At 70.8% G+C, this 55,663-nt stretch carries 53 protein-coding genes, 4 pseudogenes and 1 riboswitch (2 of these 58 running past the window's edge); of the genes and pseudogenes, 23 read left to right on the forward strand and 34 right to left on the reverse strand.

Going from position 1 to position 55,663, the window contains the following annotated elements; translation table 11 throughout:
* The 6 genes from mraY to rsmH all read right to left on the reverse strand — a co-directional run.
* Window positions 1-511: the beginning of a phospho-N-acetylmuramoyl-pentapeptide-transferase gene (mraY, locus tag QQY66_RS12365; protein ID WP_301987282.1), read on the reverse strand. The gene continues 560 nt to the left of window position 1, outside the view; 511 of the gene's 1,071 nt are visible here — the first part of the coding sequence; the start codon lies at window positions 509-511; its stop codon lies beyond the left edge, outside the window.
* Entirely contained in the window at window positions 511-1,917 is a 1,407-nt protein-coding gene (gene murF, locus QQY66_RS12370) for a UDP-N-acetylmuramoyl-tripeptide--D-alanyl-D-alanine ligase (RefSeq protein ID WP_301979229.1), read from the reverse strand. Before murF ends, mraY begins: the two co-directional genes overlap by 1 nt.
* A 28-nt stretch (window positions 1,918-1,945) precedes the next feature.
* Entirely contained in the window at window positions 1,946-3,469 is a 1,524-nt protein-coding gene (locus QQY66_RS12375) for a UDP-N-acetylmuramoyl-L-alanyl-D-glutamate--2,6-diaminopimelate ligase (RefSeq protein WP_301979231.1), read from the reverse strand.
* A 169-nt stretch (window positions 3,470-3,638) separates the two neighbouring features.
* A complete protein-coding gene (locus QQY66_RS12380; RefSeq protein WP_301979233.1) occupies window positions 3,639-5,612 on the reverse strand; it encodes a penicillin-binding protein 2 in 1,974 nt (657 codons plus the stop codon).
* Window positions 5,609-6,160 (reverse strand): septum formation initiator family protein, encoded by a 552-nt coding sequence (locus QQY66_RS12385; protein WP_301979235.1) that lies wholly within the window; start codon window positions 6,158-6,160, stop codon window positions 5,609-5,611. The genes QQY66_RS12380 and QQY66_RS12385 overlap by 4 nt, the downstream gene beginning before the upstream one ends.
* Window positions 6,161-6,244: 84 nt before the next feature.
* On the reverse strand, window positions 6,245-7,201 hold the full coding sequence (rsmH, locus tag QQY66_RS12390; RefSeq protein ID WP_301979237.1) for a 16S rRNA (cytosine(1402)-N(4))-methyltransferase RsmH: 957 nt from the start codon (window positions 7,199-7,201) through the stop codon (window positions 6,245-6,247).
* Window positions 7,202-7,647: 446 nt separating this feature from the next.
* Here rsmH and QQY66_RS12395 point away from each other — a divergent pair, with 446 nt between their 5' ends.
* The 4 genes from QQY66_RS12395 to QQY66_RS12410 all read left to right on the forward strand — a co-directional run bounded on the left by QQY66_RS12395 (window position 7,648) and on the right by QQY66_RS12410 (window position 13,231).
* The gene (locus QQY66_RS12395) at window positions 7,648-8,193 is read left to right on the forward strand and encodes a carbonic anhydrase (RefSeq protein WP_301979239.1); all 546 of its coding nucleotides are present in this window, start codon (window positions 7,648-7,650) and stop codon (window positions 8,191-8,193) included.
* Between the two features lie 258 nt (window positions 8,194-8,451).
* Window positions 8,452-9,489 carry a MoxR family ATPase gene (locus QQY66_RS12400; protein WP_301979241.1) on the forward strand — a complete coding sequence of 346 codons (1,038 nt, stop codon included), beginning with the start codon at window positions 8,452-8,454 and terminating at the stop codon, window positions 9,487-9,489.
* Window positions 9,489-10,853: a DUF58 domain-containing protein gene (locus tag QQY66_RS12405; RefSeq protein WP_301979243.1), complete on the forward strand. Its 1,365-nt coding sequence runs from the start codon at window positions 9,489-9,491 to the stop codon at window positions 10,851-10,853. Before QQY66_RS12400 ends, QQY66_RS12405 begins: the two co-directional genes overlap by 1 nt.
* Window positions 10,850-13,231 carry a DUF3488 and transglutaminase-like domain-containing protein gene (locus QQY66_RS12410; protein WP_301979244.1) on the forward strand — a complete coding sequence of 794 codons (2,382 nt, stop codon included), beginning with the start codon at window positions 10,850-10,852 and terminating at the stop codon, window positions 13,229-13,231. Before QQY66_RS12405 ends, QQY66_RS12410 begins: the two co-directional genes overlap by 4 nt.
* A gap of 190 nt (window positions 13,232-13,421) precedes the next feature.
* Here QQY66_RS12410 and QQY66_RS12415 read toward each other — a convergent pair whose 3' ends face one another.
* From QQY66_RS12415 to QQY66_RS12425, 3 genes are all read right to left on the reverse strand, one after another.
* Window positions 13,422-13,820, reverse strand: a complete 399-nt coding sequence (locus tag QQY66_RS12415; RefSeq protein ID WP_301979245.1) for a DUF3040 domain-containing protein — start codon at window positions 13,818-13,820, stop codon at window positions 13,422-13,424.
* Between the two features lie 277 nt (window positions 13,821-14,097).
* Entirely contained in the window at window positions 14,098-14,922 is an 825-nt protein-coding gene (locus tag QQY66_RS12420) for a methyltransferase (RefSeq protein WP_301979246.1), read from the reverse strand.
* Between the two features lie 298 nt (window positions 14,923-15,220).
* Window positions 15,221-15,790: an SAV_6107 family HEPN domain-containing protein gene (locus tag QQY66_RS12425; protein WP_301979248.1), complete on the reverse strand. Its 570-nt coding sequence runs from the start codon at window positions 15,788-15,790 to the stop codon at window positions 15,221-15,223.
* Between the two features lie 167 nt (window positions 15,791-15,957).
* Between QQY66_RS12425 and QQY66_RS12430 the strand changes: the two genes are divergently transcribed.
* The 4 genes from QQY66_RS12430 to QQY66_RS12445 all read left to right on the forward strand — a co-directional run bounded on the left by QQY66_RS12430 (window position 15,958) and on the right by QQY66_RS12445 (window position 21,452).
* Window positions 15,958-16,683, forward strand: coding sequence for an ATP-binding cassette domain-containing protein (locus QQY66_RS12430; RefSeq protein ID WP_301979250.1), 726 nt, complete (start codon window positions 15,958-15,960; stop codon window positions 16,681-16,683).
* Complete coding sequence (locus QQY66_RS12435; RefSeq protein ID WP_301979252.1) at window positions 16,655-18,739, forward strand: YhgE/Pip domain-containing protein; 2,085 nt, start codon at window positions 16,655-16,657, stop codon at window positions 18,737-18,739. Before QQY66_RS12430 ends, QQY66_RS12435 begins: the two co-directional genes overlap by 29 nt.
* 59 nt (window positions 18,740-18,798) lie before the next feature.
* The gene (locus QQY66_RS12440; protein ID WP_301979254.1) at window positions 18,799-19,428 is read left to right on the forward strand and encodes a TetR/AcrR family transcriptional regulator; all 630 of its coding nucleotides are present in this window, start codon (window positions 18,799-18,801) and stop codon (window positions 19,426-19,428) included.
* A 512-nt stretch (window positions 19,429-19,940) separates the two neighbouring features.
* Complete coding sequence (locus tag QQY66_RS12445; protein ID WP_301979257.1) at window positions 19,941-21,452, forward strand: NAD(P)/FAD-dependent oxidoreductase; 1,512 nt, start codon at window positions 19,941-19,943, stop codon at window positions 21,450-21,452.
* Window positions 21,453-21,484: 32 nt separating this feature from the next.
* Here QQY66_RS12445 and QQY66_RS12450 read toward each other — a convergent pair whose 3' ends face one another.
* From QQY66_RS12450 to thiE, 3 genes are all read right to left on the reverse strand, one after another.
* On the reverse strand, window positions 21,485-22,468 hold the full coding sequence (locus tag QQY66_RS12450) for a hypothetical protein (protein WP_301979258.1): 984 nt from the start codon (window positions 22,466-22,468) through the stop codon (window positions 21,485-21,487).
* 56 nt (window positions 22,469-22,524) lie between these two features.
* A complete protein-coding gene (metF, locus tag QQY66_RS12455; RefSeq protein ID WP_301979259.1) occupies window positions 22,525-23,448 on the reverse strand; it encodes a methylenetetrahydrofolate reductase [NAD(P)H] in 924 nt (307 codons plus the stop codon).
* A gap of 104 nt (window positions 23,449-23,552) precedes the next feature.
* Window positions 23,553-24,209 carry a thiamine phosphate synthase gene (gene thiE, locus QQY66_RS12460; RefSeq protein ID WP_301979260.1) on the reverse strand — a complete coding sequence of 219 codons (657 nt, stop codon included), beginning with the start codon at window positions 24,207-24,209 and terminating at the stop codon, window positions 23,553-23,555.
* Here thiE and QQY66_RS12465 point away from each other — a divergent pair.
* The gene (locus QQY66_RS12465; protein WP_301979262.1) at window positions 24,208-24,429 is read left to right on the forward strand and encodes a hypothetical protein; all 222 of its coding nucleotides are present in this window, start codon (window positions 24,208-24,210) and stop codon (window positions 24,427-24,429) included. The two genes, thiE and QQY66_RS12465, sit on opposite strands and share 2 nt — an antisense overlap.
* On the opposite strand, the gene QQY66_RS12470 is transcribed toward QQY66_RS12465, so the two are convergent.
* From QQY66_RS12470 to QQY66_RS12480, 3 genes are all read right to left on the reverse strand, one after another.
* Window positions 24,430-24,801 (reverse strand): Rv2175c family DNA-binding protein, encoded by a 372-nt coding sequence (locus tag QQY66_RS12470; protein ID WP_058925820.1) that lies wholly within the window; start codon window positions 24,799-24,801, stop codon window positions 24,430-24,432.
* Between the two features lie 103 nt (window positions 24,802-24,904).
* Entirely contained in the window at window positions 24,905-26,134 is a 1,230-nt protein-coding gene (locus QQY66_RS12475) for an NAD(P)/FAD-dependent oxidoreductase (protein ID WP_301979265.1), read from the reverse strand.
* 44 nt (window positions 26,135-26,178) lie between these two features.
* Entirely contained in the window at window positions 26,179-26,538 is a 360-nt protein-coding gene (locus tag QQY66_RS12480) for a hypothetical protein (RefSeq protein ID WP_301979266.1), read from the reverse strand.
* A 51-nt stretch (window positions 26,539-26,589) separates the two neighbouring features.
* A riboswitch (TPP riboswitch) is annotated at window positions 26,590-26,701 on the forward strand.
* Here QQY66_RS12480 and thiO point away from each other — a divergent pair.
* From thiO to QQY66_RS12505, 5 genes are all read left to right on the forward strand, one after another.
* A complete protein-coding gene (gene thiO / locus QQY66_RS12485; protein ID WP_301979268.1) occupies window positions 26,699-27,892 on the forward strand; it encodes a glycine oxidase ThiO in 1,194 nt (397 codons plus the stop codon). Its footprint overlaps the riboswitch before it by 3 nt.
* Entirely contained in the window at window positions 27,889-28,089 is a 201-nt protein-coding gene (gene thiS, locus QQY66_RS12490) for a sulfur carrier protein ThiS (RefSeq protein WP_301979270.1), read from the forward strand. The genes thiO and thiS overlap by 4 nt, the downstream gene beginning before the upstream one ends.
* Before the next feature lie 2 nt (window positions 28,090-28,091).
* Entirely contained in the window at window positions 28,092-28,886 is a 795-nt protein-coding gene (locus QQY66_RS12495; RefSeq protein ID WP_301979272.1) for a thiazole synthase, read from the forward strand.
* Window positions 28,887-28,984: 98 nt separating this feature from the next.
* Window positions 28,985-30,892 (forward strand): Stk1 family PASTA domain-containing Ser/Thr kinase, encoded by a 1,908-nt coding sequence (pknB, locus tag QQY66_RS12500; protein ID WP_301979273.1) that lies wholly within the window; start codon window positions 28,985-28,987, stop codon window positions 30,890-30,892.
* 17 nt (window positions 30,893-30,909) lie between these two features.
* Complete coding sequence (locus tag QQY66_RS12505) at window positions 30,910-31,779, forward strand: deoxyribonuclease IV (protein ID WP_301979275.1); 870 nt, start codon at window positions 30,910-30,912, stop codon at window positions 31,777-31,779.
* Window positions 31,780-31,791: 12 nt separating this feature from the next.
* Here the strand turns inward: QQY66_RS12505 and QQY66_RS12510 are convergent, their stop codons facing one another.
* Window positions 31,792-32,067, reverse strand: a complete 276-nt coding sequence (locus QQY66_RS12510) for a hypothetical protein (protein ID WP_301979277.1) — start codon at window positions 32,065-32,067, stop codon at window positions 31,792-31,794.
* 54 nt (window positions 32,068-32,121) lie between these two features.
* Window positions 32,122-32,754: a sulfite oxidase-like oxidoreductase gene (locus QQY66_RS12515; protein WP_301979278.1), complete on the reverse strand. Its 633-nt coding sequence runs from the start codon at window positions 32,752-32,754 to the stop codon at window positions 32,122-32,124.
* Window positions 32,755-32,928: 174 nt separating this feature from the next.
* Here QQY66_RS12515 and bfr point away from each other — a divergent pair, with 174 nt between their 5' ends.
* Window positions 32,929-33,405, forward strand: coding sequence for a bacterioferritin (bfr, locus tag QQY66_RS12520; RefSeq protein ID WP_301979280.1), 477 nt, complete (start codon window positions 32,929-32,931; stop codon window positions 33,403-33,405).
* 20 nt (window positions 33,406-33,425) lie between these two features.
* Here bfr and QQY66_RS12525 read toward each other — a convergent pair whose 3' ends face one another.
* Together QQY66_RS12525 and QQY66_RS12530 are read right to left on the reverse strand one after the other, a co-directional pair.
* Window positions 33,426-33,668, reverse strand: coding sequence for a bacterioferritin-associated ferredoxin (locus QQY66_RS12525; RefSeq protein ID WP_301979281.1), 243 nt, complete (start codon window positions 33,666-33,668; stop codon window positions 33,426-33,428).
* A 150-nt stretch (window positions 33,669-33,818) separates the two neighbouring features.
* Window positions 33,819-35,171 (reverse strand): class II 3-deoxy-7-phosphoheptulonate synthase, encoded by a 1,353-nt coding sequence (locus tag QQY66_RS12530; protein ID WP_301979283.1) that lies wholly within the window; start codon window positions 35,169-35,171, stop codon window positions 33,819-33,821.
* A 93-nt stretch (window positions 35,172-35,264) separates the two neighbouring features.
* On the opposite strand from QQY66_RS12530, the gene QQY66_RS50355 reads away from it, so the two are divergent.
* Complete coding sequence (locus QQY66_RS50355) at window positions 35,265-35,321, forward strand: trp operon leader peptide (RefSeq protein ID WP_362948465.1); 57 nt, start codon at window positions 35,265-35,267, stop codon at window positions 35,319-35,321.
* Window positions 35,322-35,420: 99 nt separating this feature from the next.
* Window positions 35,421-37,304: an anthranilate synthase family protein gene (locus QQY66_RS12535; protein WP_301979285.1), complete on the forward strand. Its 1,884-nt coding sequence runs from the start codon at window positions 35,421-35,423 to the stop codon at window positions 37,302-37,304.
* On the opposite strand, the pseudogene QQY66_RS50360 reads toward QQY66_RS12535, so the two are convergent.
* The 5 genes and pseudogenes from QQY66_RS50360 to QQY66_RS12555 all read right to left on the reverse strand — a co-directional run.
* A pseudogene (locus QQY66_RS50360) lies at window positions 37,256-37,410 on the reverse strand (2-hydroxyacid dehydrogenase); the annotation flags it as partial. The gene QQY66_RS12535 and the pseudogene QQY66_RS50360 overlap by 49 nt on opposite strands.
* An 81-nt stretch (window positions 37,411-37,491) precedes the next feature.
* A complete protein-coding gene (locus QQY66_RS12540; protein ID WP_301979286.1) occupies window positions 37,492-38,520 on the reverse strand; it encodes a 6-phosphofructokinase in 1,029 nt (342 codons plus the stop codon).
* A 108-nt stretch (window positions 38,521-38,628) separates the two neighbouring features.
* Window positions 38,629-39,309 (reverse strand): response regulator transcription factor, encoded by a 681-nt coding sequence (locus QQY66_RS12545; RefSeq protein ID WP_301979288.1) that lies wholly within the window; start codon window positions 39,307-39,309, stop codon window positions 38,629-38,631.
* The gene (locus QQY66_RS12550; RefSeq protein ID WP_301979290.1) at window positions 39,306-40,514 is read right to left on the reverse strand and encodes a MacS family sensor histidine kinase; all 1,209 of its coding nucleotides are present in this window, start codon (window positions 40,512-40,514) and stop codon (window positions 39,306-39,308) included. The genes QQY66_RS12545 and QQY66_RS12550 overlap by 4 nt, the downstream gene beginning before the upstream one ends.
* Before the next feature lie 102 nt (window positions 40,515-40,616).
* On the reverse strand, window positions 40,617-41,372 hold the full coding sequence (locus QQY66_RS12555; RefSeq protein WP_301979291.1) for a 1-acyl-sn-glycerol-3-phosphate acyltransferase: 756 nt from the start codon (window positions 41,370-41,372) through the stop codon (window positions 40,617-40,619).
* Between the two features lie 157 nt (window positions 41,373-41,529).
* Between QQY66_RS12555 and QQY66_RS12560 the strand changes: the two genes are divergently transcribed.
* Both QQY66_RS12560 and QQY66_RS12565 read left to right on the forward strand, forming a co-directional pair.
* Window positions 41,530-42,309, forward strand: a complete 780-nt coding sequence (locus QQY66_RS12560) for a carboxylesterase (protein ID WP_301979292.1) — start codon at window positions 41,530-41,532, stop codon at window positions 42,307-42,309.
* A complete protein-coding gene (locus QQY66_RS12565) occupies window positions 42,302-42,913 on the forward strand; it encodes a hypothetical protein (RefSeq protein ID WP_301979293.1) in 612 nt (203 codons plus the stop codon). The genes QQY66_RS12560 and QQY66_RS12565 overlap by 8 nt, the downstream gene beginning before the upstream one ends.
* A 15-nt stretch (window positions 42,914-42,928) precedes the next feature.
* Here the strand turns inward: QQY66_RS12565 and QQY66_RS12570 are convergent, their stop codons facing one another.
* The 6 genes from QQY66_RS12570 to QQY66_RS12595 all read right to left on the reverse strand — a co-directional run bounded on the left by QQY66_RS12570 (window position 42,929) and on the right by QQY66_RS12595 (window position 48,173).
* Window positions 42,929-43,675 carry an endonuclease/exonuclease/phosphatase family protein gene (locus QQY66_RS12570; protein WP_301979294.1) on the reverse strand — a complete coding sequence of 249 codons (747 nt, stop codon included), beginning with the start codon at window positions 43,673-43,675 and terminating at the stop codon, window positions 42,929-42,931.
* 138 nt (window positions 43,676-43,813) lie between these two features.
* Entirely contained in the window at window positions 43,814-44,767 is a 954-nt protein-coding gene (locus tag QQY66_RS12575) for an ROK family glucokinase (RefSeq protein WP_301979295.1), read from the reverse strand.
* Between the two features lie 55 nt (window positions 44,768-44,822).
* The gene (locus QQY66_RS12580; RefSeq protein WP_301979299.1) at window positions 44,823-45,356 is read right to left on the reverse strand and encodes a DUF5304 domain-containing protein; all 534 of its coding nucleotides are present in this window, start codon (window positions 45,354-45,356) and stop codon (window positions 44,823-44,825) included.
* 59 nt (window positions 45,357-45,415) lie between these two features.
* Window positions 45,416-46,594, reverse strand: coding sequence for an ArsA family ATPase (locus QQY66_RS12585; protein WP_301979301.1), 1,179 nt, complete (start codon window positions 46,592-46,594; stop codon window positions 45,416-45,418).
* Between the two features lie 205 nt (window positions 46,595-46,799).
* The gene (locus tag QQY66_RS12590; RefSeq protein WP_301979303.1) at window positions 46,800-47,246 is read right to left on the reverse strand and encodes an SRPBCC family protein; all 447 of its coding nucleotides are present in this window, start codon (window positions 47,244-47,246) and stop codon (window positions 46,800-46,802) included.
* Window positions 47,247-47,375: 129 nt separating this feature from the next.
* The gene (locus QQY66_RS12595; RefSeq protein WP_301979305.1) at window positions 47,376-48,173 is read right to left on the reverse strand and encodes a metallophosphoesterase; all 798 of its coding nucleotides are present in this window, start codon (window positions 48,171-48,173) and stop codon (window positions 47,376-47,378) included.
* Between the two features lie 288 nt (window positions 48,174-48,461).
* Between QQY66_RS12595 and QQY66_RS12600 the strand changes: the two genes are divergently transcribed.
* Window positions 48,462-50,258 (forward strand): long-chain fatty acid--CoA ligase, encoded by a 1,797-nt coding sequence (locus QQY66_RS12600; protein ID WP_301979307.1) that lies wholly within the window; start codon window positions 48,462-48,464, stop codon window positions 50,256-50,258.
* Between the two features lie 16 nt (window positions 50,259-50,274).
* Here the strand turns inward: QQY66_RS12600 and QQY66_RS12605 are convergent, their stop codons facing one another.
* A complete protein-coding gene (locus QQY66_RS12605) occupies window positions 50,275-51,855 on the reverse strand; it encodes a GMC oxidoreductase (protein ID WP_301979309.1) in 1,581 nt (526 codons plus the stop codon).
* Window positions 51,856-52,025: 170 nt separating this feature from the next.
* A complete protein-coding gene (locus QQY66_RS12610; protein ID WP_301979311.1) occupies window positions 52,026-53,168 on the reverse strand; it encodes a glycosyltransferase family 4 protein in 1,143 nt (380 codons plus the stop codon).
* Window positions 53,169-53,281: 113 nt separating this feature from the next.
* On the opposite strand from QQY66_RS12610, the gene QQY66_RS12615 reads away from it, so the two are divergent.
* Window positions 53,282-54,517 carry a glycosyltransferase 87 family protein gene (locus QQY66_RS12615; protein ID WP_301979313.1) on the forward strand — a complete coding sequence of 412 codons (1,236 nt, stop codon included), beginning with the start codon at window positions 53,282-53,284 and terminating at the stop codon, window positions 54,515-54,517.
* Window positions 54,518-54,544: 27 nt separating this feature from the next.
* On the opposite strand, the pseudogene QQY66_RS12620 reads toward QQY66_RS12615, so the two are convergent.
* Together QQY66_RS12620 and QQY66_RS12625 are read right to left on the reverse strand one after the other, a co-directional pair.
* Window positions 54,545-54,646: pseudogene (locus QQY66_RS12620) on the reverse strand (RNA polymerase subunit sigma-24); the annotation flags it as partial.
* Window positions 54,647-54,774: 128 nt separating this feature from the next.
* Window positions 54,775-55,095, reverse strand: a pseudogene (locus QQY66_RS12625) (sigma factor); the annotation flags it as partial.
* 35 nt (window positions 55,096-55,130) lie between these two features.
* Here QQY66_RS12625 and QQY66_RS12630 point away from each other — a divergent pair.
* Window positions 55,131-55,427, forward strand: a pseudogene (locus tag QQY66_RS12630) (carboxymuconolactone decarboxylase family protein); the annotation flags it as partial.
* A 43-nt stretch (window positions 55,428-55,470) separates the two neighbouring features.
* Window positions 55,471-55,663 carry the start of an ABC transporter substrate-binding protein gene (locus tag QQY66_RS12635; protein WP_301979314.1) on the forward strand. It continues 899 nt past the right edge of the window, so 193 of the gene's 1,092 nt are visible here — the first part of the coding sequence; its start codon is at window positions 55,471-55,473; its stop codon lies beyond the right edge, outside the window.

Consider the following 55,663-nt stretch of genomic DNA (forward strand, 5'->3'; position numbering starts at 1 on the left):
CGAGGATCATGAACAGCGCCCAGACGACGAACAGCACCGGGCCGATCGTCCAGCCGAAGTCGGTGATGAACGACAGCTTCGTGGACGCCGGGGCGTTGCCGCGGGCATCCTCGAACTGCAGCGCAAGCACCGCGAAGGAGATGCCGCCGAGCAACTGGCCGGCCATCTTCGCCTTGGCCCGCAGACCCAGCGAGCGCCGCTTGACGATCTTGATGTAGTCGTCGAGGAAGCCGACCAGACCCATGCCGACCATCAGGCCGAGGACGAGCACGCCCGAGTAGGTCACCGAGTAGCCGGTGATCAGCTTGGACAGGAAGTAGGCGGCCACCGTCGCGAAGATGAAGGCGATACCGCCCATCGTCGGCGTACCGCGCTTGCTGGCGTGCTCACGCGGGCCGTCGTCCCGGATGTACTGGCCGTAACCCTTGCGAGCGAGCAGCTTGATCAGCAACGGGGTGCCGACCAGGGTCAGAAAGAGGCCAATGACTCCTGAGAACAGGATCTGCTTCATCATCGGGCGGCAACCTCACCCTCGGCACCGGTCCCGACGAGCGCCTGCGCCACGCTCTCGAGCCCGACCGACCGGGACGCCTTCACGAGTACGACGTCTCCCGGGCGCAATTCGCTGCGCAACAGGTCGACCGCCGCCTGTGCGTCGGACACGTGCACCGACTCCTCACCCCACGAACCCTCGTTATATGCGCCCAGTTGCAGCCAGGACGCTTCCCTGCCCCCGACCGCGACGAGCTTGCTGACGTTGAGCCGGACGGCGAGCCGTCCGACCGCGTCGTGCTCGGCGAGAGCCTCGTCCCCGAGCTCGGCCATCTTGCCGAGCACCGCCCAGGTCCGCCGCCCCTTGCCCATGGCCGCGAGCGCGCGCAGGGCGGCTCGCATGGACTCGGGGTTCGCGTTGTAGGCGTCGTTGACGACCGTCACGCCGTCCGGGCGCTCGGTGACCTCCATCCGCCAGCGGGAGAGGGAGCCCGCCTCGGAGAGCGCGGTGGCGATCTCTTCCGCGGACATGCCCAGCTCATGGGCGACGGCGGCCGCGGCGAGCGCGTTCGACACGTGGTGCTCACCGTACAGGCGCATGGTCACGTCGCTTGCACCGGAGGGTGTGTGAAGGGTGAAAGCAGGCTGTCCACTGTCCGTGAGCCGCACGTTCTCGGCGCGTACGTCCGCTTCGCCGGACTCTCCGAAAAGGATCACCTTCGCCTTCGTACGGGATGCCATGGCCCGTACGAGGGGATCGTCGGCGTTGAGGATCGCCGCGCCGTCTTCCGGAAGGGCCTCTACGAGTTCGCCCTTGGCCTGCGCGATCTGCTCCCGGCCGCCGAACTCGCCGATGTGGGCGGTGCCGACGTTCAGGACGAGGCCGACCTTCGGGGGCGTCAGATCCGTGAGGTAGCGGATGTGGCCGAGGCCGCGGGCGCCCATCTCCAGGACGAGGAACTTCGTCTCCTCGGTGGCGCTCAGCGCGGTCAGCGGCAGTCCGATCTCGTTGTTGAACGAGCCGGGTGTCCACACGGTCGGCGCCTTGCGCTGCAGCACCTGGGCGATGAGGTCCTTGGTGCTGGTCTTGCCGGCCGAGCCGGTGAGCGCCACGAGGGTCGTGCCGAGCCGTCGTACGACATGACGCGCGAGCGCGCCGAGGGCCGTCTGGACGTCCTCGACCACGATGGTGGGGGCACCCACGGGGCGGGACGCCAGGACGGCGGCCGCTCCCGCTGCGACGACCTGGGCCGCGAAGTCGTGGCCGTCCACGCGCTCGCCGACGAAGGCGACGAAGAGGCTGCCGGGGCCCGCCTCACGGGAGTCCCGGACGACCGGTCCCGTGACCTGGACGGACGGATCCGGTATGTCGTGCGTCTGCCCGCCGACGACTGCTGCGATCTCGGCGAGAGAGAGGGCGATCACAAGTTCATCCCCTGGGTCTTCTGGATTCTCATCCCTGGGTTTTCCGGATTGCTTCGCGAAGCACCTGGCGGTCGTCGAAGGGGCGGACCACCCCGGCGATGTCCTGGCCCTGCTCATGGCCCTTGCCCGCGACCAGCACGGTGTCCCCGGGCTGCGCGCGGGCGGCGGCGGCGGCGATCGCGGCGGCCCGGTCCTCGAAGACCTGGACCTCGCCCCGCTCGTGTGCTGGAACGGACGCCGCGCCCTGAAGCATGGCGGCGAGGATCGCGAGGGGGTCCTCGGAGCGGGGGTTGTCGGAGGTCAGTACGGCGGTGTCGGCGAGCCGCGCGGCGGCGGCTCCCATCGGCTCGCGCTTGGTCGTGTCGCGGTCGCCGCCGCAGCCGAGCACGACGTGCAGCTTGCCCTCGGTGACCTTGCGCAGGGCCCGGAGCACCGATTCGACGGCGTCGGTCTTGTGTGCGTAGTCCACGACCGCGAGATACGGCTGACCGGCGTCCACCCGCTCAAGCCGGCCTGGCACGCCCGGCACGGCGGCGATGCCGTCGGCGGCGGTCTGCGGGTCGAGGCCCGCGGTGGCCAGGGCGACGATCGCGGCGAGGGTGTTGGCCACATTGAAGGGGCCCGCCAGCGGGGACTTGGCGACGATCCGCTCGCCCTTGGGGCCGATGGCGGTGAACGCCGAGTCCATGGGCCCCACCTGGACGTCCTCCGCGCGCCAGTCGGCGTCGGGATGGCCCTCGGCGGAGAAGGTGACGACCGGGACGGCGGACTCCTTGGCGAGCCTGCGGCCGTACTCGTCGTCGAGGTTGACCACGCCGAGTCTGCTGCGTTTCGGCGTGAAGAGCTGTGCCTTGGCCCGGAAGTAGTCCTCCATGTCGGAGTGGAACTCCATGTGTTCCGGGCTGAGGTTGGTGAAGACGGCGATGTCGAAGACGCAGCCGTCGACGCGGCCGAGGACCAGCGCGTGGCTGGAGACCTCCATGGCGACCGCCTCGACGCCGCGTTCGCGCATGACGGCGAACAGGGCCTGGAGGTCGGTGGCTTCGGGGGTGGTGCGCTCGGACTTGATGCGCTCCTCGCCGATGCGCATCTCGACCGTGCCGATGAGCCCCGTGGACCTGACCGTCTTCAGGCCGCCCTCCACGAGGTAGGCCGTCGTGGTCTTGCCCGAGGTGCCGGTGATGCCGATCTGGAGCAGGTCCCGGCCGGGGTGGCCGTAGATCGTGGCCGCCAGCTCGCCCATCCGTCCGCGCGGGTCGTCGACGACCAGGACCGGGAGCCCGGTGGCCGCGGCGCGTTCGGCGCCGGTCGGGTCGGTCAGCACGGCGACCGCGCCGAGGCCGGCGGCCTGAGTGACGAAGTCGGCGCCGTGCAGGCGGGCGCCCGGGAGGGCGGCGTACAGGTCGCCGGGGCGGACGGCGCGCGAGTCATGGGTGATGCCCGTGACCTCGGCGGCGACTTCCGGCTGCGCGGCACCACCCAGCTGATCGGCGAGTTCCGCGAGGGGTGTGGCGGAGACCTGAACCGGCCTGGGCGGCCCCGGATATGTCACGGGTGCGCCCTTCTGAGTGGTTTGGGACTGATCAGCGTGTGGCACGGCGGTGAGCGTACCCGGCGCACCCGCTTCGGGGCGAAGTGAGGGCGCGGCTGCGCCCTGGTTCCCGGAATCGGGAGTGATCGTTGTCACGAGGGGGTTCCTGGTGGCTCGGTGCTGATCAGGGTCAGTATTCGACCGGCAGATTGGCGGGCTTGGCCCCGGTCGGCGGGACCTGGAGGGTCTTCAGCGCGAACTCCATGACCTTCTTGTAGACGGGTCCGCAGATCTGGCCGCCGAAGTAGCTGCCCGCGGTGGCGTTCTGGATGGCGCAGTAGACGGTGATACGGGGCTTGTCGGCCGGCGCGAATCCGGCGAACGACGAGGTGTAGCCGTGGTACTTGCCGGTGGCCGGATCCACGCGGTTGGCGGTGCCCGTCTTGCCCGCGACGCGGTAGCCGGGAATCCGCGCCTTGGTGCCGGTGCCGTCCCGGTCGTCCACGACGGACTCCAGCATCTGGGCGAGCGTCTTGGCCGTCTTCTCGCTGACGACTCTGGTCTTCTCGGGCTTCGCGGCGGGAGTGAAGCGGCCGTCGGCGCCGGTGGTGCCGCGGACGAGCGAGGGTTCTACGCGTACCCCGCCGTTGGCGATCGTCGAGTAGACGGATGCGGCCTGCATCGCGTTGAGGGACACGCCCTGGCCGAAAGGAATCGTGTACTGCTGCGAGGTCGACCACTGGCCGGGCGGCGCGAGGATGCCCTTGGTCTCGCCGGGGATGCCGAGCCCGCTGTAGCTGCCGAGGCCGAACTTGCGCAGATAGGAGTAGAGGATCTGGTTGGACTCGGCCTGGGTCTTGCCGAGCTGGCCGGTCGCCAGGATGGTGCCGATGTTGCTGGACTTGGCGAGCACGCCGTTCAGCGTCAGGTACCAGGTCTCGTGGTCGATGTCGTCCTTGAACAGCCGGTCGCCGCGGTGCAGCCGGTTGGGCACGATGACATGCGTCAGCGGGGTCGCGACGTTCTCTTCGAGGACGGCGGCCATCGACATGACCTTGGCGGTGGAGCCGGGCTCGTACGCGTCCTCCAGGGCCCAGTTGTGCAGGGACTCCGCGTCGGCCTGGGAGAGGTCGTTGGGGTCGAAGCCGGGCGAGTTGGCCATGGCCAGGATCTCGCCGGTCTTGGTGTCCTGCACTATCACGTAGCCGCGGTCCGCCTCGGATTCCCGCACCTGCTCGGTGATCGCGTTCTGTGCGGCCCACTGGATGTCGCGGTCGATGGTCAGCTCGACGTCGCTGCCGGGCACGGCGGGCGTCTCGGTCGATGCCACCGTGGGCACCTGGCGGCCACCGGACTGGGCGTAGCGGATCTTGCCGTCCTTGCCGGCCAGCGCGGAGTTCAGCTGCCGCTCGACACCGCCGCCCCCCTTGCCGTCGGCGTTGACCCAGCCCAGTATCCCGGCGGCCAGCTCACTGTTCGGGTAGACCCTCTTGCTGGTGGGTTCCGCGAGGACGCCCGCGAGGACGTTGACCGTGCTCTTGTCGGACTCGGCCTTGGTGGCCAGCGTGCTCTTCAGGTCCTTGATCTGCTGCCAGACCTGCGGTGTCTGCCGCCGCGCCAGCAGGGCGTAGCGGAGCTCCTTGTTCTCCGGCCTGAGCTTCTTGACCAGGCCGTCCTGGTCCACGCCGAGGATCGGCGCGAGGAGAGCGGCGGCCTGCTCGGGCCCGTCGTCGATCTTCAGCTGCTCACGGCTGAACAGCGTGGGGTCGGCCGTGATGTCGTACGCGTCCTCGCTGGTCGCGAGCGCGACGCCGTTGCGGTCGGTGATCTCGCCGCGTTCGGCGGCCAGGGTGCGGCCGACGTACCGGTTCTGCCCGGCCTTGGCGGCCAGGGTGTCGGCGTCCACGGCCTGGACCTGGAGCAGTCGTACGACGAACGCGATCAGTACGAGGGTCAGCGCGAGGCTGACCATGCGCAGCCGGGGGCGGGGGCTGCCCAGCCGGATGACGCCGGGACGGTTGGAGCGGGCGGCGGCCGGGTTCGGGCGGCGGGCCGGGCGGGCGCCGGGGCCCGGGCGCCGCTGGCCGCTGCTGCGGGGGCGGTCGGGCCGGGCCGGGCCGGGCACGCGGCGGCGCGGCGGTTCCCTGTCGGACACTTCCGTCACCTGCCGAGGGTCGGGGTCGGGGTGGGGGCCGGTGCTGCGGGCGCGGCGGGCGTCGGGAGCGCCGCGGCGTCCAGGGGCGTGGGTGTGGGCGTCGGGATCGTGGCCGGGCCTGCCGCCGGGTCGGCCGGCAGTGCCTCGGGGGCGAGGACGAGGGGGGCGAACGCGTCGCTCTCCATGCCCTCGGCGGGTGAGGGGACGCCCTTCACGGTGCCGTCGGGGTCGAGGAAGGCGGGGTCGCCGCCGGGGATCATGCCCAGCTCGCGGGCGCGGCGCTGGAGGGCGTCGGGGGCCGAATAGGCGTCGATGTCCCGCTGCAGGGCCTGTTCCTCGTCGGTGAGGCTCTGGGTCTCCTTCTGCAGGTCGTCGAGTCTGAACGCCCCTTCGCTGAGCGCCGAGTTCAGCACCAGGAGTCCGATGAGGCCGCCGCCGAGGAGGAGGACCACCAGGAGGACGAAGGGGGTACGGGCGGCCTGGTTGCGGCCACCGGCTCCTGGGATGAGGCGTGCGAGACGGGCCGCACGCCCCCTCAGTTGGGGTTTCCTACTCACTCGCCCTCCCCTGAGTCCGGTTCCCCAACCGACTCACCCACCTGCGAGTCCGGTTTCCCAACCCACTCATGCCCCTCACGCCCCTCACTCCACGTCCTCCCTGACGCGCTCGGCTCCGCGCAGTCGCGCCGGTGCCGCTCGCCGGTTCTCGGCGACCTCGTCCTCGGTGGGAAGTTCGGCACCGCGGGTGAGCAGCTTGAGCCGCGGCTGGTAGCGCTCGGGGACGACCGGCAGGCCGGGGGGCGCGGTGGTGGCGGCGCCGGCCGCGAACACCTGCTTGACCAGCCGGTCCTCCAGCGAGTGGTACGACAGCACGGCGATCCGTCCGCCCACGTCGAGCGCCTTCACGGCGGCCGGGATCGCCCGCTCCAGGACGGAGAGTTCCCCGTTGACCTCGATACGCAGGGCCTGGAAGGTGCGCTTGGCCGGGTTGCCGCCGGTGCGCTTGGCGGCCTGCGGCAGCGCGTCCCGGATCAGCTCCACGAGCCGGGCGCTGTTGCTGAACGGCTCCTTCTCGCGCTCCCGCACGACCGCGGAGACGATCCGCTTGGCCTGCTTCTCCTCGCCGTACAACCGCAGGATCCGGACGAGTTCGCCCGCCGGGTAGGTATTGAGGACCTCGGCGGCGCTGATGCCGGTCGTCTGGTCCATGCGCATGTCCAGCGGCGCGTCCTGGGCGTAGGCGAAACCGCGGCCGGCCTCGTCGAGCTGCATGGAGGAGACGCCGAGGTCGAAGAGAACGCCCTGCACGCGCGCGATGCCGAGCCGCTCCAGTACGTCCGGCAGCTCGTCGTATACGGCGTGCACCAGGGTGGCCCGCTCGCCGAAGGGGGCGAGCCGCTCGCCGGACAGGCGCAGGGCCTCCTTGTCCCGGTCGAGGGCGACGAGCCGTGCCTCGGGGAACTGCCTGAGCAGGGCTTCGCTGTGGCCGCCGAGGCCGAGCGTGCAGTCGACGACCACCGCTCCGGGGGCCTGGAGGGCGGGGGCCAACAGGTCCAGGCACCGCTGGAGCATCACCGGGACGTGTCGACTCTGGCTCAAGGGGCCCTCTCAGATCCGGCGGGCCCGTACGCACCGCCGGGTCCCCGCCCGCTCGAGAAGGGGAAGGCCTGCCGGCGCCGGAAGCGTCAGCCGACCGGGAGCGGGAGGAGGCCGAGCCGTACGTACGCGCCGCGCACGCGGGGAGATCTCCGGAAAATCACCGGGGTCTCCGGGGGGAATGCAGTCCAGCAGGGAGAGTCTCGCCTCCCGCTTCGCGTCACTTTAGTCCACGCTGTCTCGCGGTCAATCAACCGGCCTGCGCGTCGCGGCACGGGGCGCGAAGGAAGCGGCCGGGCGCGGAAAACCACTCGTCCGGGCGCTCCCCGATCACGCTTGTGGGTTACCTCACAACAAGGTTCATTGAGGTTCTTTGTCCTCTCTCACAGCGGGCCCAGAACGGACGTGACCAGTACCGTCAAACGGATGTGACCAGTACCGTCATGGGTATGACGACTTCCGCATCAGTTCCCGCTGGCCCCGAAGGCGCCATATCGGGTGGCACCGTCACCGATCGTCTCGTAGAGGCCAACGCGCGGTACGCCGCCGCATTCACCGACCCGGGTATGGACGCCCGTCCCGTTCTGCAAGTCGCCGTGGTGGCCTGTATGGACGCCCGCCTCGACCTGCACGCCGCCCTCGGCCTGGACCTGGGCGACTGCCACACCATCCGCAACGCGGGCGGCGTGGTCACCGACGACGTGATCCGCTCCCTGACCATCAGCCAGCGCGCGCTCGGCACGCGCAGCGTCGTCCTCATCCACCACACCGGCTGTGGCCTGGAGACCCTCACCGAGGAGTTCCGGCACGACCTGGAGATGGAGGTCGGCCAGCGGCCCGCCTGGGCGGTGGAGGCCTTTCGGGACGTCGACCAGGACGTACGGCAGTCGATGCAGCGGGTGCGCACCTCGCCGTTCCTGTTGCACACCGACGACATCCGGGGCTTCGTATTCGACGTGAAGACGGGCCGGCTGCGCGAGATCGACCCCGCGTAACCGGCCGCGGGGCCCGCGTAACCCGCCGCCGAAGCTGTCGTTTCGCTGTTGATTTCTGGTTCTGGGGTGCCCAAAGGGCCATAACACCGGCAAATCGCGGCCAGTTGTCCACGGGCGAGTGACACGAATCGGTAACGGCAGCAAGAATGCGGGTGTGACGTCACGCGGAACTATTCACGTGTGGTGTCCGTGTTCCAGGGGTGGGCCGGTCCGCAGCACAGAGCGACGGCCCGGACAGAACGGGCCGAGGAGGGCCGGGTGACGACCTATGACGATCGAGCGAGCCTCACTGATCTGACCGCCACTGTGGAGCGTGTCCGCAGTTCGGTGGAAGGAGTGATCGAGGGCAAGCCCGAGGTCGTACGGCTTTCGCTGACCGTACTGCTCGCCGAGGGGCATCTTCTGATCGAAGACGTTCCAGGTGTGGGCAAGACAATGCTGGCCAAGGCGTTGGCGCGGTCCATCGACTGTTCGGTGCGGCGTATCCAGTTCACGCCCGACCTGCTGCCCTCGGACATCACAGGTGTGTCCATCTGGGACCAGCAGCGCCGTGACTTCGAGTTCAAGCCCGGCGCGATCTTCGCGCAGATCGTGATCGGCGACGAGATCAACCGCGCCTCGCCGAAGACGCAGTCCGCGCTGCTGGAGTCCATGGAGGAGCGCCAGGTCACCATCGACGGGCAGACCTATGAGCTGCCGAGCCCCTTCATGGTGGTGGCCACGCAGAACCCGGTCGAGATGGAGGGCACCTACCCGCTGCCGGAGGCCCAGCGCGACCGCTTCATGGCCCGTGTCTCCATCGGCTACCCGAGCGCGGACGCCGAGCTGCAGATGCTGGACGTGCACGGCGGGGTCAACCCCCTGGACGACCTCCAGCCGGTGGCCCATGCGCACGAGATCGTGAAACTGGTCGAGGCCGTGCGCGAGGTGCACGTCGCCGAAGCGGTCCGGCGGTACGCCGTCGAGCTGGTCGCCGCCACGCGCAGCCACCCCGACCTCAGACTCGGCGCCTCCCCGCGCGCGACGCTGCACCTGCTGCGCGCGGCGAAGGCGTCGGCCGCCCTCAGCGGCCGGGAGTACGCGCTGCCGGACGACATCCAGGCCCTCGCCGTGGCCGTCCTGGCCCACCGGCTGCTGCCCACCGCCCAGGCCCAGCTGAACCGCCGTACGGCGGAGCAGGTCGTGCAGGAGATCCTGCAGCGCACCCCGGTTCCCGCGGCGCCCCAGCAGCAGCCCGGCCTCGGCCTGGCCCACGGCGCGACGGCGTACGGCCAACAGCCGCCGCGGAGGCTGTGATGACCACCGGTGGCACTCCGCACGCGACGGAGGACGACCGGGGCGAGAAGGGCGGTGTGCGCACGGCGCTGGCGGGGCTGACCACGCGGGGACGCTCCTTCCTGGCCGCCGGAGTGGCGGCGGCGATCTGCGCATACGTCCTCGGGCAGAGCGATCTGCTGCGGGTCGGCCTGCTGCTGGCCGCGCTGCCCCTGGTCTGCGCGACCGTGCTCTACCGCACCCGCTACCGGGTCGCCGGCAGCCGCCGCCTCTCCCCCGCGCGCGTGCCCGCTGGCAGCGAGGCCCGGGTCCATCTGCGGATGGACAACGTCTCGCGGCTGCCCACGGGCCTGCTGATGCTCCAGGACCGGGTGCCGTACGTCCTCGGCCCGCGCCCCCGCTTCGTCCTGGACCGGGTGGAGGCGGGCGGCCGGCGCGAGGTGTCCTACCGCATCCGCTCTGACCTGCGTGGCCGCTACCCGCTCGGGCCCCTGCAACTGCGCCTGACCGATCCGTTCGGCATGTGCGAACTGACCCGGTCCTTCTCGACGTACGACACCCTGACCGTCATCCCGCGCGTGGAACCGCTGCCGCCGGTGCGGCTCACCGGCGAGGCGAAGGGGTACGGCGACGGGCGGCAGCGCTCGCTGGCGCTGGCCGGCGAGGACGACGTGATCCCGCGCGGGTATCGCTACGGCGACGATCTGCGCAGGGTGCACTGGCGCCTGACCGCGCGCTATGGCGAGTTGATGGTGCGCCGCGAGGAGCAGCCGCAGCGCTCCCGGTGCACGGTGCTGCTCGACACCCGGGGCCTCGCCTATCAGGGCGCGGGCCCCGACTCGGCCTTCGAGTGGGCGGTGTCCGGTGCCGCGTCCGTGCTGGTGCACATGCTCGAACGGGGCTTCTCGGTGCGGCTGTTGACGGACACCGGCACCTCGGTACCCGGCGAGGGCGCCGAGGGGTTCGCGGGCGCGAGCCAGGAGTCGGCGGACGCGGCCGGACTGATGATGGACACCCTCGCGGTGGTCGACCACTCCGACGGCGCGGGCCTGTCGCGCGCGTACGACGTGCTGCGCGGCGGCAACGAAGGGCTGCTGGTGGCCTTCCTCGGCGATCTCGACGAGGAGCATGCCGCGGTGGCCGCGAAGATGCGCCAGCGCAGCGGAGGTGCGGTCGCCTTCCTGCTGGACAGTGACACATGGGTGCGGGAACCGACCGATGTCCCCGGGCCGTTGGACGGTAGCGAGGAGCGGCTGCGGATGCTGCGTGAGGCCGGCTGGACGGCCGTGAGCGTGCCGCGGGGCGCTTCGCTGAACGAGCTGTGGCGTCGGGCGGACCGCGAGCGCACCGGTTTGGCCGCGGCCGGCGGGGAGGGGCGGTCATGAGCGGACGGGCACGACTGGCGCTGTGCGCCTGGGCGGCCACGCTGATGTCGGCGTGCGCCCTGCTCCCGCTGGTCGACCCGGCGACCTGGCTGCTGCAGGCGGCCTTCCTGCTGGCGATCCAGACGGGCGTGGGCGCGGCGACCCGGCGGGTACCACTGGCCCGGCCGCTGACCGTGGCCGTGCAGGTGCTCGTCACGCTGATGCTGCTGACCCTCGCCTTCGTCCGTGAGCAGGCCCTCGTCGGCCTGATCCCCGGGCCGGACGCCTTCCAGCAGTTCGGCGTGCTGCTCCAGCAGGGTGCGGACGACATCAACCGCTACTCGATCCCGGCACCGCTGAACCCCGGCATCCGGCTGATGCTGGTCGGCGGTGTCCTGATCATCGGGCTGGCGGTGGACGTCCTCGCGGTGACGTTCCGCGCCGCGGCCCCGGCGGGACTGCCGCTGCTCGCGCTGTACTCGGTCGCGGCGGGGCTGTCCGACGGCGCCGACTGGCTGTGGTTCGTGGTCGCCGCCGCGGGCTACCTGACGCTGCTCCTCGCCGAGGGACGTGACCGGCTCTCGCAGTGGGGCCGGGTCTTCGGCGGGGCCCCGCGCACCCCTGGGGTGGAGTCCGGGGGCGCGGTGGCGCCGGTCCGCACCGGCAGACGTATCGGCGTGGTCGCGCTCGGCCTCGCCCTGGTGGTTCCGTTGGCCCTGCCCGCGATGAACGGCGGCCTGCTGGACGGCGCCGGGACGGGCGTCGGCTCCGGCAACGGAGGCGGCGGCACGATCTCCGCGGTCAACCCGCTGGTCTCCCTGCGCGACAGTCTGAACGTGGACGAGGACCGCCAGGTCCTGTCCCTGCGTACCGTCCCGGAAGACGCCTCGGACCTGTATCTGCGGATCGTGTCCCTGGACGACTTCGACGGCACGACGTGGAAGCCGTCCCGGCGCAACATCGGCGCCGTGCCCGACGAGTTCCCGACACCGATCGGCCTCGGGGCCGACGTCCGGCGCTCGGTGGTCCAGACCCGCATCACCGCGGCCGACTGGTACGCCCAGGACTGGCTGCCGATGCCGTACCCGCCGAGCGGCGTCGACATCGAGGGCAGCTGGCGGTACGAACCCGTGGGCATGACCCTGGTCGGCGACCACGGCCAGAACACCCGCGGCCAGACGTACGAGGTGACGAGCCTCGACGTACAGCCGACGGCGGACCAGCTGGCCTCGGCCCCGGAGCCACCGCCGACCCTGAGGCGCGAGTACACCCAGCTGCCCGAGTCGCTGCCGGCGGTGGTGTCCGAGACCGCCCGCGAGGTCACCGAGGGCTCGGAGAACCACTACCAGCAAGCGGTCAAGCTGCAGGAGTACTTCTCGCTGACCGGCGGCTTCCAGTACGACACCCAGGTCCAGGTCGGCAGCGGCTCCGCGGCGATCGCCCGCTTCCTCAAGGACAAGCAGGGCTTCTGCGTCCACTTCTCCTTCGCGATGGCGGCGATGGCTCGCACCCTGGGCATACCCGCCCGGGTGGCGGTGGGCTTCGCGCCCGGTTCACAGCAGGCGGACGGTTCGGTGTCGGTGTCTTTGAGGGACGCGCACGCCTGGCCCGAGCTGTACTTCGAGGGCGTGGGCTGGACCCGCTTCGAGCCGACGCCCACGCGGGGTACGACACCGGAGTACACGCAGCCGGACACCCCCGGCAGCACGCTTCCGGACGTGACGCAGCCGACCCAGTCCGCGAGCGCCGCGCCGTCCGCGTCGCCGTCGGCGAGCGAGTCCTGCACGCCGGAGCAGAAGAAGCTGGAGGCCTGCCCGAGCGAGTCCCAGGCGGCCGCACTGACCAGTGGCGACGACGGCCCGAGATGGTACGTCGTCCTGGCCTGGATCCTCGGCGGACTCGCGGCGGTGGCGATCCCGCTGGCGCCGATGCTGTGGCGGCTGCGCATCCGGGCCGTACGGCTGGGGGCGCACGGCCGCAGCGAGGCCGGCACGGCGCTGCACACCCTGTCGGTCTGGCAGGAACTGACGGACACCGCCTGGGACTTCGGCATCGCGCCGGAGGAGTCGCAGACTCCGCGCAAGGCGGCGGCCCGTATCGTCCGGCTCGGTCAGCTCGATCCGACAGCCGCTGCCTCGGTGCACCGGGTGGCGGACGCGGTGGAGCAGGTGCTCTACGCCCCGCACCCGCGCCCGACGGCGGGCCTCGCGGACGATGTCCGCCGGGTGATCGGCACCCTGCGGAGCACTGTCGACCGCGGCACCAAGCTGCGCGCGCTGTTCGTTCCGCGGTCGGCCGTACGGGTGGTGTGGGCGGCGTCGGCCTGGTGGTCCGGCCTCACGGCACGCGCGGCGGCCGCACGACCGACCCTGCGCAAGCCGTCGGGGCAGCAGAGCTGAGAGCAGGGCCGCGCTTGGTCGCGGAACCTGGCTGAATCCACTCCCTCGGGCCCCGCCCTCCGAAGCCTCAGCGCCTCGGAAGGCGGGGCCCGCCGCGTCCCGGACCGCGGCCGGAGGGCATGCGTGAGGGGGTGACCACCCGATGGTGGTCACCCCCTCACGCCATGCTCAAATGAGTCCGGGCGTGGAGCTAGTGGCCGCCGCCCTGTTCATCCCGGCGGCGCTGCCAACGCTGTTCGATACGGTCCATCATGGAGCGCCGCTGCCGTCCCTGACGGCCCGCGGGCTGGGCACCCGCGGCGGGCTGCTCGCCCGGCTTGGGAGCCTTGCGCCAGCCGGTCACGGCGAGTACCGCACAGCCCAGCATGACGAGAAAGCCCACCACGCTGAGCCAGACCTGCTTGGCGACCATTCCCGCCATGAGGAGCGCGATACCTACGAGGAAGCCCGCGACCGCCTGGTAGACCCGTCGCCGGGTGTACGTGCGCAGCCCGCTTCCCTCAAGCGCTGTCGCGAACTTCGGATCTTCGGCGTACAGCGCTCGCTCCATCTGCTCGAGCATTCGCTGCTCGTGCTCCGAGAGCGGCACGGAGTCCTCCTCATCGTGCAGTCGCCGGGGCGACCCGGGGGGTCCCTTCAGGATAGGCAGGGAATCGCCCCCGTGAAACCCGCCCCTCTACGCCAATTGGCCAACCGGAATCCGCCATGGACGTCCCGGCCCACTGAGGCTTCCATTCCCCAGCAGCCGACCCGTCATGCCGGGCGGTCTCCCTCGATCATACGGCGCAGAGCGCCCGATCGGGGGGCCTGTGGCGTACTCCATGTGCAGCCAAGTCCCTGATCAGCGCCTCACCACGGGAGATGACTCAGGCCTCGAGCGCACCCCGGGTCTCACCGAGCACATGAAGCTGCGTGGCCACGGAGTGGAACGCCGCGAGCTCGGCGGCGGCGGCCTCCAGCCTGAGCAGCGCGTCCAGGGCACCGGGCTCGGTGTCCACGAGCGCGCCGGGGACGAGGTCGGCGAAGACGCGTACGCCGTGCACGGCGCCCACGCTCAGGCCCGCGGCCTCGACCAGATCGGTGAGCTGGTGTGCGGTGAAGCGACGCGGCATGGGGTCGCCGGCGCCCCAGCGGCCGTCGGGGTCGTCGAGGGCCTGCTGGGCTTCCTTGAAGTGCCCGGCGAGCGCCCGCGCGAGCACGGCGCCGCCGAGGCCGGCGGCGAGCAGGCTCAGTACACCGTCGGGGCGCAGGGCGGCCACGGCGTTGCGGACGCCCTCGGCCGGGTCGTCCACGTACTCCAGGACTCCGTGGCACAGCACGACGTCGTAGCCGCCTCGCCCGACCACGTCGAAGAGGCCGTGGACGTCGCCCTGCACGCCCTGCACACGGTCGGCGACACCGGCCTCGGCGGCGCGGCGCTCCAAGGCGAACAGGGCGTTCGGGCTGGGGTCGACGACGGTGACACGGTGGCCGAGGCGGGCCACGGGCACCGCGAAGTTGCCGCTGCCGCCGCCGGTGTCGAGGACGTCCAGCACCTGACGGCCCGTGGCCTTCACCCGGCGGTCGAGGGCGTCCTGGAGGACCTCCCAGACCACGGCGGTACGGAGCGAGCCACGGGGGCGAGTGGGGTCGGAGCGCAGCGGCGTCGATTCGGGGCGGTGGGAGACGGGCGGGCGCATCGGGTCCGACACGGCAGTTGACTCCTCGGCGCGGCACCGCCTCTCGCGGCGGAGCGAACGGGCTGCCTCCCCGGCCCCGGCAACGGGAGAAGGAAGGCGTCAGGCGCCCTCCACCCTATTGCCTCCGGCACCGCACCTGGTCACTGCGGTGCACGGCATTGCGTCGCGCTGAGCGCCCGGCTCCGGGCTCCGGGCTCCGGGCTCCGGGCTCCGGGCTCCGGGGCACGCCATGCCGTTACGCGCCCGTTCTGTGGCGTGCCCGGGCAGAGAATCCCGCTCTGCTCTGCCCCGCCCGGACAGGAACCCCCTGTCAGCCCGCGTCCGGCATCTCCCGTGGCTCGGCCCGTACTTCCTCCTCCGACTGGTCTCCGTCCTGGCGTGGCTGTGGGAGGACCGGCTGGAGGACCAGCATCCGCTCGACCAGGCGGAGGAACATCGCCACGTCGCGTATCAGGTCGTCGGCGTCGCGGCGGGTGGCCGCGCCCTGGATGCCGGCCTCGGCCCGGGCACGGCGCCGGGCCCCGGAGGCGAACAGGGCGCTCCATTCGGTGAGCTCTGGCGCGATTTCGGGGAGCACTTCCCATGCGCTCCTGATGCGGGCCCGGCGTCGCGAAGTGGGTTCCGGGCGCCCGCGGGCGGCGAGCACGGCGGCGGCGGTGCGCAGAGCCGCGAGGTGCGCCGTCGCATAGCGCTCGTTCGGCGTTTCCAGAACGGCGGCCTCGTCCAGTCCGGCACGGGCCTGGGCGAGCAGGTCGAGGGCGGCGGGCGGGGCCGTGGCCCGGCGCAGTACCGGGTGCACGTCGCTCGCCGGGCCGGTCAGTGAGGGGGCAGGGCCGGTGGCGCGGCGCCGGCGGGCGGCTGCTGCGTGATAGCTGGCCATGACGAACCTCCTGTCGTCTGTGGTCGGCACGCTATGAGGTGCCGTATGTGCCCATCGTGAGGTATGGCACTGACAATCCGTTCTGACCTGGGCTTTTGCTTCGATCGACAGTTCGGGTTAACTTTTGCACTGACCAGTCAGTTCAAATTACCGAAGTTGGGGGAGCCATGGGCGGACTCGCCGTCATGGCCCGGGACTTCGGCCTCGAGGGACCCCGCGGCTGGGCTTTCCGCGGGGTCTCCTTCGAGGCGGAGCCCGGCTCGCTCGTCGCGGTCGAGGGGCCGTCCGGGTCGGGGCGCACCTGCCTGCTGCTCGCACTCACCGGGCGGATGAAGGCCACGGAAGGGGTGGCCGGCGTCGGTGAGTTCGGGCTGCCGAAGCGGATGGCGGCGGTACGACGGGTCAGCGCGCTGGCGCACGTCGCCGGTGTCACCGACCTCGACCCGGCCCTGACCGTCGGGGAGCACTTGCGCGAACGGGCGCTGCTGCAGCGCCGGTTCGGCGACTCGCTGCATGCTCTGGTGCGGCCTCGCGGGGAGCGGGTGACCGAGGCCAGGCTGCGGATCGACGCCGCTCTGGCCGCCGTAGGACTGGACCGGGAGGCGCTGCCCAAGGGTTCCCGGACGGCCGTACGCGATCTGGAGCGTCTGGAGGCGCTACGGCTGTCCCTGGCCCTGGCCCTCATCGGGCACCCGCAGCTGCTCGGCGTCGATGACGTCGACCTCAAGCTGTCGGACGCCGAGCGGGAGGAAGTCTGGGGGCTGCTGCGGTCCCTCGCCGCGGCGGGGACGACGGTGGTGGCGGTGTGCAGTCAGGCCCCGGAAGACGTGCTCATGGTGACCACACGCGAGGAGGGGAAAGCCGATGCGCTCGCCGCGACTGGCCGCGCTTGAACTGCGGCGGTTCGGCAGGGGGAAGCTGCCGCGCGCCGCGCTGGCCGCGCTCCTGCTGCTGCCGCTGCTGTACGGCGCGCTGTACCTGTGGTCGTTCTGGGATCCGTACGGCCGTCTGGACCGGATCCCGGTGGCGCTCGTGAACGACGACAAGGGGGCGACGGCCGACGGCAAGAAGCTCACCGCGGGCGAGGACATCACGGAGGGGCTGCGCGACAGCAAGGTCTTCGACTGGCGCGAGGTGAGTGCCGCCGAGGCCCGGGCGGGGGTCGAGGACGGCACGTACTACCTGTCGTTGACCATGCCCACCGACTTCAGTAGGCGTATCGCCTCCAGTGCGGGCACGTCGCCCGAGACGGGCGCGCTTCAAGTGCGGACGAACGACGCGAACAACTACATCGTCGGGCAGATCTCGCGGACGGTGTTCGGCGAGGTGCGCCAGGCCGCGTCCACGAAGGCGTCGCGGTCCTTCCTCGACAAGATCTTCATCTCGTTCTCCGACATCCACGGGCAGACGGTCGAGGCAGCGAACGGGGCCGACAGGCTCAAGGGCGGCATCGGCAAGGCGGAGAAGGGCTCAAAGGATCTCGCGGCGGGTCTGAAGGACGCCGAGGACGGCAGCGGCAAGCTGTCCAAGGGCCTCACGAAGCTCAACAAGGGCGCGGGCGACCTGGAGGACGGCTCGGAGCAGGTCGCGGCGGGCACGCGGACACTCGCCGACAAGGTCAACGGCGTCGACGACAAGATCGGGCCCTTCCTGAAGGGCAACGAGAAGACCATCGGTGACACCGCCCGGTTGGTCGCCGACTCGTCCGGCGCGATCCGCAATCACCTCGGCGCCCTGGTGAAGGCCGCGCCGGTCGCCTCCAAGGGCGCCCACGCGGCCACCGAGACGCTGGACGACATCTACAAGAGGCGCTGCGAGGACGCCGTGCTGGCCGACGGCGCCTGCGCCGACCTGAAGAAGGCCGAGCAGGCCGCGACCGACGTGGCGAAGATCGCCGACGACCTCAACACGCTGATCGCCGACCAGGACGGCGACCTGAAGAAGCTCGACAAGAACCTCGCCACGCTCCAGAAGCAGGCCCAGGCACTCGCCGACCGCGCACCGCACCTCTCCGAGGACCTCGACGACGCCGTCACCAAGATCAACGACCTCAACAAGGGGGCCGCCAAGGTCGCCGCAGGTGCCAAGAAGCTGCACTCGGGGCTGGGCACCGCCAAGACCGGCGCGACCGACCTGGACGAAGGTGTCGGGGAGCTGAGGACCGGCGCGGAAGATCTCAGCGGCGGCATGTACAAGCTCGTCGACGGCTCGGGGAAGCTCGCGGGCGGGCTGCACGACGGCGCCGAGCAGATCCCCGACTACGACGCGCAGGACCGCGACCGGCGCACCCAGGTTATGGCGGACCCGGTCCGGCTCGTCTCCGAGGACCTGCACAAGGCGCCCAACTACGGCACCGGTTTCGCCCCGTACTTCATCCCGCTGTCCCTGTGGGTGGGCGCGATGGTGGCCTACATGCTGATCACGCCGATGAACCGGCGTGCGCTCGCCGCCGGTGCCTCGGCCTGGCGGATCGCGCTGGCCGGCTGGCTGCCGGTGGTGGCGATCGGGGTGCTCCAGACCGTCGCCCTGGTCGCGGTGCTGCACTGGGCGATCGGCCTGGAGATGGCGCGGGCGGCCGGGACGGTGGGCTTCCTGTTCCTCGTGACGGCCTGCTTCGCGGCGATCGTGCAGTGGCTGAACGCCCGCTTCGGAGCGGCGGGCCGGATTCTCGTCCTCGCGTTCCTGATGCTCCAGCTGACGTCCGCGGGCGGCACCTACCCGGTGCAGACCAGTCCGGGCTTCTTCAGCGCGATCCACCCGTTCCTGCCGATGAGTTACGTCGTCGAGGCCCTCAGGAGGCTCATCACGGGCGGCGGCCTGGAACCGGTGTGGCACGCGTGCGTGGTGCTCACCGCCTTCACCGCGGGCGCCCTCGCCCTGACCGCCCTCTCGGCCCGCCGCCGCCAGGTGTGGACACTGGACCGGCTGCACCCGGAGCTGACCCTGTGAGCCCCGCGGTGACGCCTCCGGTGACTCCTCGGGGGACGGCTCCTGTGAGAATCGGGGCCATGGAACGCAGCAGCGCCACGTCGGGCGGCAGTACGCGCCGCGAGGCCACCCGGCAGAAGCTCTACGAGGCAGCCGTCACGCTCATCGCCGAGCAGGGCTTCTCCGCCACCACCGTGGACGAGATCGCCGAACGCGCCGGCGTCGCGAAGGGCACGGTCTACTACAACTTCGCCAGCAAGTCGGTCCTCTTCGAGGAGTTGCTGCGGCACGGCGTGGGGCTCCTCACCGCCTCCCTCCGGGAGGCGGCCGACAGCACGGCGCGGGAGGGCGGCAGCAGGGTCGACGCCCTGGACGCGATGATCCGGGCGGGGCTCGTCTTCATCGACCGCTATCCGGCGTTCACCCAGCTGTATGTGGCCGAGCTGTGGCGCACCAACCGGTCCTGGCAGTCCACCCTGATGGTGGTACGGCAGCAGGCCGTGGCCGTCGTCGAGGACGTGCTGCGTGCGGGCATCGAAGGCGGCGAGTTCAGCGACGAGATCGACATCCCGCTGACCGCGTCCGCGCTGGTCGGCATGGTGCTGGTGGCCGCGCTGGACTGGCAGGCCTTCCAGCCGGAACGGTCACTGGACGATGTGCACGCGGCGCTCTCGCGGCTGCTCCAGGGGCGCGTGAGCGGCAGGAAGTAGACCGCCGGCGGAAGGCGGTAGGGCGGTAGTCGCGATCAGGCGGTAGGCGCAATGGAAAGCGCCGGTCCGATATGGCCGCGTCCCCCGCGGGCCACCATCGAACCGGCGCTTCCTCGTGCTCCCCCGTTGTCCCCCGTGTCCCCCGTTGGACCCCGTTTCGGTCGTTCCCCCGGGTCCCCCGTCTCGCTCCCGCCGACCGCGGCCGGCGGAAGGAGCGGATCGTGGGCCCGCTCCGTTCCGGCGCCCCGTGTCGCCGGTGCCGGAGCCGCGCCCCTTTCCGTGCCTCCACTCTCTCGTTCTCGCAGGTTGGGCCCCATCCGCGCGCGTACTCATCTCACTCACTAGGTACATGTACTCAGTCCTGCGCACGCGTGCCCAGGACGCCGTGCCACCGCCTGGTCACGATCACCTCCGTGTCCGTACTCCCTCCGGCCGGGGGCCGCTGGTGCCCGGGCCGAGGCGACCGGCCTCCCGCGACCGCATTGTCAGTGGCGGCCGATAAAGTCCCTGGCATGGCACGAATTGCGGTGATCGGCGCCGGGATGGGCGCGCTGGCGGCTGCCGCCCGGCTGGCCGTCACGGGCCACCGGGTGGCGGTGTACGAGCGTACGGAGACGTACGGCGGTGCGGTGCGCCGCCTCGAGCGCGACGGGTTCGCCTTCGACACCGGCCCCGGGACGCTGCCGCTGCCCGCTGTCTACCGCGATCTGTTCCTCAAGACCGGCAAGGAGCCGCTGGAGGCGTGCGTCGAGCTGACCCAGGTCGACCCGTCGGCGCGGCACGTCTTCGCGGACGGCACCGAGGTGTCCCTGCCGAACGCCTCACGCGCGGGCGTGGTCGCCGCGTTGGACGAGGCACTGGGCGCCGGCGCGGGCGCCCGCTGGGGCGACTTCCTGGTCCGGGCCCGCGAGGCCTGGGACCGCACCCGCCGGCCGCTCCTGGAGGAGCCCCTGTGGCCGAACTGGTCGGTGCTGGCCGAGCGCGAGCCCTACCCGGCGGTCCCGCACAAGCGCCTGCTGCGCACCCGCCGGGCCGGCACGCTCGCCGAGGTCGCCGCCTGGGAACTGCGCGACCCCCGGCTCACCGCCCTGCTGGAGAGCCACGCGCTGGCGTACGGCCTGGATCCGCGCGTCGCCCCGGCGAGCGCGGCCGTGCTGCCCTACATGGAGCATGCCTTCGGCACCTGGTATGTCCGCGGCGGTATGCGGGAGCTGGCGCGCGCGGTGTACGAGCGGTGCCTGGCCCGCAGGGTCGAGTTCCACTTCGGTGCCGAGGTCACCGGGGTCGTGGAGAAGGACGGCCGGGCGGCGGGCGTTGAGCTCGCCGACGGGAGCGTGGCGGAGGCGGACACGGTCGTCGGTAACGGCCCCTGGCGCGTGGCCGATCTGATGCGCGGGCACGCGCTGTACCCACCGGAGGCCGTCGAGCCCCACCCCGAGGGCATGGCTCCCGGCCGGATCGTGGTCTGCCTGGCGCTGCGCGGAGCGCGGGAGGCGGGGGCAGCGCACCGCACAGTGGTGCACACCCCGGACCGGGAGGGCGAGTTGGACCTCTTCGGGCTCGGTGAGCCGCCCGCGCGGCCGACGGTCCGGATCGACCGGCCGGACGACCCGGCGCTGCGGCCCGACGACGCCCACGAAGCGGTGGTGCTCACGGCGACGGTGCCGTCCCTGACGCACCACGACTGGACCGTGCCCGGCGCCGCCGACGCCTTCGCGGACCGGATGGTCACCGAGGCCGAGCGGGCCATGCCGGGCCTGCGTGAGCGGACGCTGTGGCGCGAGGTCCGTACGCCGGAGCACACCCGGCAGGAGACCGGCGCCGAGGGCGGTGGCGTCCCCGCACCCGCGCTGGCCGCGGCGGAGGGGACCCTGCTGCACCCGGCCAACAGCACGGCGATACCAGGGCTGTTCACGGTCGGCGGTTGGTCGCACCCCGGCGGAGGTCTCCCCCACGCGGGCATGTCGGGCGCACTGGTCGCCGGACTGATCGTCGAGGGACCGGACTTCCGGGGCTCTCAGTGAGCTGGAACGGCGGGACTGGCTGAGGGGGCGGCTCAGAACCGGTACTGCTGCTCGTCGTACCCGTTCCCCTGCGGCTGCCCGTTGCCCTGGTACGGATACGGCTGTTCCGGCGGAAGTTCGCCGCCGTAGGCCTCGTCGGTGCGCTGCTGCGGGACCCACACACCGCCGGGCGGGGTCTGCGAGCCGTACTCGCCGGTGGCGTACTGGTCCTGGCCGTAGCCCTGCTGGCCGTACTGCTGCTGGCCGCCGTAGGTGGCGTTGGCGTCGTATCCGGAGCCGTCGTAGGTCTGGGTGCCGATGTACGGGTCGGAGTAGGCGGCGTACTGCTGCTGGCCGTTGGCGTCGTAGCCGTACTGCTGCTGGTCGTAGCCCGAGTAGTCGCACGCGTAGGCCTGGTCGGCGCCCTGGGCCGCCGCCGCGTACTGGTCCTGGGTCTGGCCGGCGGCCGCGTACGACGGGTCCGCGCCGGCCGGGTAGGAGGAGGTTTCGCTGTATATGCCGTAGGAACCGGTGTCGTCCGGCAGGGGCTGGGGCTCATAGACCGAGGTCGTCTCGGCGGCCGTGGGGTCGGCGGACCGCACCGGGGTGAAGACGTCGTCGCGGTCGTAGTCGTCGTCCTGGCCGTAACCGGCGTTGCCCTGGTCGTACTTGAGGTCGTCGGGGCCGTAACCGCCGTCGGCCGCTTGGAGGTCGGTGACCTCCAGCGTCGGCTCCTGGCGGTCCGGTTCACCGCGGCGGCGCTTGCTCGCGCCGAACGACGGACGGCCGGCGACCGCCCAGCCGGCCGCGAAGCCGCTGCGGAAGGACAGCGTCACGTACGTCTGGCCGACCGCGAAGGCAGCCGCGCCCAGACCGATGACGATCACGTTGGCGAGCAGCACGCCGAGGACGACGCCGAGGAAGCCGACGAAGGCGAGCACTCGCCAGCGCAGCCGCGCCTTGTACTGCAGCAGCACCTCGCCGAGCAGCCACAGCGCGACGATGCCGAACGCGATGTAGAGGACCGTCCAGCCCATGTACGCCCCTCTCCCAGTGGCCGCTACGCAGTGTGTCGTATACCGGTGTGGCCGGTCTAGGCCTGCGGTGGGTGGTGCAGGCCCAGGTTTTCGTAGATTTCCAGTGTCGCGGTGGAGTTGTTGAGTGTGATGAAGTGCAGCCCGGGCACTCCCTCGGCCAGCAGCCGCGCACAGAACTCCGTGGCGAACTCGATCCCGATCGAGCGTACAGCGGCCGGATCGTCTTTTGCTGTGAGGATCCGCTCTTTCAGAACGGCCGGGATGGCGGCGTTGCTGAGCTGCGGCAACCGCTGCAGCATCTTGACGCTGGTGACCGGCATCACCTCGGGGATGACCGGGGTCGCGCAGCCGGCGGCCGCCACGCGGTCGCGCAAGCGCAGGTAGGACTCCGGCTGGAAGAACATCTGCGTGATCGCGTAGTCGGCACCGGCCCGGCACTTGTCGACGAAGTGTGTGACGTCCGTGTCCCAGTCGGCGGAACGCGGGTGCATCTCCGGGAAGGCGGCGACGCCGACACAGAAGTCGCCCGACTCCTTGATGAGCTGGACGAGTTCGGCGGCGTAGGTCAGACCCTGCGGGTGTGCCACCCAGTCGGCCATGGGGTCGCCGGGCGGGTCGCCTCGCACGGCCAGGATGTTGCGGATCCCGGCGTCGGCGTACTGGCCGATGATGTTGCGCAGTTCCGCGATGGAGTGGTCGACCGCGGTGAGATGGGCGACCGGGGTGAGGGTGGTGTCCGCGACGATCTGCTGGGTCTCCTTGACCGTGCCCGCGCGGGTGGAGCCGCCGGCGCCGTAGGTCACGGAGACGAAGTCCGGGGCGACCGCCTCGACCCTCCTGAGCGCGCTCCACAGGTTCCGCTCGCCCTTGGGCGTCTTCGGCGCCGAGAACTCGAAGGAGTACGTCGTCTTGCCGGTCGCGAGCATGTCACGCACCGTGCGTGCGCGGTCCGTCCTGGTGGATGCGGTTCCGAGGGCCATACGGGCAGGTTAGTGGGGGCGCGTCGGTCCCCCAACCAGGCCCCGGAAATTTGCCTGATTTGTCGTCTTACTGTCCACCCATCGGACAAACATTGCGTTACGCGCTACGCCGCCCTCAGCCGCTTCGCGAACTCCGCCGCCGCGGCCCCCGGATCCGCCGCCTCCGTGATGGCCCGTACGACGACGACCCGGCGGGCGCCCGCTTCCAGCACCTCGTCGAGGTTGGCCAGGTCGACGCCGCCGATGGCGAACCAGGGGCGGTCGGTGCCGAGGGCGGCGGTGTGGCGGACCAGGTCGAGGCCGGGGGCGTGGCGGCCGGGCTTGGTGGGGGTGGGCCAGCACGGGCCGGTGCAGAAGTAGTCCACGCCGTCCTGGACCGCGGCCGCGGTCGCCTCGGACCCGGCGTGTGTCGAGCGGCCGATGAGAACGTCGTCGCCGAGGATCGCCCGGGCCGCCGGGACGGGCAGATCGCCCTGGCCGAGATGGAGTACGTCGGCGCGGGCGGCGTGGGCGACGTCCGCCCGGTCGTTGACCGCGAGGAGCTTGCCGTGCCGGGCGCAGACGTCGGCGAAGAGCTGGAGGTGCTCCAGTTCCTCCGCCGCTTCCATGCCCTTGTCCCGCAACTGCACGATGTCAACGCCGCCCGCCAGGACCGCGTCGAGGAACTCGGGCAGGTCGCCCTGGCTCTTGCGGGCGTCCGTGCACAGATAGACGCGGGCGTCGGCGAGCCGGTCGCGCAGGGTGGCGGCGGTGTCGGGCATGGGTTCCCCCGTTTGTCGGTGGCGCAACGCCACGATTGTCGGTGGCGTACGGGCCACGGTGATGGTCGGTGGCGTACGGGCCGCGGCGCGCGTGCCGTCGCGGGTGTCCGTCGGCTGCCAAGGGCCGCTCGCCGGCCGCTGCGGGCCGCACTGCACCGTGCCCGTGGCCTTCGCGGGCCGCGGCCCGTACGCCGGACGTGTTCAGGTCAGCGTGCGGTGATCAGACGGCGAGCGCCTGGGCGCGGCGCTTCACCTCCGTGCCGCGGTTTTCGCTCAGGGCCTGCGCGGGGGTGCCGGGCAGGCTCTCGTCGGGGGTGAAGAGCCACTCGAGCATCTCTTCGTCAGTGAAGCCGTCGTCCCGCAGCAGCGTCAGGGTCCCGGACAGGCCCTTGACCACCTTCTGCTCGGCCCCGTCGATGAAGGCGGCGGGGACGTGCAGCGCGCGGTTCTCACCACGGCGTACGGCGATGAGCTGGCCGTCCTTGACCAGCTGCCGGACGCGGGTCACCTCGACATCGAGCATTTCTGCGATGTCGGGCAGGGTGAGCCAGGCGGGGACGAGAGCATCGATCTTTGCGTCAATCTCGGTCACGGGACAAGCGTGCCATCCCGGACTGACAGTCGGAAGCCAGACCCGTCCGACCTGCGCGAACGCGTTACGCCGTGACAGTCGTCGCCCCCCCACCACGGACGCCTTACGCCGTCGCCGACTTGAGCGGTCGCGCCGGATCCGAGATCAGTACCGGATTCATCTCCGCGCCCGCCTCGATCAGCCGCCGCCCCTGGGCCAGGTCCCTGGGGCGGCCCACCGCGAGCAGGGCGACCAGGCGGTTCTCGCGGAGCCAGCACACCGTCCAGGACGGGCCGGAGGGGTCGCCGCGCCACAGGGTCGTGTCGGCGGACGCGTGATGGCCGGCGTACTGGACGAAGCGGCCGAACTGCTCCGACCAGAAGTACGGGACCGGGTCGTACACCGCGGGGGCCTCGCCGATGATGTTCGCCGCGACCGTGCGCGGCCCCTGGAGGGCGTTGTCCCAGTGGTGGACCAGCAGGCGCTCGCCATACCTTCCCGAAGGGAAGGAGGCGCAGTCGCCGACCGCGTAGACGTCCGGGACGGAGGTCTGCAGCCGGTCGTCGGCCACGACCTCGCCGTGCCGGCCCAGCTTGATGCCCGAACCGGCGAGCCAGGCGGTGGCGGGCCGGGCACCGATGCCGACCACGACGGCGTCCGCGGGCAGCCGTGAGCCGTCGTCGAGGACGACCGCGCCGGGCTCGACGTGCTCCACGCGCGCGTGCGTCCGCAGCACCGCGCCGCTGTCGGCGTACCAGGCGGCCATCGGCGCGGCCACCTCGGCGGGCAGCGCTCCCGCGAGCGGTCGGTCGGCGGCCTCCACGACGGTCACCGCGCAGCCCGCCTCGCGCGCCGCCGTGGCGAACTCCGCGCCGATCCAGCCCGCACCGACGACCACGATGTCGTGCTGCCGGGCGAGCACCGGCCGCAGCCGCTCGGCGTCGTCCAGGGTGCGCAGCAGATGGACGCCGGGGACGCCCTCGGCGCCCGGCAGCCGGATCGGTTCCGCACCGGTGGCGAGGACCAGGACGTCGTACGGGACGGGCCCGGCTTCGGTGTCCAGCTCGTGCTCGGCGGGGCGCACACCCAGCACCTCGCGCCCCAGCTCCAGTTCGATGCCGAGCGCCTCGAAGTCCACGTCGAAGGCGGAGCCCTCGGCCTTGCCGAGCAGCACGGCCTTGGACAGCGGCGGCCGGTCGTACGGCTGGTGCGGCTCGGCGCCGATCAGCGTCACGGTGCCGGTGAAGCCCTGTTCCCGCAGGGCGACGGCCATCTGCACACCGGCCATGCCCGCACCGGCCACGACCACGCGCCGCGGCTGTGACGTGCCTCGTTGCTGCGTCTGCTCGCTCACCTGATCACCATAGACACTGACGATTCGTCAGTCAGCGGCCGGGTTCAGTGACCTGCTCCACAATCCTCGTCGACCTGCTCCACCACACTCGTCCCACTGCCCGGCTGCGACTCCCACTCCCAGGTCTCCTCCAGCCGCACCCGCCCGTCCGGCAGCTCCACGACCGTCGACACGCAGTGCCCCGAGGACGTCGTCCCGTCGCCCTTGAGCTGCACGTACCGGAAGTCGAGCCGGTCGCCCTCACGGGTACCCACCAGACGCCCGCGTACGACGTCCCCGCCCGCGTACTCGGCCCAGATCGTCCCGTCCTCCTCGTGGTACGTGAACCGCGTGCGCGTACCCACCTGACCTGGGGCTTGGTCGGCGACAGGCGCCAGGACAAGGCTGTCGAGCGAGCGGGGCATGACACAGGCTCCCTTACAAAGGCGCGGAAACAGGGGCTAGGGTGGCCAACGTAGAGCACTCGCGGGAGCCCGGACGCACCGGGCTGAGAGGGAGGCTGGCGGCCTCCGACCGTACGAACCTGATCCGGGTCATGCCGGCGAAGGGAGGGGCTGGACGCCCATGTCGCATACGTCCGACACAGCTACGTTCGACAAAGCTACGTCCGACACCGCAGACGTCCTTGTCATCGGGGGCGGAATCATCGGACTCGTGACGGCGTGGCGGGCCGCGCAGCGCGGGTTCGCCACGGCCGTCGTGGATCCCGAGCCGGGCGGCGGAGCCGCGCAGGTGGCGGCCGGGATGCTGGCCGCCGTCACGGAACTGCACTACGGCGAGCAGACCCTGCTCGGCCTGAACCTCGCCTCGGCCCGCCGCTACCCGGACTTCGCGGCCGAACTCACCGAGCTGACCGGCCACGACCTCGGCTACCGCCAGTGCGGCACGCTCACCGTCGCCCTGGACGCCGACGACCGCGCCCATCTGCGCGAACTGCACGCGCTGCAACGGGCGTCGGGGCTGGACTCCGAGTGGCTGTCCGGGCGGGAGTGCCGGCGTCTGGAGCCGATGCTCGCGCCCGGTGTGCGCGGCGGGCTGCGGGTCGACGGCGACCATCAGATCGACCCGCGGCGGCTCGCCGGTGCGCTGGTGGCCGCGTGCGAGCGGGCCGGAGTGGTCTTCCACCGGACCTGGGCCGAGCGGCTGTCGGTCGTACGGGAGCGCGCGGCCGGTGTCGTCACGCGCGACGGCAAGACCGTGGGCGCGGGGCAGGTCGTCCTCGCCGCGGGCAGCCTGAGCGGACAGCTCGCGGGCGTTCCGGAGGACGTACTGCCGCCCGTACGGCCCGTGAAGGGGCAGGTGGTGCGGCTGACCGTGCCGGAGCGGTTCGCGCCGTTCCTGAGCCGGACCGTGCGCGCCGTGGTCCGCGGCAGCCATGTCTACCTGGTGCCGCGCGAGAACGGCGAGCTGGTCATCGGCGCGACCAGCGAGGAGCTGGGCTGGGACACGACAGTGACGGCGGGCGGCGTCTACGAGCTGCTGCGCGACGCGCACGAGCTGGTCCCCGGCCTCACCGAGCTGCCGCTGACGGAGACCCGGGCCGGACTGCGCCCCGGCTCCCCCGACAACGCGCCACTGCTCGGTCCGACGGCCCTTCCCGGACTCCTGCTGGCCACCGGCCACTACCGCAACGGCGTGCTGCTCACACCGGTCACCGGCGACGCCATGGCCCACGCGCTGGCCACCGGTGAACTCCCGGACGAGGCCCGCCCCTTCACCCCGAAGCGCTTCGGCGCACTCACGGAGCTGCCCGCATGATCGTCTGGATCAACGGTGAGCGTCGGGAGGTCACCGACGGCACCGCCCTCGACACCCTCGTGAAGTCCCTCACCGCGGCGCCCTCCGGAGTGGCCGCCGCCCTGAACGAAACCGTCGTCCCGCGCGCGGAGTGGTCCGCCACGTCCCTCTCCGAGGGAGACCGCGTCGAAGTCCTCACGGCCGTCCAAGGAGGCTGACCATGGCTGACGACCCCTTTGTCATCGGCGGTACGGCCTTCTCGTCCCGTCTCATCATGGGTACGGGCGGTGCGCCCAGCCTGGAGGTGCTGGAGCGGGCGCTCGTCGCCTCCGGCACCGAGCTGACGACGGTCGCCATGCGGCGGGTGAACCCCGATGTGCACGGCTCGGTGCTGTCGGTGCTGGAGCGGCTCGGCATCCGGGTGCTGCCGAACACGGCGGGCTGTTTCACCGCCGGGGAAGCCGTTCTCACCGCCCGGCTGGCGCGGGAGGCGCTCGGCACCGACCTGGTCAAGCTGGAGGTCATCGCCGACGAGCGCACCCTGCTGCCGGACCCGATCGAGCTGCTGGAGGCAGCCGAGACGCTGGTGGACGACGGGTTCACGGTGCTGCCGTACACCAACGACGACCCGGTGCTGGCACGGAAGCTGGAGGACGTCGGCTGCGCCGCGATCATGCCGCTCGGCTCGCCCATCGGCTCCGGACTCGGCATCCGCAACCCGCACAACTTCCAGCTGATCGTGGAGCACGCGCGCGTGCCGGTGATTCTGGACGCGGGAGCCGGTACGGCGTCGGACGCGGCGCTGGCGATGGAGCTGGGGTGCGCCGGTGTGATGCTCGCCTCGGCGGTGACGCGGGCGCAGGAGCCGGCGCTGATGGCTGCCGCCATGAAGAGCGGGGTGGAGGCGGGGCGGCTGGCTCATCGGGCCGGGCGGATTCCGCGACGTCACTTCGCGGAGGCGTCCTCTCCGGCGGAGGGCATGGCACGGCTGGACCCCGAGCGCCCTGCCTTCTGATCACATACGTGCGACGTGCGTCACAGCTCGGCTGCAGTAGAGCCCCTATCACGACCGAAACGGCGGTTGTGTCAGCGGTGGCTCGTAGACTCACCTGCGTGGATACGACCCTTCAGGACCCGTTGGTCGGGCAGGTGCTCGACGGCCGCTATCGCGTGGACGCGCGGATCGCCGTCGGCGGGATGGCCACGGTCTACCGGGCCGTGGACACCCGGCTCGACCGTGTCCTCGCACTCAAGGTGATGCACCCCACGCTCGCGACCGACGGCTCCTTCGTGGAGCGGTTCATCCGCGAGGCGAAGTCCGTGGCGCGGCTGGCTCATCCGAACGTGGTGCAGGTCTTCGACCAGGGGACCGACGGGTCGTACGTCTATCTGGCCATGGAGTACATCGCGGGCTGCACGCTCCGTGACGTACTGCGCGAGCGCGGGGCGCTCCAGCCGCGCGCCGCGTTCGACATCCTGGAGCCGGTGCTCGCCGCGCTGGGTGCCGCGCACCGCGCCGGGTTCGTGCACCGGGACATGAAGCCGGAGAACGTGCTGATAGGAGACGACGGCCGGGTCAAGGTCGCCGACTTCGGGCTGGTGCGGGCCGTGGACACGGTCACCAACACCACCGGCGCGGTCCTCGGCACCGTCTCGTACCTCGCCCCCGAGCAGATCGAGCACGGCACCACCGACCCGCGCGTCGACGTGTACGCGTGCGGCGTGATGCTCTACGAGATGCTGACCGGCGACCGCCCGCACCAGGGCGACTCCCCCGCGATAGTGCTCTACAAGCACCTGCACGAGGACGTACCGCCCCCGTCGGCCGCCGTCCCGGGGCTGCCGTACGAGCTGGACGAGCTGATGGCGTCCGCCACCGCCCGCAACCCCGACATCCGGCCGTACGACGCCGTGGCGCTGCTCGCCCACGCGCGCGAGACCCGCGGCGCGCTCAGCGCGGACCAACTGGACGCGGTGCCGCCACAGGCGATCACGTCCGGACATCTCAACGCGGACGACCGCACGAGCGTGATCCCGCGTGCGCTGACCCTCCCGGTCAACGAGGACGAGCCCGAGGTCCACCGCACGAGCCGCTTCCAGAGCCCGCCGCCCCTGCCGTCGCGCCGCTCCGCCCCGCCCCGCGGACGGCTGTTCACGATCATCGCGGCCGTCCTGCTGGTCTTCGGCGTGGGCGCCGGTATCTGGTACATCAACTCCGGCCAGTTCACCCGGGTCCCGCCGCTGGTGACGAAGACGCAGGCGCAGGCCCGGGACCGGCTGGAGTCGGCCGGTCTTGAGGTCGGCCAGGTCAAGCACGCCTACAGCGACACCGTGAAGCGCGGTTCGGTCATCAGCACCGATCCGGGGGTGGGCGACCGGATACGGCAGAACGACTCCGTGACGCTCACGATCTCCGACGGCCCGCAGAACGTGCAGGTGCCCGATGTGGAGGGCTACCGGCTCGACCGGGCGCGGTCCGTGCTGAAGCAGGAAGGGCTGGCACCGGGCATGGTGACCCGGAAGTTCAGCGAGGACGTCGAGGCGGGCTTCGTGATCAGCACCGACCCGGGCTCGGGCACCACCCGGCGCTCCGGCTCCGCGGTCGCGCTCACCGTCAGCAAGGGCAGCCCCGTGGAGGTCGCCGATGTCGCCGGCGCAAGCCTTCAGGACGCGAAGGCGGAGCTGGAGGAGGCCGGCCTGAAGGTGCGGGTCGCTGCCGAGCAGGTCACCTCGGAGTTCGACAAGGGCCAGGTCGCGCGCCAGTCCCCGGCCGCCGGCAGCGAGGCCGCCGAGGGCGACACGGTGACGCTGACGCTGTCCAAGGGCCCGGAGATGGTCGAGGTCCCGGACGTGGTCGGCGACAGCGTCGACGACGCCAAGGCGGAGCTTCAGGCCGCCGGCTTCCAGGTCGACGAGGACCGCGGTCTGCTCGGGCTGTTCGGCGACACCGTCAAGAAGCAGTCCGTGAAGGGTGGCAAGACGGCCCCCAAGGGGTCGACGATCACCATCCAGATCCGCTGACGGGACCCGCGAACAGAATGACCGGCAAGCAACCGCGCAACCCCGTCGGCGGGCATGTCCCCGTCGCCGGCGGTCTGAACTCCGTGGGCCTGACGTACGCCCGTGACCTCAAGGCCGAGACCGTTCAGGTCTTCGTCGCCAACCCGCGCGGCTGGGCCACGCCCGTCGGAAACCCGCGGCAGGACGAGGAGTTCCGGGCGGCCTGCGCCGCCGAGTCGATCCCGGCGTATGTACATGCCCCGTACCTGATCAACTTCGGTTCGCACACCGAGGCGACCGCGGAGAAGTCGGTGGATTCCCTGCGGCACTCGCTGCGGCGCGGGCGGGAGATCGGGGCGCTGGGCGTGGTCGTGCACACGGGCAGCGCGACCGGCGGCCGGGACCGTGCCGTGGCGCTGAAGCAGGTACGCCAGTACCTGCTGCCGCTGCTGGACGAGCTGACCCACGACGACGACCCGTATCTGCTGCTGGAGTCGACGGCGGGCCAGGGTTCCTCGCTCTGCTCCCGCACCTGGGACTTCGGACCGTACTTCGACGCGCTGGACGCCCATCCGATGCTGGGCGTCTGCCTGGACACCTGCCACATCTTCGCCGCCGGACACGACCTCACCGGGCCGAGCGGTATGCACCAGACGCTCGATCTGCTGGTGGACACGGTCGGCGAGGGCCGGCTGAAGCTGATCCACGCCAATGACTCCAAGGACGTGGTCGGCGCCCACAAGGACCGCCACGAGAACATCGGCGCCGGTCACATCGGCGAGGACCCGTTCCGCGCGCTGATGACGCACCCCGCCACCAAGGGCGTCCCGCTGATCATCGAGACACCCGGCGGCAAGCAGGGGCATGCGGCGGATGTGGAGCGGCTGAAGAAGCTCAGGGACGGCTGAGGCGCGAGGCGGTCAGTCCTCGTTTTCGAACAGGACGTGGGTCGTGTCGACGAGGTGCACCACGAGCACGATCAGCAGCCCGTCACTGACGACATACTCAATGGCCATGGTGTGGGTCAGCGCGAGGGAGCGAGTGTTCTCATCACCGGAAATGGGCGACGAGACCTTGGGGCGGGGGTCCGTGGTCAGTATGGCGAGGCCACGTTGGAGCAGCTCACGGCGGTCGTCCGGAAGACTGTCGCGCACACGCGCCGCGGCCTCCGAGAAGATCACGTTGACGAAGGCCATCTTGGCGCTCCTGCCCGGTTGTCCTGCTGACCGGCGCTCAGCTTACCGGCAGGTTCAGAGCTCGGGCCCGTCCCCGGGCTCCTCCTGGTACGAGTACCGCTGTTCCTTCCATGGATCGCCGAGGTTGTGATAGCCGCGCTCCTCCCAGAAGCCACGGCGGTCGGCGGTCATGTACTCGACCCCGCGCACCCATTTGGGGCCCTTCCAGGCGTACAGATGGGGGACGACGAGGCGGAGCGGGAAGCCGTGCTCGGCGGTGAGGAGCTCGCCGTCCTTGTGGGTGGCGAAGATCGTGCGCTCGGCGGCGAAGTCCGTGAGGCGCAGGTTGGAGCTGAATCCGTACTCCGCCCACACCATCACATGGGTGACCTCGGGTGCGGGCGGGGCGATCTCGAGGATCGTACGGGCCGGAATGCCGCCCCATTCCGCGGAGAGCATGCTGAACTTCGTCACGCAGTGCAGATCGGCCACGACGGTGGTGTACGGCAGGGCTGTGAACTCCTCATGGGTCCAGGAGTCCTTCTCGCCGTCCGCGGTCGCGCCGAAGACCCTGAACTCCCAGCGCTCGGGCCGGAACTTGGGAACGGGACCGTAGTGCGTGACCGGCCAGCCGCGCTGCACTCGCTGCCCCGGCGGAAGCTCCGGCTGTGCCGTTCCTCCAGATTCGCTCTCCACCGGCTGACCCATGTCTCCATCCTGACAGACCCGAGGCAGTGCACCTGACCGCCCTTGCCCTCAACCCGTACATATCGGACTAAGCATGCCCTTACTTACTAAGTGAAGACTTACTGGACGATCTTTGTCACCGGTGCAAGGATGCGGCGCAACCTGCCAGTTCCCCGCTTGGAAGGAGCCTCTGCGATGCAGGGCGACCCCGAGGTTCTCGAGTTTCTGAACGAACAGCTCACCGGCGAGCTGACGGCGATCAACCAGTACTGGCTGCACTACCGGATCCAGGACAACAACGGCTGGACGAAGCTCGCCAAGTACACGCGTGAAGAGTCCATCGACGAGATGAAGCACGCGGACAAGATCACCGAGCGCATCCTCATGCTGGACGGCCTGCCCAACTACCAGCGGCTGTTCCATGTGCGGGTCGGCCAGACGGTCACCGAGATGTTCCAGGCCGACCGGCAGGTGGAGGTCGAAGCGATCGACCGCCTCAAGCGGGGTATCGAGGTGATGCGCACGAAGGGCGACATCACGTCCGCGAACATCTTCGAGTCGATCCTCGAGGACGAGGAGCACCACATCGACTATCTGGACACGCAGCTGCAGCTCATCGACAAGCTCGGCGAGGCGCTGTACATCGCGCAGCAGATCGAGCAGCCGAGCTAGCAGCGGACCGAGCGGCCCGGCTACGCGGCTTCTTCCAGCTCTTCCAGCTCGGCGAGGACCGGCTCACCCCGGTCGACCAGCTCACCGCGCGGGCAGGCACCCCTGCCCAGCAGCGCCTGGATCCGGCGGACACACGACCCGCAGTCCGTGCCGGCCTTGCAGGCCGAGGCTATCTGGCGGGGGGTGCAGGCGCCGCCCTGCGCGTGCTTCTTCACCTGCGCCTCGGTCACACCGAAGCAGTTGCAGACGTACACGCGGTTCACCTCCCGAGGGAATCCGTAAGGTCGTGCCATCCCGATGATCGGTGAGGCTAACCTAACCTTACCCGTCGCACGGGTGGCCCAAAAGTGCTGTAGGGCGTGGATCGTATGTGATCCACGCCCTACTTCATGCCCCTGTAACAGGCGAACCCGTCACTGGTCCCTGTACATCTCGGCGACAAGGAAGGCCAGGTCGAGGGACTGGCTGCGGTTGAGGCGGGGGTCGCAGGCCGTCTCGTAGCGCTGGTGCAGATCGTCGACGAAGATCTCGTCGCCGCCGCCCACGCACTCGGTGACGTCGTCACCGGTGAGCTCGACGTGGATGCCGCCCGGGTGGGTGCCCAGGCCCTTGTGGACCTCGAAGAAGCCCTTGACCTCGTCGAGCACGTCGTCGAAGCGGCGGGTCTTGTGGCCGGAGGCCGCCTCGAAGGTGTTGCCGTGCATCGGGTCGGTCACCCAGGCCACCGTCGCACCCGACGCCGTGACCTTCTCCACCAGCTCCGGAAGCCGGTCGCGGATCTTGTCCGCGCCCATCCGCACGATGAAGGTCAGCCGGCCCGGCTCACGGTCGGGGTCCAGGCGCTCGATGTACTGCAGCGCCTCCTCGGCCGTCGTCGTCGGGCCGAGCTTGATGCCGATCGGGTTGCGGATCTTCGAGGCGAACTCGATGTGCGCGCCGTCGAGCTGCCGGGTGCGCTCACCGACCCACACCATGTGCGCGGAGACGTCGTACAGCTGCCCGGTGCGCGAGTCCACGCGGGTCAGCGCCGACTCGTAGTCCAGCAGCAGCGCCTCGTGCGACGAGTAGAACTCGACCGTCTTGAACTCCTCCGGGTCGGCCCCGCAGGCGTGCATGAAGTTCAGCGCCTGGTCGATCTCGCGCGCCAGCTGTTCGTAGCGCTGGCCGGACGGGGACGACTTCACGAAGTCCTGGTTCCAGGCGTGCACCTGGCGCAGATCCGCGTAGCCGCCGGTGGTGAAGGCGCGGACCAGGTTGAGCGTGGAGGCGGAGGCGTTGTACATCCGCTTCAGGCGCTCGGGGTCCGGGATGCGGGCCGCCTCGGTGAAGTCGAAGCCGTTGACGGAGTCGCCGCGGTAGGTCGGCAGGGTCACGCCGTCGCGGGTCTCGGTCGGCTTGGAGCGCGGCTTGGAGTACTGGCCGGCGATCCGGCCGACCTTCACCACGGGCACGGCCGCGGCGTACGTCAGCACGGCGCCCATCTGGAGCAGGGTCTTGAGCTTGTTGCGGATCTGGTCCGCGGACACCCCGTCGAAGGCCTCGGCGCAGTCGCCGCCCTGGAGAAGGAACGCCTCTCCCTTGGCGACGGCCGCCATCCGGGCGCGCAGCTGGTCGCACTCGCCCGCGAAGACGAGCGGCGGATACGACTCGAGGTCCGCAACGACTGCGCGCAGAGCCTCAAGGTCGGGGTACTCGGGCTGCTGCGCCGCGGGCAGGTCTCGCCAGGTGTTGCCAGCGCTCGCGCTGGTCTTAGCGTTCACGGTCACGACGTCAACATTACGGGGTGATGTCGTGGTCTCAGGACGCTGCCCAGAAGATGAGACATCCCGTCCGCCGGGACTTGGGGTAAGGTGCGCCTCATGTTCGCGCACTCGATCCAGAACTGGTGGTGGACCGCTACTCCGGCGGCCCACTGACTGCGCGTACGCACCACTTCGCGAAGGCCGCCCGAGGGGCGGCCTTCGGCGTTTTCGGGCCCGGGCCGTTCCTCTCCACCTGAGAAGGAGCACGGACCCATGAACCTGCTCGGCTTGCTGGACGACCCCCGCCCGTTCGCCCTGCTGCGCCGCCGCACCCCGGGCCACGATCACGAGACCGTGGAGGTCATGATCGGCCCGGTCACCGCATACGACCGCCTCGCCGACCTCCCCGACGAGGGCCTGGCCCTGATCCCCTTCCGCCAGATTCGCGAACGTGGGTTCGATGTGCGGGACGACGGGACGCCCTTGGCGGTGCTGACGCCCGAGGTGGTGTGTGACATCGCACTGGACGAGGCGCTCGCGAGCCTGCCCGCCCACGAGGTGCGCGTCGAGGGCGGCGGCTTCGACGTCGACGACGACGAGTACGCCGAGATCGTCGGCCGCGTGCTGCACCAGGAGATCGGGCAGGGCGAGGGCGCCAACTTCGTCATCCGGCGCACGTACGAGGGGCAGATCCCGGGGTTCGGACGGGCCGACGCGCTGGCCCTGTTCCGGCGGCTCCTGGAGGGCGAGCGGGGCGCGTACTGGACGTTCGTCGTCCACACCGGGGACCGCACCCTGGTCGGCGCGAGCCCCGAGGTGCACGTCCGCATGTCCGGCGGGACCGTCGTCATGAACCCGATCAGTGGGACGTACCGCTACCCGGCCGAAGGCCCCACCCCCGAGCACCTGCTGGACTTCCTCGACGACGGCAAGGAGATCGAGGAGCTGTCGATGGTCGTCGACGAGGAGCTCAAGATGATGTGCACGGTCGGCGACATGGGCGGGGTCGTCGTGGGACCGCGGCTGAAGGAGATGGCCCATCTCGCCCACACCGAGTACGAGTTGCGCGGCCGATCCTCGCTGGATGTGCGGGAGATCCTGAAGGAGACCATGTTCGCGGCGACGGTGACCGGCTCGCCGGTGCAGAACGCCTGCCGGGTCATCGAGCGGCACGAGGTCGGCGGGCGGGGCTACTACGCGGGCGCGCTCGCCCTCCTCGGCAAGGACTCCGGCGGCGCCCAGACCCTCGACTCCCCCATCCTCATCCGCACCGCCGACATCGACGCCGACGGACGCCTGCGGGTGCCGGTCGGCGCCACGCTCGTACGCGGTTCGGACCCGGCGAGCGAGGTCGCGGAGACACACGCGAAGGCCGCGGGTGTGCTGACGGCTTTGGGTGTACGTCCGTCCCGGCCGCGTGAGCAGCACGCGCGCGTGCATCTCGCCGACGACCCACGCGTGCGTGTCGCGCTCGACGGGCGCAGGGCCTCGCTGGCGCCGTTCTGGCTGCGGATGCAGGAGCGCTCCGCCGAGCTCACCGGACACGCCCTGGTCGTCGACGGCGAGGACACCTTCACGGCGATGCTCGCGCATGTCCTGCGGTCGTCGGGCCTCACCGTCACCGTCCGGCGCTACGACGAGCCGGGACTGCGGGAGGCGGTCCTCGCGCACGAAGGGCCGGTCGTCCTCGGCCCCGGCCCGGGCGACCCCAACGACCTGACGGACCCCAAGATGAGCTTCCTGCGCGGCCTCACCGCCCAGGTGCTCCGCACGCAAAACAGCCATGGCGTCCTCGGCGTCTGCCTCGGGCACGAGCTGATCGCGGCCGAGCTGGGGCTGGAGATCGTACGGAAGGAAGTCCCGTACCAGGGCGCGCAGACGGAGATCGACCTGTTCGGACGGACGGAGACCGTCGGTTTCTACAACAGCTTCGTGGCGCGCTGCGACGACGAGACGGCCGAGGAACTGGCCGCGCACGGCATCGAGGTGAGCCGGAGCGCCTCCCCCGAGGTCCATGCCGTACGCGGGCCCGGATTCGCCGGCGTGCAGTTCCACCCGGAGTCGGTGCTGACGCTGAACGGCGCCGCCGTCGTACGGGAACTGGTCGGTCAGCTGCGCGGCACCAGCACGTTCTCCGAGCGGCGGCCGGCCCGGTAGTCGAGGACGTTCGGGAAGGTGACCAGGCGGGCCAGGGTGTCGTCCTCGATCCCTCGATGGCCTCCAGGGACTTGTCGAGGACAGCCCCCTGGCCCGCCTCCGCCTCGTTGTTGCCGTCCAACGCCGGCCGACTTCGCATCCGGCATGGCCCGAGGCTGAGATGCCCGGCCGGCGCCCAAGACAGCCGTCAGCCGAAGAAGACCCCGACCTCCTCGTACAGCTTCGGGTCGACCGTCTTCAGCTTGGCCGTGGCCTCGGCGATCGGGACGCGGACGATGTCCGTGCCGCGCAGCGCGACCATCTTCCCGAAGTCACCGTCGCGGACGGCCTCGATGGCGTGCAGTCCGAAGCGGGTGGCGAGCCAGCGGTCGAAGGCGCTGGGCGTGCCGCCGCGCTGGATGTGCCCCAGGACGGTGGTGCGGGCCTCCTTGCCGGTGCGCTTCTCGATCTCCTTGGCCAGCCACTCGCCGACGCCGGACAGCCGCACATGCCCGAAGGAGTCGAGGGACTGGTCCTTGAGCACCATGTCGCCGTCCTTGGGCATGGCGCCCTCGGCGACGACCACGATCGGGGCGTACGACGCCTTGAAGCGGGACGTCACCCAGGCGCACACCTGGTCGACGTCGAAGCGCTGCTCGGGGATGAGGATGACGTTGGCGCCGCCCGCGAGCCCGGAGTGGATGGCGATCCAGCCCGCGTGCCGGCCCATGACCTCGCAGACCAGGACGCGCATGTGGGACTCGGCGGTGGTGTGCAGGCGGTCGATGGCCTCCGTGGCGATGCTGACCGCGGTGTCGAAGCCGAAGGTGTAGTTGGTGGCGGACAGGTCGTTGTCGATGGTCTTCGGGACGCCGATGCACGGCATGCCGTACTCGTCGGACAGCCGCGCGGCGACACCGAGGGTGTCCTCGCCGCCGATCACGATGAGCGCCTCGACCTCCTGCTTGGCGAGGTTCTCCTTGACGAGGCGGATGCCGTTCTCCTGCTTGAGCGGATTGGTCCGCGAGGAGCCGAGGATGGTCCCGCCGCGGGGCAGGATGCCGCGTACGGCGGGGATGTCCAGCCGTACGGTGTCGTTCTCGAGGGGACCGCGCCAGCCGTCCCGGAAGCCGACGAAGTCGTAGCCGTACTCCTGCACGCCCTTGCGGACGATGGCCCGGATGACGGCGTTGAGCCCGGGGCAGTCGCCGCCTCCGGTCAGTACTCCGACCCGCATGGAAATGTCCCTTCGCCGCGGTTGCCTGGTGAGGCAACGCTAATAGTGATCCAGGTCACCAAGGGATGGGTCGGAAGGGCAATTCCGGTGAATCAGCGGTCGGTTGGTTTACTCGTCGTCAAGTCCGCGCTCTATCGCGTACCGCACGAGTTCCACGCGATTGTGCAGCTGGAGCTTGCCCAGGGTGTTCTGCACGTGGTTCTGCACCGTGCGGTGGGAGATGACGAGGCGTTCGGCGATCTGCTTGTAGCTCAGGCCCTTGGCGACCAGCCGCAGTACCTCGGTCTCCCGCTCGGTGAGCTGCGGGGCCTTGGGCTGCTCGGTGCCCGCCGCGGCGGGCAGGGGCTCGGAGGCCAGCCGCCGGTACTCGCCGAGGACGAGTCCGGCCAGGCCGGGCGTGAACACCGGGTCGCCGACGGCCGTACGGCGCACCGCGTCGAGCAGTTCCTCGGTCGAGGCCGACTTGAGCAGATAGCCGGTCGCGCCCGACTTCACCGCCTCCAGTACGTCGGCGTGCTCACCGCTCGCGGACAGCACCAGGACGCGCAACGCCGGGTTGTGGCCGACGAGTTCCTTGCACACCTGAACGCCCGGCTTCGCGGGGAGGTTGAGGTCGAGCACCAGGACGTCCGGCGCGGCGGCCTTGGCCCGGCGTACGGCCTGGTCGCCGTCGCCCGCGGTGGCCACCACGTCGAAGCCGGACTCGCCGAGGTCGCGGGCGACGGCGTCGCGCCACATCGGGTGGTCGTCGACCACCATCACCTTGATCGGGCCCTGCCGCTCGCTCATCGCGTCCCCCCTGAGATGTTCTTCGGCATCTTCAGTTCGACTTCCGTGCCCTGCCCCGGCACCGAGATCAGCTCGGCGCTGCCGCCGAGGTCCCGCAGCCGCCCCCGGATCGACAGGGCGACCCCGAGCCGCCCCTCGCCCTCGGCCTGCGCGAGCCGCCCCTCGGGGATGCCTGGCCCGTCGTCCCGTACGGTCACGAGGACCTCGTCGGGCTCGTCCTCGACCAGGATCCAGGCCCGGGCGTCCTCCCCGGCATGCTTGCGTACGTTGTCCAGGGCGGCCCCTACGGCGGCGGCCAGCTCCTTCGCGGCGGCCGGCGGCAACGGCACCGGGGCGCCGGGCTCGGCGAGGCTGACCCGGGCGCCCGCGTAGGGGGCGAGCAGTGAACGCAGGTCCACCGGCCCGTCCTCGTCCGGCTCTTCGACCGTTCGTACGACCGCCCCCTCGGCGGCGTCCTCCGACACCCGGGAGACGGGCACCATGCCGCCGGAGACCAGCGTGCGCAGCGCCACCTCCTGTTCGCCCGCCATCCGGCCCAGTTCGGCCGCCTCGCCGCCGAGCACCGAGCCGCGCCGCTGCACCATCGCCAGGACCTGGAGGACGCTGTCGTGGATGTCCCGGGCGAGCCGCTCCCGTTCGCGGGTGGCGGCCTCGATCTCCAGGGCGCGGGCGAGGGTGCGCTCGGAGGCGCGGGCGACCTCGACGACGTAGCCGATGGCGATGGAGGCGACCCAGACGAGGATCACGTTGTGGACGGTGTCGCGGGCCGGTGCGCCGCGGTAGATCAGGTTGGCGACGGCGACCGGCGTGGAGGCGAAGACCGCCCAGCGCCAGCCGCCCTTGATGGCGAACGCGAGCACCGACCCGGCGGTCCATATCGACGGCAGCGTCGAGCCGCCGGCTTCGATCCGCTCGGTGCTGACGGCGAACCCGGTGAGCAGGATGCCGGCGAGCGCGACGGTGAGGTCGACGGCGAGGAACCGCTTGGTGCAGCTCGCCGCGTTCGCCACGCGGGGCAGGGTCGCGAACGTCCAGACGGACAGCACGGCGTAGTACGCGATGGCCACCCAGGGGCGGGTGAACTCGTGGTAGGACGTGGCGAACAGACCGATCGCGTACAGGAGCGTCAGGATCCGGTAGCCGGTGAGGGCACGCCACAGCGGCTGCTCGACCGACATCCGCATGACGCGCTCGCGCTTGGTCACGTGTCCCCCCTTTTTTAGTCGTTCGCCTCCGGGGCGCTCCAGTCGGTGTCGAGAGCCCGACCGTGCTCACTTGGCCCCCCCCCAGGTCCCAGGCTGCCCTGTCTAGGACTTCTCCTTCTCGGCCTGTTCCTTCTCGGCCTGCGCGAGTGCGGCCTTGGCCGCCTTCTCCGCTTCCTTCTCGGCCTTGACCGCCTCGGCGATCTGCCGCTTGGCGGCGGTCGCGTAGATGTCGACGTACTCCTGGCCGGAGAGCTTCATGATCTCGTACATGACCTCGTCGGTCACCGCGCGCAGTACGAAGCGGTCGTGCTCCATGCCGTTGTACCGGCTGAAGTCCAGCGGCTTGCCGATGCGGATGCCCGGGCGCATCAGCTTCGGCATCACCTTCCCCGGCGGCTGGATCTTCTCCGTGTCGATCATGGCGACCGGGATGACCGGCGCGCCGGACGCGAGCGCCACGCGCGCGAGGCCGCCGGGCTTGCCCCGGTAGAGGCGGCCGTCGGGCGAGCGCGTGCCCTCCGGGTAGATGCCGAACAGCTCACCGCGCTCCAGCACGTCGATGCCGCTCTTGATGGCGGCCTCGCCGGCGCCGCGCGCACCGGAGCGGTCGACCGGGAGCTGGCCGACGCCCTTGAAGAAGGCGGCGGTCATCCGGCCCTTGAGTCCGGGGGTGGTGAAGTACTCGGCCTTCGCGATGAAGGTGACCTTGCGGTCGAGGACCGCGGGCAGGAAGAACGAGTCCGAGAACGACAGGTGGTTGCTCGCCAGGATCGCGGGGCCCTCGGCGGGTACGTTCTCCAGGCCTTCCACCCAGGGCCTGAAGGCGAGCTTCAGCGGCCCCCCGATGGATACCTTCATCGCGCCGTACAACAACCGAGTGCCTCCTGTGTCCGTCGATCAGACCTTAACCCGGCGCACTGTCAATGGACCCGACGACCCTGGTCGGTGTCAGTGCGGTCGCGTACGGTGAAGCACACCGCCTTTCTCATGAACGCTCATCGACAGGAGACCCAAGGTGCCGCTCCTCCCTGGAGCCGAGCCGTTCCGCCACGAGGGCGGGGAGGTCGGCGTCCTCCTCTGCCACGGCTTCACCGGCTCGCCGCAGTCGCTGCGTCCCTGGGCGGGGTATCTCGCCGAGCGCGGCCTGACCGTCTCGTTGCCGCTGCTGCCCGGGCACGGCACTCGCTGGGAGGACATGCAGCTCACCGGCTGGCAGGACTGGTACGCGGAGGTGGACCGCGAGCTGCGCGCCCTGCGCGAGCGGTGCACGCAGGTGTTCGTCGCGGGCCTGTCCATGGGCGGCGCGCTGGCGCTGCGGCTGGCCGCCAAGCACGGGGACGCGATCAGCGGCGTCGTGGTCGTCAACCCGGCCAACAAGGTGCACGGCCTCACGGCGTACGCCCTTCCGGTGGCCCGCCATCTCGTCCGTACGACGAAGGGGATCGCCAGCGACATCGCCCTGCCCGGCAGCGCGGAGGTCGGGTACGACAAGGTGCCGCTGCACGCCGCGCACTCCCTGCGCCGGTTCTTCCGGCTGCTCGACGGCGAACTGCCGCAGGTCACCCAGCCGATGCTGCTCCTGCGCAGCCCTCAGGACCATGTCGTGCCGCCCGCCGACTCCGCGCGGATCCTCAGCCGGATCTCGTCGACGGACGTCCGGGAGATCCTGCTGGAACAGAGCTACCACGTGGCGACGTTGGACCACGATGCGGACCGGATCTTCGCGGAGAGCTTCGCGTTCATCGGCCGGCTCGCACCCAGTCTCGGCAAGGAAGGGACGGCCGCAGGTGGCTGAGCACGACTCCGACCGCGAGGACCGCGAGCCGGACGAGCAGGGTGTGCCCTTCGACGAGGCCGCCGCCTGGGAGGCGATCGTCGCGGGGTACGGCGAGGAGCCCAAGGACCCGCCGGGTGCCAAGCCGTTCAAGTCCGTCGAGGACCTGGCGCTGCTGGAGCCGGAGACCAACGACGAGAGCGCCGAGGAGACCAAGGACTCCACGAAGGGCTCCAAGGACAAGGACAAGGACGGTGAGGAGGAGGCGGCGAAACCTGCCGAGCCGCTCGGCAGCTCCGTCTCCTTCGCGCCCGGCGTCGGCCCCCGGGACTACACCGCGCCCGAGCCGTCCGAGGACGACTTCGCGGAGGACGACGAGGGCCACTTCGTACCGCCCGAGCCGCCGCCGCTGCCCGCCGCCGACGCCACCGCCAAGTTCGCCTGGCTCGGTGTGATCGGCGGGCCGCTCCTGCTGCTGCTCGCGGTTCTCCTCAGTTGGGAGATGACCTGGTGGCTCACCACGCTCGGCATCGGCGGCTTCGTGGGCGGCTTCGCCACGTTGGTGATGCGGATGCGGACGGATGACGAGGACGACGACGATCCGGGGCGGGGAGCGGTCGTCTAGCTCACCCGGGTTCTTCTAGTTCGCCGGGATTCTGAGGGCGGCCAGGACCGGGAGGTGGTCCGTGGCCGCCCTCAGGTCTGCGTCGGTGATCCCTGGGTGGCCGAGTGGCACCCCGCAGCCGAGCACCTCGATGCCCTTCGTAGCGAAGATCGCGTCGATACGGCGGTGGGGTGCGTCGCGGGTCCAGGTGTGCTCGGCGCCCCAGGGAGCGGTGGCCCAGCAGTCCTGGAGGGTGTGCGCGATCCGGGCGAAGGCACGGCCTCCTGGACGCTCGTTGAGGTCACCACCCGCGATCGCGTGGTCCACGCCCAGGCCGGCGAGGCGGTCGAGGAGCATGCCGCCCTGGTCGTACCGCTCGTCCTTCTGGAGGCTGAGATGGCAGCTGAGGACGCCGACGCGGACGCCGCCGAAGCGGACGACGGCGGTGGCGAAGCCGCGGCGGTGCTGGCCGGGGGTGAGCGGGAGGAGGACGTCCTCGGTCCGCTCGACGGTGGCACGGAGGTCGCAGAGAATCGCGGGTCCGGCTGCGCTCGCTCCGCCGGTGAGGATGACGAGGTTCGCTGCGCGGGCCAGGCGGGCGAGTTTCTTGCGCCAGCGGAAGAAGCGGGGGGCTTCTTGGATCAGGACCAGGTCGGGGGCGCAGGCGGTGATCACGCGGGCCAGGGCTTGGGGGTCGTCGCGCATCGAGCGGATGTTGTAGCTCAGGACGCGGACGAGGGCGGAACCGTCCGGCTCGGTACGGGAGTTGGGCAGCAGCTCCATGTGGATCAATTTACGCCCAATAGCTCGGGGCGCGAGGCTTGTGGGCGACTGCCGGTTCGTTGTGGCTGGTCGCGCCCACGCGGCGGAGCCGCATGTTGATACAGCCCCGCGCCCCTGAGGGCGTCACCGACCGCCCTCTTACATGATCGGGTCCGGCTCCCTCGCCAGGTCGGCAGCGCCCACCAGCCCGGCCTTGTTGCCCAGCTGCGCCGCGATCACATCCGCCACCGGGCGCCAGTTGCCGCCGACCAGCCAGCGCTTGTAGGACTTGCGGATGGGGTCGAGGACGAGTTCGCCCTCGTCGGAGAGGCCGCCGCCGACGATGAAGGCGGAGGGGTCGAAGAGGGAGGCGAGGTCGGCGAGGCCGGCGCCGGCCCAGCGGGCGAGTTCGCGGTAGGAGTCGACGGCGACGGGGTCGCCCTGGCGGGCGGCCATGGAGATGTGCTTGCCCTCGATGCCGTCGGGGGTGCCGTCGCCCATGCCCAGCAGGAGCTCGGCGTTCTCGGGGGTGGCGTTGGCGCGCTGCTTGGCGTATCTCACCAGGGCGCGGCCGGAGGCGTACTGCTCCCAGCAGCCCTGTGAGCCGCAGCCGCAGAGCAGGCCGTCCGGGACCATGCGGATGTGGCCGAACTCGGCGGCGACGCCGAAGTGGCCGCGGCGCAGCTTGTTGCCGATGATGATGCCGCCGCCGAGGCCGGTGCCGAGCGTGATGCAGATGACGTTGCGGTGGCCCTTGCCGGCGCCGAACTTGTACTCGCCCCATGCGGCGGCGTTGGCGTCGTTCTCCACGACCACGGGGAGGCCGACGCGGGCCTCGACCTTCTCCTTCAGCGGCTCCTGGCGCCAGTCGATGTTGGGCGCGAAGTAGACCGTGGAGCGCTGGCGGTTGACGTAACCGGCGGCACCGATACCCACGCCGACGATCTCGTGCCCGGCACGTGCGCCCTCCACGGCGGAGGCGATGGCGTCCACGATGCCCTCGGGCGTGCCCGGGGTCGGCACCTTGTGGGTCGAGAGGATGTTGCCTTCCTCGTCGACCACGCCGGCCGCGATCTTCGTGCCGCCGATGTCGACGCCGATGGTGAGTCCCATGAATCCCTCAGTTTCGGTCGAGCCCCGCTACGGCCAACCGTACCCGAGGGGGGCGTCAGTCCAAGTCGATGCGCTGGCCGGGGCCGGTGCCCTCGCCGGGGTCGTCGGGGTCGTCCCGGTCGGGGGACTCGTTCAGTTCGTCCATGCGGCCGGTCCAGCGTTGCTCCTGGGCCTGGACGGCGGAGCGGTAGGCGGCGAGGAGTTCGTTGCCTGCGGCCGCGAGGTGGTCGAAGACGTCCGGGTTGCGCTCGATCACGGGCTCCACGGCGGCCTTGGCCTGCTGGACGACCTGGCGCACCATCTGCTCGGCGGCGGGTCCGGCGACCGCACCGAACAGCGGGGACTGCAGACCGGACAGCTTGTCCGCGACGGTGTCGACGAGCTTGCGCAGTTCCTCGGCGGCCGAGCCCGGCGGCGGGCCGTAGGCGGAGCGGCGGCGGGCCTTCTCCGCCGCGAGATCCTCGGCACACGCTGTCGCCCAGGCGTCGGCGTCGGCCGCGCGTACCTCGTCGACGGCTTCCCGCTCGGCGGTCTCGTTCTTCTCGAGCTTCTCCTGAGCGGGGTCGGACGCGGGGCGCTCTTCGCTCATGGCGGACTCTCCTGACTACGGTTCGTCTCTACGACGTTACCCGAACGGGCGTACCGGTTTCACCGTGTCCGGGGCCATAGATCGGGGTCCGGCACGCATCGGATGCGCAGCTCGCCGTCGCGCAGGGCGGCGCCGTCGACGGTGCAGCGGCGCAGGGCGGACGGCAGCGGGACGATACGCCGGAACCGCCCTGCCGTGACGACGAGTTCGTCGCCGCGCCGGACGAGGTCCAGGTCGTCCCGCTGGGCGCCGGGCAGCGGGATGTGCCAGACGAGGACCCGGCTGCCGCCGTCGTCGGCGAGCCGGTCGGTGACCGGCCACTCGACGGTGGAGGGGCGTGTGTTGACGCCGGGGACGGTGAGGGCTGTGAGGTCGTCGGTACCGCGCGGGTCCCGTCCCAGGTGGGCGACGACCTGGATCTCGTACGCCCCCTCCCACTCCTCCAGTGCCTTGCGCTGCTGGGCGACGGGACCGGCGAGCCAGCTGTCGGCGGCGGTGTCGGGCAGGACGCGGTTGGCGACGAGGACGTCGGGGCGCAGGCCGCGCAGGGCGAGGGCGAGGGTGGCGGTGCGTACGGCGTCTGCGCCGCTCGGGCCGGGCTCCGCGACCAGTCGTACGACGGTGTTCCGGTCGGCGATGACGGCCTCGACGGCGGCCAGCTCGGTGTCCCAGCGGGCGGCGGTCTCGTACAGCCACTCCGCGGGCAGGGGGACCCCGGCGAGCCGCCCCAGCACGGGGCGCAGGGCGCGGGCCGCCTGCCGTTCGGGCGGGAGGAGGCGGCGCAGGTAGCGGCGGAGCTCCTCGGGCAGGGAGAGGAGGGCCAGGGCGTCGGGGATGGCCGGGAGGTCTACGACGAGCAGTTCGTGCGCCTCCGCGAGCGCGGCGTCCCGTAGCGCGCGGAGCAGCGTGAGCTCTTCCGCGCCGGGGAGCGGGGTGACTTCCTCCGGGTCCAGCCGTGAGGCGCCGAGCAGGTCGAAGGCTGCGGTCGCGCGTTCCTGGAAGGCGGCGAGGTCGTCCCGGAACGCGCCGGCGGCGTCCGGTCGCCAGGCGGTCAGGTGCGGGGCGACGCGGTTCGGGGCCGGACCGACGCTCGCCCCCAGGGCGGCCCCGAGCGTGTCCGTCCGATCGCCGCTCAGCACCAGCGTCTCGACGCCGTCGCGGGCGGCGGCGAGTGCGGTGGCGGCGGCGACGGTCGTACGGCCGCTGCCGCCCGGGCCGGTGATCAGGATGGTGCGCATGGGTTTGAACCGTAACGGACGTGACGCTCAGCCCTCGTATCAAGGTGCCCGGCGCTGGTGCTCAGGGGTCGGCCGCGCAGCCCGGCGCTGACGGGTTGCCGCCCGCGGCTACGCAGGCCGACGGGGCTGCAACCCCCTGAGGGGCGCGGGGAACTGCGCGACCAGCCCCCACTCACCCGCAGCCCGCGTCCTACGGATGAACCCCCTACTCCACCGGCCCCGACTCCACCCGCTTCTTCAGTCCCGCCAGCGCTCGGTCCGTGATGACCTTTTCGGCCTTGCGCTTGATCATGCCGAGCATGGGGATCTTGACGTCGACGGTCAGCCGGTAGGTGACCTCGGTCGAACCGGCGCCGGCCGGCTTGAGGATGTAGGAGCCGTCGAGGGACCGCAGCATCTGGGACTTCACCAGCGTCCACGACACCTCGTGCTCACCGGTCCAGGTGTACGCCAGCGTCTGGTCGTCCTTGATCGCCCCGGCGTCCATGACCAGACGGACCTCCTCGGCCCGCCCCTTCCCGTCCGTCCGGAGGACCTCCGCCTCCTTCACCTCGCCGGTCCAGTCCGGGTAGCGGGCGAAGTCGGCGATCACCCCCATGACGTCGGCCGGTGCCGCCTCGATCGTGATGCTCGAGCTGGTGTGTTCCGCCATCGCCGTGGCTCCTCCAGATGCGGGCCGGTAGATCGTCCAGATCTCATGCGCACTATGTGTGCAGCGTGAAGGCTACCGCGCGCCCGATCTGCCGACTTCACCCCCATGGCCCGCCTTGCCGGAAAGCACTCACCACTCCAGCGCCCACGGCTTCCCCGTCCCCGCGAAGTGCCCGACGTTCACGCACTCCGTGGCCCCGAGCCGCATCCGGCGGACGAGGGGTTGGTGGACGTGGCCGAAGAGGGCATAGCGCGGCCTGGTCCGGCGGATCGCCGCCAGCAGCGCCCGGCTGCCCCGCTCGAAACGTCGCGCCACGGTGTCGTAGACCAGTTCGGGGACCTCCGGAGGGATGTGCGTGCAGAGCACGTCCACCTCCCCCACCGCCTCGATCTTCGCCGCGTATTCCTCGTCGCTGATCTCGTACGGCGTGCGCATGGGCGTGCGGAGTCCGCCGCCGACGAAGCCGAAGACCCGGCCGCCGATCTCCACCCGCTCCCCGTCGAGGACGGTCGTGCCCGGCCCGGCGTACTCGGCCCACAAGGGCGGCATGTCGACATTGCCGTACGTCGCATACGTCGGCGTCGGGAACGCGGCGAACATCTCGGCGTACTGCTTGCGCACCGCCTTCTCGATCGCGGCGGCGCGGTCCCCGCCGATGCCCGCCCACAGGCTCGCCCCGAACTGCCGTGCCTCCTCGAAGCGCCGGGCGGTGCGCAGCTCGACGATACGGTCGGCGTTCTCGACGCCGAACAGGTCGGGGAAGATGCCGCGCGAGTGGTCGGCGTAGTCGAGGAACAGCACCAGGTCGCCCAGGCAGATCAGGGCATCCGCAGCGTCACCGGCTCTGGCCAGGTCGCGGGCGTTACCGTGCACGTCACTGACCACATGAATGCGTGTCCTGCGGTTACCCGGTCGTGAGGGTGCCATGGCGATCAAGGGTAGGCCTGTGCGATGTCCGTGAACAGTGCAGGCTGGACCTGCGGTTGCTGGCACGGCCTCAAAACCGTGAACTACTGTGCAAGAAGGAACACCAATCTGTGTGACGCAGCGAACATCTCGCCGGGACCCCCTGTCGAAGAAGCCATACCGGCGGGTAACGTCCGGGCAGTCCACTAGTACTCAGGGTTTCAATCATTGAGTACCTGCCCGAGCCTTGGACCGCACCGTCGCAGCACACAACGTCGTGGCGCCGGCGCCCTATGAGGAGCAGCAGTCTTGCGCGAGTTCAGCCTTCCGGCTCTGTACGAAGTCCCTGCGGACGGCAATCTCACCGACATCGTCCGTAGAAACGCCGCGCAGCATCCCGATGTCGCCGTGATCGCCCGCAAGGTGGGCGGTGCGTGGCAGGACGTGACGGCCACCGCGTTCCTGGCGGAGGTGCACGCGGCCGCCAAGGGCCTGATCGCGTCCGGTGTGCTGCCGGGTGACCGGGTCGGCCTGATGTCCCGTACCCGCTACGAATGGACGCTGCTCGACTTCGCGATCTGGTGTGCGGGCGCGGTCACCGTGCCGGTGTACGAGACCAGCTCGCCGGAGCAGATGCAGTGGATCCTCGGTGACTCGGGCGCCACGGCCTGCGTCGTGGAGATGGACAGCCACGCGGCAGCCGTCGAGTCGGTGCGCGACCGGCTGCCCGCCCTGAAGCACGTCTGGCAGATCGAGGCCGGCGGGGTCGAGGAGCTGGGCCGGCTCGGGCAGGACGTGTCCGACGAGACGGTCGAGGAGCGCAGTTCGCTGGCGAAGGCCGACGACCCGGCGACCATCGTCTACACGTCCGGGACCACCGGCCGCCCCAAGGGCTGTGTGCTCACCCATCGCAGCTTCTTCGCGGAGTGCGGGAACATCGTGGAGCGCCTGCGTCCGCTGTTCCGCACCGGCGAGTGCTCGGTGCTGCTGTTCCTGCCGCTCGCGCATGTCTTCGGACGGCTCGTGCAGGTCGCGCCCATGATGGCGCCGATCAAGCTGGGCAACGTTCCCGACATCAAGAACCTCACCGACGAGCTGGCCGCGTTCCGGCCGACGCTCATCCTGGGCGTGCCGCGCGTCTTCGAGAAGGTCTACAACAGCGCACGCGCCAAGGCCCAGGCGGACGGCAAGGGCAAGATCTTCGACAAGGCCGCGGACACCGCGATCGCGTACAGCAAGGCGCTGGACACCCCGTCGGGCCCGTCGATCGGCCTGAAGATCAAGCACAAGACCTTCGACAAGCTGGTCTACAGCAAGCTGCGGGCCGTGCTGGGCGGCAAGGGCGAGTACGCCATCTCCGGCGGCGCCCCGCTGGGCGAACGGCTCGGGCACTTCTTCCGCGGCATCGGCTTCACGGTCCTGGAGGGCTACGGCCTGACCGAGTCCTGCGCCGCGACCGCCTTCAACCCCTGGGACCGGCAGAAGATCGGCACGGTCGGGCAGCCGCTGCCGGGCTCCGTGGTGCGGATCGCGGACGACGGTGAGGTGCTGCTGCACGGGGAGCACCTGTTCAAGGAGTACTGGAACAACCCGGGCGCGACCGAGGAGGCGCTGGCCGACGGCTGGTTCCACACCGGGGACATCGGCACCCTCGACGAGGACGGCTACCTCCGGATCACCGGCCGCAAGAAGGAGATCATCGTCACCGCGGGCGGCAAGAACGTCGCCCCGGCCGTGATCGAGGACCGGATCCGTGCGCATGCGCTGGTCGGGGAATGCATGGTGGTCGGTGACGCGCGGCCGTTCGTCGGCGCGCTGATCACCATCGACGAGGAGTTCCTGGGCCGCTGGGCGGCCGAGCACGGCAAGCCGGAGGGCTCCACCGCGGCGTCGCTGCGTCAGGACCCGGATCTGCTCGCGGAGATCCAGAGCGCTGTCGACGACGGCAACGCCGCGGTGTCGAAGGCGGAATTGGTGCGGAAGTTCCGCATTCTGTCCTCCCAGTTCACCGAGGATTCGGGCCACCTGACGCCGTCCCTGAAGCTCAAGCGCAATGTGGTGGCGAAGGACTACGCGGACGAGATCGAGGCCATCTACCAGAAGTAGACCGGCACTTGGGATCTTATGGCGCGGCGTCCTCGGCGAGGACCCGCGCCATCGTCCGTTCGGCGAGCGCCGTGATCGTCACGAACGGGTTCACCCCGATCGACCCGGGCACGAGCGAGCCGTCGGTGACGTACAGCTTCGAATACCCCTTCACCCGGCCGTAGTTGTCGGTCGCCTTCCCCAACACGCAGCCGCCCAGCGGGTGGTAGGTGAAGTCGTCGGCGAAGACCTTGTTGCCGGAGCCGAACAGGTCGTAGCGGTAGATCGTCGCGTTCGCCGAGTTGATCCGGTCGAAGAGCTTCTTGGCCATGCCGACCGAGACCGCGCTCTGGCCGGCGGTCCAGCCGAGCTTCACCGAGCCGTTCGAGTACGAGAACGACGCGCGCTCGGGGTTCTTGGTGATCGCCAGATAGAGACTGACCCAGTGCTCCAGTCCCGTCGGCAGCGGAGCGATCTCGGCGAAGACGGGGTTCGAGGCATTGGCCCAGTCGTCGATGCCCATGACCGGCATGGTCGACTGGTGGGCGCCGACCGTGTCCCACAGGTGGTTGGCCCGGCCGAGCATCACATTGCCGTTGGTCCCCCAGCCGGTGCCGACGGTCGCGTTCAGCGCGGGCAGGGTGCCCGACTCCCGTGCGCGGACGAGGAGTTCGGTGGTGCCGAGGCTGCCGCCGCCGAGGAAGAGGTACGTGCAGCCGTACTCCTTGGTCCCGACGACAGTGCCGGTGTCGTCGATCCGGTCGGCGGTGAGCAGGTACGAGCCGTCGGTGTCCCGCCGTATCCCCCTCACCCTCTCCAGCGTGTGGATGGTGACGTTGCCGGTGCCGAGGGCCGAGGCGAGGTAGGTCTTGTCGAGGCTGCGCTTGCCGTGGTTGTTGCCGTAGATGACCTCGCCCGCGAGCGCAGACCTGGTCGCCGTGCCGGCCGCCTCGCGCCGCATGTGGCCGAAGTCGTAGACGTTCGGCACGAAGGTGGTCTTCAGGCCCGTGTTCTGGGCGTGCTTGCGGGAGATCCGGGTGAACCGGTACCACTCGGTCGACTCGAACCAGGCCGGATCGACGGTGTTGACGCCGAGCATGGAACGGGCGCGCGGGAAGTACGTGCCGTACATCTCGGCGGTGTCGACGGTCGGGAACTGCTCGGCGAAGTACGACCGGAGCGGGGTGACCGCCATGCCGCCGTTGACCAGCGAGCCGCCGCCCACGCCCCGGCCGACGTACACGGACATGGCGTCGTATCGGACGCGGTCCAGGACTCCCGGGTAGGGGCTGATGTCCTTGTTGACGACGTCCAGCCAGAGGAACGTCGACAGTGGTGCCTCGGTGCGGGTGCGGAACCACATGGACCGCTGGTCGGGGGCGCTGGTGGAGCAGAAGACCTTGCCGTCGGAGCCGGTGGTGTTCCACAGCCTGCCCATCTCCAGGACGAGGGTGCGGATGCCGGCCTGGCCGAGGCGGAGGGCGGCGACGGCGCCGCCGTAGCCCGAGCCGATGACTATCGCCGGTGCGGATTCGACTGCGTCGGGCTCGGCGGATCGGGCGGATTGGAGGCCGATGCGGGTGAAACCCAGGGCGGCTGCGGTCTGTAGTGCCGCCATTCCGAGAATTTGACGTCTTGTCAGCTGATGCTGCGTCAGTTTTACTGTCATGTGCGCAGCATGTGCGGATTTTTGGGTTCCGCCTAGTGGGGTGCGGCTTATTCGTTGTGGGCGGGTGCGGGTTCGTTGTGGCTTGTCGCGCAGTTCCCCGCGCCCCTTAGGGCGTTGTACTACAGCAGCGTCTTCAGCTTCTCCGCCAGTAGGTCCCAGCGCCACTTCTCCTCGACCCATTCCCTGCCCCGTTCGCCCATCCTGCGGCGCAGCTCGGCGTCGCCCAGGAGTGCGGTGATGCGGTCGGCGGACTCCTCGACGGAGCCTCCGCGGACTACCCAGCCCGTTTCGCCGTCCAGTACCGCGTCCGGTGCGCCGCCCGAGTCGCCGGCGACCACTGGGAGGCCGGTTGCGGAAGCCTCCAGGTAGACGATGCCGAGGCCCTCGACATCGAGGCCGCGGCGTCGGGTCCGGCAGGGCATGGCGAAGACGTCGCCGGCGCCGTAGTGGGCGGGCAGTTCGGACCAGGGGACGGAGCCGGTGAAGCGTACGGAGTCGGTGACGCGGGTCTCGGCGGCCAGCTTGCGCAGTTCGTTCTCGTACGGGCCGCCGCCGACGATGAGCAGTACGGCCTCCGGCTCCTTGGCCAGGATTCTGGGCATGGCGAGGATCAGCGTGTCCTGGCCCTTGCGCGGGACCAGGCGGGAGACGCAGACGATCACCGGGCGGTCGGTCAGGCCGAGGCGGGCGCGGATCGCGTCGCCTCCCGACTCGGGGTGGAAGGTCTTCTCGTCGACGCCGGGCGGCAGCTGCACCATCCGGGAGGCGGCGTCCCGTGTCAGTGCGGAAGCGATCCTTGAGCGCGTGTACTCGCCGAGGTAGGTGATCGTGTCGGTGGACTCGCCGATCCGGCGAAGCAGCTGACGCGCGGCGGGCAGCTGGGCCCACCCGGCCTCGTGGCCGTGCGTGGTCGCCACCAGCCGTTCGGCGCCGGCCGCCCGCAGCGCCGGTGCCATCAGGCCGAGCGGTGCCGCCGCCCCGAACCACACCGACGTGCACCCGTGCCCCCGCAGCAGCCCGGCCGCACGCCGGGTGACCTGCGGCGTCGGCAGGAGCATCGTCGTACGATCGCGTACGACGGTGAAGGGCTGCTCGGCGTCGAAGGCGGCGGTGGCCTCGATGCCCTCGCGGCTGCGCTTCCAGGTGGACGCGTAGACGACGAGCCGCTCCGGGTCGAGCCGTAGCGCCATGTTGTGCAGGAACGCCTGGATGCCGCCGGGCCGGGGCGGGAAGTCGTTCGTGACGATCAGGGTCTTGTCCATCGGGGCCGACCCTACCGGGCGCCTCCGAGTGGCGGTGCTTCATGGCTCGCGCACAGCCGGGTAGGGGATCATGGCCCTGCCAGGACCGGACATGTACGAGAACAGGGGCTCAGGTGGACAGTGCGGGCGCGAGGCGGTCGCTGGTATGGCTGCTCGGTACCTGGGGCCTGACCCGGCTGGTGCTGTTGTTGTACGTGTTCAAGGTGTTCGTCTTCCCGGGACCGGACGTCACCAGCGATGTGTCGGTCATCTACCAGGGCTGGTTCGAGGTGCTGCGCACCGGCACCTTCCCGTTCGGCGACGTCACCTGGCAGTACCCGCCCGCCGCGGCCCTCGCGATCCTCTCCCCCGCGCTGCTGTTCTTCCTGGACTACGCCAGCGCCTTCTTCGTCCTCGCCTTCCTCGCCGACCTGGCCGTCCTCAGCCTGCTGCTGTACGCGGGACTGCGCCCCGGCCGGTCGCTGCGGGGCGCCTGGGTGTGGGGGGCGGGCGTCCCGCTGCTCGGACCGACCGTGTACGCGCGGTACGACGTGATGGTCACGGCCGTGGCGGTGGCCGCGCTGCTCGCCGGGGCCCGGCATCCGCGGGCGATGGGCGCGCTGGTGGGGTTCGGCGCGATGCTCAAGGTGTGGCCGGTGCTGCTGCTGGTCGGCGCGGTGAGGCGGCGGGCCTGGGCGGCGGCCGGGGTGACGGTCCTGGCGCTGGCCGCGCTCTTCGCCGCCGCGATGCCCGGCGCCTTCGCCTTCCTGACCTTCCAGCGGGACCGCGGCACCGAGGTCGAGTCGCTGGGCTCCCTGGTGTTCCATGTGGCCCGGCAGTTCGGCTGGAGCGGGGAGGTGCTGCTCAACTACGGCTCGGTCGAATTCCTCGGGCCGTATGTGAGCGTCGTGAGCACCGCCGCCCTGGCCCTGACCGGGCTCGCCTTCGGCTGGCTGCTGCTGTGGCGGCTGCTGGCCGGGCGGTTCGTGACGCACACCCTCGCCGACGCCGCGTTCGTGGCGGTGCTGATGTTCACGACGACGAGCCGGGTGATCAGCCCCCAGTACATGGTGTGGCTGGTCGGCCTGGCAGCCGTCTGTCTCTGCTTCCGCGCCAGTCCGATGCGGGTGCCCGCGGGGCTGGTCCTGGCGGCGTCCTTCGTGACGGTGCTGGAGTTCCCGGTCTTCTTCGCGCATGTCGTGGCGAGCGACTCCCTCGGCGTGACCCTGCTGTTCGTCCGCAACGGCCTGCTGGTGCTCGCCACCGTCATCGCGGCCCGGGAGCTGTGGCGGTCGTCCGTGTCGGGTGCCGAAGCGCTGCCCCTGCCCGCTCAGGCCACCCGCACCAAGGAGACCTCGGTCCCCTCCTGACCGAGGAGCAGCAGACAGGGCCTGCGCTCAGCGGCGCAAGGTGGTCTCCCGCTCCAGATGCGACAGCTTCTCGGGGTTGCGCACGGCGTAGAGCCCGGTGATGAGGCCGTCGTCGATCAGCAGGACGACGTCGGCGCGAGGATGTCTAAGCGGGTCGGGCGAAGTCGGCAGCGCCCCGAAGGGGCGCGGGGAACTGCGCGACCAGCCGCGACGGCGCCGCAGCGGACCGACAACACCTCGCGGCACTTCCAGCGGAGCGCTCGGCGGCGGAGGCGACCCCGCGCGGCCGGGCTCTTGGCGACGGCCTCGGCGATCTCGTCGTATCCGAGGTCGAACACCTCGCGCAGCACGAACACCGCCCTCCCCCACTGCCTCAAGGGCGTGGGAGGTGCCCCCAGGTCGGCGCGAGGGTCTCCAGCACCAGCAGCGCCCTGATCGACGCCCGCCCACCGCAACCAGGTCTCCCGCAGGACGTCCTCGGCGTCGGCGGCCGAGCCAAGCATCTCGTAGGCGACGGTGAACAGCAGGTTGCGGTGGGTGACGAATGCCTGGGTCACGCTGTCCATGCGGTCGTTCATCTCCGCCTCCTGCCCGTTCGCTCCCGGCGGGCACGGCAGCACCCGGGGAAACCGCGCTCCGGCTCCACCTGGTCGCCGCCTGGCGGCACAGCACCGTGTTCACCGAGGCCGAGCGGGCCGCGCTGGCGCTCGCCGAGGAGGGCACCCGGCTCGGCGATCACGGCGTGTCCGACGAGACCTGGGCCGAGGTGCGCAGGCACTACGACGACGACCAGGTCGGTGCGCTGGTCTGCCTGGTCTCCTTGATCAATGCGGCCACCCGGATGAACGTGATCGTGCACAATCCGGGGGGCTCGTACGAGCCCGGCATGTTCGCCGGCACGTCGAGCTGACCGGAGGACCGCAACCGCATCATCACAGGGGAGACGCCCACGCATGAATACGCCACGGACCGACGGGGCATCCGTCCGGATCGGCGCGCTCGTTCCGCTGACCCGGCCCGGCTGGGCCGAGGCGGGCCGGCACCTGCTCGCCGGACTCGAACTGGCCGTGTCCGAAGTCAATGAGGCCGGCGGGATCGACGGAAGACCGCTGGAGCTGGTGGTCCGGGACACCGCGGCCGATCCGC

The organism is Streptomyces sp. DG2A-72, assembly GCF_030499575.1.
GTDB lineage: Bacteria > Actinomycetota > Actinomycetes > Streptomycetales > Streptomycetaceae > Streptomyces.

Excerpts from the sequence above, each read along its gene's own strand:
- QQY66_RS12405 (WP_301979243.1), top strand. The coding sequence starts at position 9,489 with ATGACCACCGGTGGCACTCCGCACGCGACGGAGGACGACCGGGGCGAG.
- QQY66_RS12395 (WP_301979239.1), top strand. The coding sequence starts at position 7,648 with ATGACGACTTCCGCATCAGTTCCCGCTGGCCCCGAAGGCGCCATATCG.
- QQY66_RS12540 (WP_301979286.1), bottom strand. The coding sequence starts at position 38,520 with ATGCGGGTCGGAGTACTGACCGGAGGCGGCGACTGCCCCGGGCTCAAC.
- QQY66_RS12545 (WP_301979288.1), bottom strand. The coding sequence starts at position 39,309 with ATGAGCGAGCGGCAGGGCCCGATCAAGGTGATGGTGGTCGACGACCAC.
- QQY66_RS12435 (WP_301979252.1), top strand. The coding sequence starts at position 16,655 with ATGCGCTCGCCGCGACTGGCCGCGCTTGAACTGCGGCGGTTCGGCAGG.
- QQY66_RS12445 (WP_301979257.1), top strand. The coding sequence starts at position 19,941 with ATGGCACGAATTGCGGTGATCGGCGCCGGGATGGGCGCGCTGGCGGCT.
- QQY66_RS12605 (WP_301979309.1), bottom strand. The coding sequence starts at position 51,855 with ATGGCGGCACTACAGACCGCAGCCGCCCTGGGTTTCACCCGCATCGGC.
- QQY66_RS12595 (WP_301979305.1), bottom strand. The coding sequence starts at position 48,173 with ATGGCACCCTCACGACCGGGTAACCGCAGGACACGCATTCATGTGGTC.
- thiS (WP_301979270.1), top strand. The coding sequence starts at position 27,889 with ATGATCGTCTGGATCAACGGTGAGCGTCGGGAGGTCACCGACGGCACC.
- QQY66_RS12495 (WP_301979272.1), top strand. The coding sequence starts at position 28,092 with ATGGCTGACGACCCCTTTGTCATCGGCGGTACGGCCTTCTCGTCCCGT.
- thiE (WP_301979260.1), bottom strand. The coding sequence starts at position 24,209 with ATGCCCGACACCGCCGCCACCCTGCGCGACCGGCTCGCCGACGCCCGC.
- QQY66_RS12505 (WP_301979275.1), top strand. The coding sequence starts at position 30,910 with ATGACCGGCAAGCAACCGCGCAACCCCGTCGGCGGGCATGTCCCCGTC.
- QQY66_RS12430 (WP_301979250.1), top strand. The coding sequence starts at position 15,958 with ATGGGCGGACTCGCCGTCATGGCCCGGGACTTCGGCCTCGAGGGACCC.
- QQY66_RS12515 (WP_301979278.1), bottom strand. The coding sequence starts at position 32,754 with ATGGGTCAGCCGGTGGAGAGCGAATCTGGAGGAACGGCACAGCCGGAG.
- QQY66_RS12535 (WP_301979285.1), top strand. The coding sequence starts at position 35,421 with ATGAACCTGCTCGGCTTGCTGGACGACCCCCGCCCGTTCGCCCTGCTG.
- QQY66_RS12580 (WP_301979299.1), bottom strand. The coding sequence starts at position 45,356 with ATGAGCGAAGAGCGCCCCGCGTCCGACCCCGCTCAGGAGAAGCTCGAG.
- thiO (WP_301979268.1), top strand. The coding sequence starts at position 26,699 with ATGTCGCATACGTCCGACACAGCTACGTTCGACAAAGCTACGTCCGAC.
- QQY66_RS12440 (WP_301979254.1), top strand. The coding sequence starts at position 18,799 with ATGGAACGCAGCAGCGCCACGTCGGGCGGCAGTACGCGCCGCGAGGCC.
- QQY66_RS12585 (WP_301979301.1), bottom strand. The coding sequence starts at position 46,594 with ATGCGCACCATCCTGATCACCGGCCCGGGCGGCAGCGGCCGTACGACC.
- bfr (WP_301979280.1), top strand. The coding sequence starts at position 32,929 with ATGCAGGGCGACCCCGAGGTTCTCGAGTTTCTGAACGAACAGCTCACC.
- QQY66_RS12450 (WP_301979258.1), bottom strand. The coding sequence starts at position 22,468 with ATGGGCTGGACGGTCCTCTACATCGCGTTCGGCATCGTCGCGCTGTGG.
- QQY66_RS12410 (WP_301979244.1), top strand. The coding sequence starts at position 10,850 with ATGAGCGGACGGGCACGACTGGCGCTGTGCGCCTGGGCGGCCACGCTG.
- metF (WP_301979259.1), bottom strand. The coding sequence starts at position 23,448 with ATGGCCCTCGGAACCGCATCCACCAGGACGGACCGCGCACGCACGGTG.
- QQY66_RS12480 (WP_301979266.1), bottom strand. The coding sequence starts at position 26,538 with ATGCCCCGCTCGCTCGACAGCCTTGTCCTGGCGCCTGTCGCCGACCAA.
- QQY66_RS12465 (WP_301979262.1), top strand. The coding sequence starts at position 24,208 with ATGGGTTCCCCCGTTTGTCGGTGGCGCAACGCCACGATTGTCGGTGGC.
- QQY66_RS12610 (WP_301979311.1), bottom strand. The coding sequence starts at position 53,168 with ATGGACAAGACCCTGATCGTCACGAACGACTTCCCGCCCCGGCCCGGC.
- QQY66_RS12425 (WP_301979248.1), bottom strand. The coding sequence starts at position 15,790 with ATGGCCAGCTATCACGCAGCAGCCGCCCGCCGGCGCCGCGCCACCGGC.
- QQY66_RS12575 (WP_301979295.1), bottom strand. The coding sequence starts at position 44,767 with ATGGGACTCACCATCGGCGTCGACATCGGCGGCACGAAGATCGCGGCC.
- QQY66_RS12570 (WP_301979294.1), bottom strand. The coding sequence starts at position 43,675 with ATGGAGCTGCTGCCCAACTCCCGTACCGAGCCGGACGGTTCCGCCCTC.
- QQY66_RS12510 (WP_301979277.1), bottom strand. The coding sequence starts at position 32,067 with ATGGCCTTCGTCAACGTGATCTTCTCGGAGGCCGCGGCGCGTGTGCGC.
- QQY66_RS12555 (WP_301979291.1), bottom strand. The coding sequence starts at position 41,372 with ATGAAGGTATCCATCGGGGGGCCGCTGAAGCTCGCCTTCAGGCCCTGG.
- QQY66_RS12590 (WP_301979303.1), bottom strand. The coding sequence starts at position 47,246 with ATGGCGGAACACACCAGCTCGAGCATCACGATCGAGGCGGCACCGGCC.